Here is a 56,686-nt window from a genome sequence, read left to right as displayed (position 1 = left end):
CGACGATGAGCGACTCGTCGTCGCCCTCGCCCTCACCGGTCAGGTTGTCGCCGGTGTGCTCGACCGAACCCTCGGGGCTCTTGAGGTTGTTGTAGAAGACGAAGTACTCGTCGCCGAGCACCCGCCCGTTGGCGCACAGCAGGGCGCTGGCGTCGAGGTCGAAGTCGGCTCCGGTGGTGGAGCGCGCGTCCCAGCCGAGACCGACGAGCACCTGGGTCAGGTTCGGTGCGGCCTTGGAGAGGGAGACATTGCCCCCCTTGGCGAGCGTGACGCCCATGATCGTGTCCTCCCCGAGATGTGGAACAGGTGGCGAGCGCGTCCGGCGCCGCACCGAGGAGGTGCGGCGCCGGACGGAAGAGCGGGTCGGCTCAGACGTTGACGCCGAAGTCCTGCGCGATGCCGCGCAGGCCCGAGGCGTAGCCCTGGCCGATGGCGCGGAACTTCCACTCCGCGCCGTTGCGGTACAGCTCGCCGAAGACCATGGCGGTCTCCGTCGAGGCGTCCTCGCTCAGGTCGTACCGGGCGAGCTCGCTGTTGTCCGCCTGGTTCACCACGCGGATGTAGGCGTTGCGCACCTGGCCGAAGGACTGCTGGCGGGACTCGGCCTCGTAGATCGAGACCGGGAAGACGACCTTGGCGACGTCGGCCGGGACACCGGCCAGGTTCACCTTGATGACCTCGTCGTCGCCCTCGCCCTCACCGGTGAGGTTGTCACCCTGGTGCTCGACGGAGCCGTCGGGGCTCTTGAGGTTGTTGAAGAACACGAAGTTCGCGTCGTTGGTGACCTTGCCCTGGTCGTTGGTCAGCAGGGCGCTGGCGTCCAGGTCGAAGTCACCCCCGGTGGTGGTGCGTGCGTCCCATCCCAGACCGACGATGACCGCGGTCAGGTTGGGGGCGGCCTTGGTCAGCGAGACGTTGCCGCCCTTGCTGAGGCTGACTCCCACGAGTCCTCCCAATGGTGTGAGGGGCCGGCTTGGTCAGCGTCCCCGTCGTGCGTTGGCATCGGATCAACGAATGGATCCTAGTGACCGGTTCCCGGGACAAACAGACGATTCGGCCGAACGGCCGCCGGTGCCGGCCGGGCTCCGGGCCGGCGGCGCGTCCCGGTCAGATGGTGTCGAGCGCCTTGAGGTACTCGTTCAGGTCGCGCGCGTCCGGGAGGGCGTTCACGACGGTCCAGCGGACCACGCCCTCCTTGTCGATGATGAAGGTGCCGCGCACCGCGCACCCCTTGTCCTCGTCGAAGACACCGTAGGCACGGCTGACCTCGCCGTGCGGCCAGAAGTCGGAGACCAGCGGGTACTCCAGGCCCTCCTGCTCGGCGAAGACGCGCAGGGTGTGGATGGAGTCGTTGGAGACGGCGAGGAGCTGGGTGTCGTCGTTGACGAACTTCGGCAGGTTGTCGCGCAGTTCGCACAGCTCGCCCGTGCACACCCCGGTGAAGGCGAACGGATAGAAGAGCAGCACCACGTTCTTCTCGCCGCGGAAGTCGCTCAGCTTCACGGTCCGGCCGTGGTTGTCCTTGAGCTCGAACTCCGGGGCCAGGGTGCCGACCTCGATAGCCATGGAAACGCCTTCCCTTCACTGGGCCGTATCGGTGACACCCACCCTACGCACCCCCTCATGCACAGGACCCCCTCAGGCTGGTGCCTGAGGGGGTCCTGTGGGGCGTGAGGGGCGGATCAGCGCTTGCCGGACTTCAGGCGGGTGCCCGACCAGTCCTTGCCGACGCTGACGCTCTTGGCCGGCGACAGGCCGGCCGTCTGCGCGGCGTCGTTGATGTCGCTGGGCTCGACGTATCCGTCCCGGCCGGTCTTCGGGGTCAGCAGCCAGATCGTGCCGCCGTCCTCAAGGAGACCGATGGCGTCCACCAGGGCGTCCGTAAGGTCGCCGTCCTCGTCGCGGAACCACAACAGCACGACGTCGGCGACGTCGTCATAGTCCTCATCGACGAGATCCTGGCCAATCAGGGACTCGATGCCCTCGCGGAGATCCAGGTCGACGTCGTCGTCGTAACCGATCTCCTGGACCACCTGTCCGGGCTCGAACCCCAGCCTCATGGCCGGGTTGGTCCGCTCCTCCGCGTGGTCCGCGGTCGCGCTCACGGCTTGCCTCCTGATCTTGATTCGGTAAGTTCTGCAGCCGCGCGCATACGCGTGGCATTGGGCGTAGTCCACACGGGCGGGACGAATCTCGCAAGTACCCGGTCTCCTAACCCGCCCTTTGGGGGCCAGTGTGGCCGTGTTCAGGGACATCCGCATCCCCGCCGGTGATTCATCCCACACCATTGGTGACTGTTTGCACCGTTGTGTTCCTTCGGGTACTCCAATCGGGGCCGAACACCCTTCGGGAACGGATGGCCGGGTTGAGCGTAAGGTTGCGATTTGGCCCGACCCGTCCAGGCCCTGAGCCTACTTCCTGCTCCGGTGACGGTTACCCCCTGAGTTACCTCTCGGTAGAGATGACGTTTGCGCCCGAGCGGTACACGATGGGATGCGGCGCAGAATTGGCGTTCTCCGCATCCCCCGACAGTGAAGGAACAGCGTGGCTTCCGGATCCGATCGCAACCCGATCATCATTGGCGGCCTGCCGAGCCAGGTCCCGGACTTCGATCCCGAAGAGACCCAGGAGTGGCTCGACTCCCTGGACGCCGCCGTCGACGAGCGGGGCCGCGAACGGGCCCGCTATCTGATGCTCCGGCTGATCGAGCGGGCCCGCGAGAAGCGCGTGGCCGTGCCCGAGATGCGCAGCACGGACTATGTCAACACGATCGCCACCAAGGACGAGCCGTTCTTCCCCGGCAACGAGGAGATCGAGCGCAAGGTCCTCAACGCGACCCGCTGGAACGCGGCCGTGATGGTCTCCCGGGCGCAGCGCCCCGGCATCGGCGTCGGCGGCCACATCGCCACCTTCGCCTCCTCCGCCTCGCTCTACGACGTGGGCTTCAACCACTTCTTCCGCGGCAAGGAGGAGGACGGCGGCGACCAGATCTTCTTCCAGGGCCACGCCTCGCCCGGCATCTACGCCCGCGCCTTCCTGCTCGACCGCCTCAGCGAGCAGCAGCTGGACGCCTTCCGCCAGGAGAAGTCGAAGGCCCCGTACGGGCTTTCCTCCTACCCGCACCCGCGGCTCATGCCCGACTTCTGGGAGTTCCCGACCGTCTCGATGGGCCTCGGCCCGCTCGGCGCGATCTACCAGGCGCGGATGAACCGCTACATGGAGGCGCGCGGCATCGCCGACACCTCCAACTCGCACGTGTGGGCCTTCCTCGGCGACGGCGAGATGGACGAGCCCGAGTCGCTCGGCCAGCTGTCCATCGCCGCGCGCGAGAACCTGGACAACCTGACCTTCGTCGTCAACTGCAACCTCCAGCGCCTCGACGGCCCGGTGCGCGGCAACGGCAAGATCATCCAGGAGCTGGAGTCGCAGTTCCGCGGCGCCGGATGGAACGTCATCAAGCTGATCTGGGACCGCAGTTGGGACCCGCTGCTCGCCCAGGACCGGGACGGCATCCTGGTCAACAAGATGAACACCACCCCGGACGGCCAGTTCCAGACGTACGCCACCGAGACCGGCGCGTACATCCGCGACCACTTCTTCGGCGACGACCAGCGGCTGCGCGCCATGGTCGAGAACATGACCGACCAGCAGATCCTGCACCTGGGGCGCGGCGGCCACGACCACAAGAAGATCTTCGCGGCGTTCTCGGCGGCCAAGGCGCACAAGGGCCAGCCGACCGTGATCCTGGCGCACACCGTCAAGGGCTGGACGCTCGGGCCGAACTTCGAGGGCCGCAACGCGACCCACCAGATGAAGAAGCTGACGGTCGACGACCTCAAGGGCTTCCGCGACCGGCTGCACATCCCGATCACGGACAAGGAGCTGGAGTCCGGCGCGCCGCCGTACTACCACCCGGGCCGCAAGTCCGAGGAGATCCAGTACATGCACGACCGCCGGCTCGGGCTCGGCGGTTATGTGCCGACCCGTGTGGTGCGGTCGAAGCCGCTGGCACTGCCCGAGGACAAGACGTACGCGGTCGCCAAGAAGGGCTCCGGGCAGCAGTCGATCGCCACGACGATGGCGTTCGTGCGCATCCTGAAGGACCTGATGCGGGACAAGGAGATCGGCAAGCGGTTCGTGCTGATCGCGCCCGACGAGTACCGCACCTTCGGCATGGACGCGTTCTTCCCGAGCGCCAAGATCTACAACCCGCTGGGCCAGCAGTACGAGGCGGTCGACCGCGAACTGCTGCTCGCCTACAAGGAGTCGCCGACCGGGCAGATGCTGCACGACGGCATCTCCGAGGCCGGCTGCACCGCCTCGCTGATCGCCGCGGGTTCGGCGTACGCCACCCACGGCGAGCCGCTGATCCCGGTGTACGTCTTCTACTCCATGTTCGGTTTCCAGCGCACCGGCGACCAGTTCTGGCAGATGGCCGACCAGTTGGCGCGCGGATTCGTGCTCGGTGCGACCGCCGGGCGTACGACGCTGACCGGTGAGGGTCTCCAACACGCCGACGGGCACTCGCAGTTGCTCGCCTCGACCAACCCGGCCTGTGTCGCCTACGACCCGGCGTTCGGCTACGAGATCGCGCACATCGTGCAGGACGGCCTGCGCCGGATGTACGGCCCGGACAGTGAGGACGTCTTCTACTACCTCACCGTCTACAACGAGCCGATCCAGCACCCGGCCGAGCCGGCGGACGTCGACGTGGACGGCATCCTCAAGGGCATCCACCGCTTCGCTCCCGGCACTTCGGGCTCCATCCCGGCGCAGATCATGGCGTCCGGCGTGGCCGTGCCGTGGGCCGTCGAGGCGCAGCGGATCCTCGCCGAGGAGTGGAACGTACGGGCCGACGTCTGGTCGGCGACGTCCTGGAACGAGCTGCGCCGCGAGGCCGTCGAGGTGGAGGAGCACAACCTCCTGCACCCCGAGGAGGAGCAGCGCGTCCCCTATGTCACGCGCAAGCTCCAGAACGCGCAGGGTCCGTTCGTGGCCGTTTCCGACTGGATGCGGTCCGTTCCCGACCAGATCGCGCGCTGGGTGCCGGGCACGTACCAGTCGCTCGGCGCGGACGGGTTCGGCTTCGCCGACACCCGGGGTGCGGCGCGGCGCTTCTTCCACATCGACGCGCAGTCCATCGTGCTGGCCGTCCTCACGGAGCTGGCCCGCGACGGCAAGGTCGACCGGTCGGCGCTGAAGCAGGCGGTCGACCGGTACCGGTTGCTTGATGTGGCGGCGGCGGATCCGGGGGCCGTGGGGGGCGACGCGTAGGCTCTGCGAGGCTGGTGGGTGCGGGGTGGCGTGGGTGCTGCGGGGTTTTTCCCCGGGCCCCCGGGCCCCCTCGCTTCCGCGGGTGGGGTGTCGGGTGCGGGGTGTGGTCGCTTTTTGCGCAGTTCCCCGCGCCCCTCAACTCCCTTGCCCCTCAACCCCCTTGCAGGTGCGGGCCGTGCGTGGTTCTCGCGCAGTTCCCCGCGCCCCTCAATCCCCTGTCGGGTGCGGGCCGTGCGTGGTTCTCGCGCAGTTCCCCGCGCCCCTCAACCCCCTTTCGGGTGCGGGTCGTGGTCGCTTCTCGCGCAGTTCCTCGCGCCCCTGGCCCCCTTGCCCCTCAACCCCCTTGCGGGTGCGGGTTGTGCGTGGTTCTCGCGCAGTTCCTCGCGCCCCTTTGGGGCGCGGGGGCAAAGGAAGGGTGGCGGCTCCTTGGAGGAGTCGCCACCCTTGTTCTTTATGGGGGCGTCAGAACATGCCGTTGCCCAGGGTTGCTGTGCCTATCAGCCAGACGATGGCCAGCAGGGTGTCGATGGCACCGAGGATCAGGGCCACCAGGGCCGGCACGGGCGGGGAGCCGTTCCAGCGGCGTCCCATGGCCAGCCAGCCGCAGATGATCGCCACCGGTCCGAGCACGATCCCGAGGACGAAGAATCCCGCGATCGCGCAGACCAGTCCGATGATGCCCAGCGTCGCGCGGTCCGGCCCGGTCCGGGGCCCCATGCGGTTCCGTGACCGGGGGGTCCTGCGTGTACGCGTACTGTGTCCGAAGCCCGCCATCATCACTCCCTGAGGTTGGTCGGCTCGGCCTCAGGAATTCGGGTACCACGTCTCAGCTCTCCCACACCTTGAACGCCCTCATTCGATAAGGAACTTGGGGCACCCAGGTCCCGCTGCCCGGATACGTGTCGAACTCGGCGGTCTCCGCGCACTCGGCGGACTGGTAGCCGGTCACGGGCCGGCCCGTGCGGTTGGCGAGGGACTGGATGTCGGTGCCCGGGGGCAGCGGGGTGCAGCTCTCGATGTCGATCCGCGTCAGGTCGTACACCTGGCGCGGGCCCTTGAAGGCCCCCTTGGCCCAGAGGCAGAGCTCGCCCGGCGCGCAGTCCCCCAGGCGTGGGGACGCGGCGGCCTGGGCGGTGGTGGGCATCAGGAAGGCGGTCGCGGCGAGCAGGGCCGCCGTGGTCGTGGTCGTACGCATATGAGTCAACCCCCGTGTCGATTCGATCAGTTGGACTCGGAGAACGCTCGGCACCCTGGACCGGTTCCGGCATGCGCGGGCATACGTGCGCAACCATCCGAATAGGTGAAAGCCCCGCCGGATCACGCCCGGCGGGGCTTTCGTGCAACGGAGTTGACGGGGGCGGGGCGGGATCAGATGTGGCCCGCTCCTGCGCCCGCTTCGGCGTTCACACCGCGCTTGGTGAGCATCGCGACCGCGGCGGCCAGGACCGCGACGATCCCGGCGACGGTGAACGCGGTGCTCATGCCCGACACGAACGTGTCGTGCGCGACGCCCGCGATCTTGGCGGCGACCTCCGGCGGGGTGCTCGGCTGGACCGGGCCCATGCCGACCTCGACCGCCTTGGACAGGCCCGAGGACTGCTCCGGAGTCAGCGGCGGCAGCTTGGCGGCGGCCCAGTTGTCCGGGAGCTTGGAAGTGACCTGCGAGGACATCACGGCACCGAGGACCGCGGTGCCGAGCGAGCCGCCCACCTGCATACCGGCCTGCTGGAGGCCGCCCGCGACACCGGACAGCTCCAGGGGCGCGTTGCCCACGATGACCTCGGTGGCGCCGACCATGACCGGGGCCAGGCCCATGCCGAGCAGCGCGAACCAGATCGACATGGTGAGGGTGCCGGTGTCGATGGTCAGGCGGGACATCCCGAACATGGCGACGGCGGTGCAGACCATGCCGCCGACGAGCGGGATGCGCGGGCCGAGCTTGGTGATCAGGATGCCCGCGACGGGCGAGGCGACGATCATCATGCCGGTGAGCGGCAGCAGGTGGAGCCCGCTGTCGACGGCCGACATGCCGTGCACGTTCTGGAGGTAGAAGGTGACGAAGAAGAGGCCGCCCATGAAGGCGAACGCCATCAGGATCATCAGGATCGTGCCCGCCGACAGCGGCACGGAGCGGAACAGGCCGAGCGGGATCAGCGGCTCCCTGACACGGGTCTCCCACACGGCGAAGAGGACGAAGCTGATCACCGCGACCGCGATGAACGCAAGCGTCTTCTCGCTGGCCCAGCCGTACTCCGAGCCCTTGATGAGCGCCCAGATCATGCAGAACATCGCGACCGACAGCAGCACGATGCCGAGGATGTCGAAGGAGCGCGGGGCGTTCTCCGCGCGGTGGTCGCGCAGGATCAGCAGGCCGAGGGCCAGGGCGATCGCGCCGACCGGCACGTTGATGAAGAAGACGGACTGCCAGCTCACGTGCTCGACGAGCACACCGCCGAGGATCGGGCCGCCCGCGGTGGAGGCGCCGATGACCATGCCCCAGATGCCGATCGCCATGTTGAGCTTCTCGGCGGGGAAGGTGGCGCGCAGCAGGCCGAGCGCGGCCGGCATCAGGAGCGCGCCGAACAGACCCTGGAGCACGCGGAAGGCGATGACGAAGGTGACGCTGTGGGAGAGCCCGATCGCACCGGAGGCGGCGCCGAAGCCGACGACGCCGATGAGGAACGTCTGGCGGTGACCGAAGCGGTCACCGAGCTTGCCCGCGGTGATCAGGGAGACGGCCAGGGCCAGCATGTAGCCGTTGGTGATCCACTGGACGTCCTGGAGCGAGGCTCCGAGGTCCTTCTGGATGGCGGGGTTCGCGATCGCCACGATGGTGCCGTCGAGCGCGACCATCATCACGCCGATGGCCACGGCGAAGAGCGTCAGCCAGGGGTGGCCCCGCAGCCCCTTGGCCGGCGCCGGTATCTCGTCCCGTGGCGCCTTTTCGACGGTGGTCTGACTAGTCATGCGATCGAGGCTAGTGTCAGCGACTGACAGTTGACAAACCATTTAACAAGTCGGCAGCTGTCAGGTGGCTCACAGTTAGACTGAACACGCCAAATTGACCGAAAGAGGACCACACGTGACGGTGGAGCAGCGACCGATGGCACCCGTGAGGGGCCTGCGCGAGCTGAAGAAGCAGCGCACCCGCGACGCGCTGCTGCGGGTGGCTCTGGAGCTCTTCACCACCAACGGATACGAGCAGACGACCATCGACGAGATCGCGGACGCCGTCGATGTCTCGCAGCGCACCTTCTTCCGCTACTTCGCCAACAAGGAGGCGGTGGTCTTCGCGGCCCAGTCCACGGTGGAGTCCCACTTCGTCGACGCGCTGCGCGAACGGCCGCCCGCCGAGGGCCCGTTCACCGCCATGCGCCGGGCGGCGCTCTCGGCCTGGGACACCCTGGAGGAGCTCCTGTCCCCCGTGGTGCCAGTCGGCCTCTACATGCGGACGTACCAGGTGATCGAGTCGACCCCGGCGCTGCTCGCGGTCCATCTGCGCCGCTCGGCGGAGGTGGAGGAGCGGGTCGCCCGGCTCATCGCCGAACGCGAGGGCCTCGACATCGACGCCGACCCGCGGCCCCGGGTGGCCGTGGCGGCCTTCACCGGAGTGATGCGGGTGGCCGGCGGACTCTGGGGCCAGGGCGAGGATCCCAGCGTGGCGGCGATCCGCGAGCTGACCGCCGACTACCTCGACCACCTGGGCCCCGCCCTGGCCGACGACTGGCGCGGCTGATTCGCCTCGGGCCCGAGCCGCGCCCCGGGCCGCCGCGGGCCTGCCCGCACCGGCTCCCGCCGCGCCGAGACTCGTACGGAGCGTGCGCCCGCGCGCGCTCTTGGTGAGACCACTCCCCGTCTAAACGTGATCTGAGTCACTGTCAGCCCAGTGGACCTCCGGGGTCTCCTACTGTGTTCAGCAGTGACTTCCTTCGACTCCTCCCCCACCTTGAACGCCTGGCGCGCGCTGCTCGCGCTCGCCGTCGTGTTCGTCATGCTCGCGACCTCCGGCTGGACGGCGATCCGCGGCCACTCCGGCGACTTCGAGCCGCGTTCCAAGGCCCTCGCCGCCTGGGCGCGCGACACCCTGGACGGCCACAAGCTGCCGAAGCCGGACGCCGGCGCCCCGGAGCTGGCCCGGTTCTTCGGCTCGGTCACCGCCGCCGAGCGCGACCGGCTCGCCGACCGGTACCCGCTGGTCGTGGGCAACCTCGACGGCGCCCCCGTGCCGCTGCGCTACCGGGCCAACCGGGCCGCGCTCGCCGACGCACGCGCCGTCGAGCAGAAACGCATGGTCGACCCCCGGCTCTCCGCCGACGGCCGCCAGGAGGCGAGCCGCCGGATGCACCGGTTCGAGTCGCTGCTCGACGACGGCCGCCAGATCCTCGCCTTCGACCCCTCCGACACCGGCCGGGTCGCGGAGGTCTTCGGCGACCTGGACCGCGCGCAGCGGGTCTCGGTGATCGTCCCCGGCGTCGACACCAACGTCCTCACCTTCGAGAAGACCAACCGCAGGAACACCGCCCCGGTCGGCATGGCCGAGTCGCTGTACGAGGCCGAGCACGCGGCGGCGCCGGACGTGCGGACCGCCGTGATCGCCTGGGCCGACTACACGGCGCCGGCCGGTCTCGGCATGGACGCGGCGATCGGCAGGCTGGCCGAGGAAGGCGCGGTGCGGCTCGCGGCGATGGTGCGGGCGCTGCCCGGAAACTCCTCGGTCGAGCTGTTCTGCCACAGCTACGGCTCGGTGGTGTGCGGGGTCTCGACGCATGAACTGCCGTCCCGCGTCAGCGACATCGCGGTGGCCGGGAGCCCCGGCATGCGGGTGCGTAACGCCGCCCAGTTGGCCACCAAGGCCCAGGTCTGGGCGATGCGCGACAAGGACGACTGGATCCAGGACGTGCCGTATCTGGACGTCGCGGGTCTGGGCCACGGCGCCGACCCGGTCTCGGCGGCCTTCGGCGCCCGGGTTCTCTCGGCCGCCGGCGCCATCGGCCACACCGGCTATTTCGAGCCCGGCACCCAGAGCCTCGCCAACTTCGCCGCCATCGGAGTTGGCGCGTACCGGACGGTCGGCTGCGCCGCCTATGACGCCGACTGCGGCAGCGGGATCTCCTCCGCGTCGGCGGCCTGACGGGCACTCCGACGAGCGGACACGCGTAGACGCCGTGTGATCGCCCGGAGACCCGCGTGGGGGCGGGGTTTTCTCCGAGGGGGGACGCGCGGGCGTGCGCCGCCTACGATGAGGCGCATGGGTGATGTGCTGGCCGGAATTCATGCCACCTGGGAGTTCGAGTCCGACTCCGTGCTCATCCGCTTCGAACGGGGGATCCGTGCGCCGAAGCTGTACCAGGCGCTGCGTGAACGACGCATCCCCCACGAGGCGTTGGAGTCGGTGTCGCTGTCCCAGGGCAAGCGCGGCACGGTGGTGCTGCACGCGGTGCCCAGACCGGGTGCCGATCCGCTGATGGATGCTGCGGCGGGCCAGTTGAAGGAGTCCTGCGACCCCTATCGCCTGGTGCTGCCCGCCGAACGCGAGACGCTCGCCGAGTACTACGCGGACGAACTGCGCGCCTGTCTGACGCCGTACGCCGCGAAACCCGCCGACCGCCATCTGGTGGCCGCGCCCGAGGCGCCGCTGCACTTCAAGGCGTACGACGGCAGGGCCGGGTTCGACGGTCGTCAGGTGACCTTCCGCTGGTTCTGGACGGGTGCCTCCTCGGAGAAGTGGAAGGCGGGCGACCAGACGTTCCCGGTCGCCTCGCTCAGCGGCGTCGACTGGCGCTCCCCCGAGGTCTTCGACGGGCATCTGCGCCTGCTGCGCCGCGAGGGCGACGGCGGCCCCGCGCAGGCCGACCGCGACCCGGCGGCCGTGATCTTCGGCCTCGGCTACGGCCCGGTGCACGAGTCGCTGCCGTTCGCGGCGGCGGTCCTCGCGGCCGTACGGGGCGGTGCGGGCCCGGCGATCCCGCACCAGCCGGTGCCGGTCGCGGCGGGGCGGCGCGACCCCGCCGACATCGCGGAAAGGATCCGCCACCTCGGGGACCTGCACCAGGCGGGCCTGGTGACCGACGACGAGTTCAGCGCGAAGAAGGCGGAGCTGCTCGCGGAGCTTTAGGGGGCGGCCGGCCCGCCCGGGGGTGCGTGGGTCGGGCCGGCGGCCCGGGGTGGGCTGGGCCGCCGGCCCGGGGCCCGGCCGATACCCCGGTCCTGGGTGCGGGTGGGCCGCCGGTCCGGAACGCGGCGGATACCCCGGTCCTGGGTGCGGGTGGGCCGCCGGCCCGGAGCCCGGCCGATACCCCGGTCCTGGGTGCGGGTGGCACCCCGGTATGACGCGTGGTGGGGTCACCGCTGCCTACGCTGGCCGGGTCATGAAGATCTCACCGCTCTCCGACCGCGCGCTCGCCCTGTTGCGGCCCCCCGCCGACGCCACCCGGCCCCTGTTCTGGCAGGCGCCCCGGCGCCGGCAGCGGTGGGCCCCTTACGTCGTCGCCGGCGGCTTCGTCGCGGCGCTGCTTCCGATCACCATCACCGTGCTGGCCGACGACTACCGCCTCGCCGGCGGCTGGGCCGGGGCGCTGGGGGTGGCCCAGACCGTGCCACTGCTGCTCGCGGTCACCCGGCCGCTCCAGGCATGGGTGATCATTTTCGCCGCCGATGTGCTGGGCGCGGCCTTGCTGTACGGCGCCGACACCGCTTCCCGCTCCTGGCCGTGGCCGCCCCCGGCGATCGTCGGCTTCCTCGTCCTGATGGCCTGCCTCGGGCTGCGCGAGTCCACTCGTACGCTCGTCACGGTGTGGCTGGTGTCGGGCGCGGCCGGTGTCGCGTTCGGGGTGTTCCCGCCGGCCGGCTCCAGCAGCACCTACCTCCTGCTGATCGTCCTGACGGGCGTGATGCTGACCGTCACCGGCGCGGTGCGCCGACGCGAGGAGGCCGAGCGGGCGCTGGCGGAGCAGGCGACCATCAGCGTGGCCGAGCGCGCCCGGCGCACCCTCCTGGAGGAGCGCGCCCGGATCGCACGCGAACTGCACGACGTGGTGGCCCACCACATGTCGGTGATCACCGTGCAGGCCGACTCGGCGCCGTACCGGCTGACCGGGCTCGACGAGGCGACGCGCGGGGAGTTCGAGTCCATCGCGTCGAGTGCCCGGGAGTCGCTGAGCGAGATGCGGCGGCTGCTCGCGGTGCTGCGCAGCGACGGCAGCGGACAGGAGGGCGAGCGCACACCCCAGCCCGGCGTGGACCGGCTCCAGCAACTGGTCGAGGCGACCGTACGCTCCGGGCAGCCGGCCGCGCTCTCGCTCACCTCGGACCTGCCCGCGCTGCCGCCGGCGGTCGACCTGTCGGCGTACCGGATCGTGCAGGAGGCGCTCGCCAATGTCGTACGGCACGCGCCGGGCGCCACGGCCCGTATCTCCGTCACCTGCGACGGACGCCATCTGACGGTGGTCGTCGTCAACGGGCCCGCGACGGGACGCACTTCTGCCCTGGAGGACTCCGGGACGGGGCACGGGCTCGTCGGCATGCGCGAACGCGTACGGTTGACCGGTGGCTCGCTGGACACCGGGCCGCTGCCGGACGGCGGCTTCCGGGTGGCGGCACGCCTGCCCCTCGATCCCGATGCCGCATCGAGCACCGCCACCCAGTTCCACGCCAACTCCGCACCCAAGGACGTCAGTTGACCATCCGCGTGATCATCGTCGACGACCAGGCCATGGTGCGCGCGGGATTCGCCGCGCTGCTCTCGGCGCAGGCCGACATCGACGTGGTGGGCGAGGCGCCCGACGGCCGCCAGGGCGTGGAGGTGGCGCGCTCCACCCACCCGGACGTGGTCCTGATGGACGTCCGCATGCCCGAGATGGACGGGCTCGCCGCGGCCCGCGAGATCCTGGACCCGCCGGTGGGGGTGGTGTACCGCCCGAAGGTGCTCATGCTGACCACCTTCGACGTCGACGACTACGTGTACGAGGCGCTGCGCGCGGGGGCGTCCGGGTTCCTGCTCAAGGACGCGCCGCCGGCCGACCTCATCGGGGCGGTACGGGTCGTGGCGGCGGGCGAGGCCCTGCTCGCGCCGTCCGTGACGCGGCGCCTCATCGCGGACTTCGCGGCGCAGCGGCCGGCTCCGCGCCGGGGGGCGGAGGCGTTGCGGCTCAACGGGCTCACGCCGCGGGAGGCGGAGGTGCTGGAGCTGATTGCCCGGGGGCTGTCGAATCAGGAGATCGCGGGGCGGCTGGTGTTGGCGGAGCAGACGGTGAAGACGCATATTGGGCGGGTGCTGGCGAAGCTGGGCCTGCGGGATCGGGCCCAGGCGGTGATCTTCGCCTACGAGGCGGGCGTGGTCCGCCCCGGCACCCCGAGCTAGCGCCGCCCCGCCCGCACAGCGGGGTCGGTCGGTTCCGGCCCCCCTGGGGCTCCGCCCCAGACCCCGTATCGCGCCTTAAGGGCGCACGTCCTCAAACGCCGGACGGGCTGAGGTGGCCGGTACGGACCCGCACCGCGTGGCCAGGGGCGCGGTGGCGAGCTGAGGTGGCCGGTACGGACCCGCACCGCGTGGTCAGGGGCGCGGGGAACTGCGCGACCAGCCACCCACGATCCGCAGCCGAGAGCGGTCCCGCTAGGGCTCCGCCCCAGACCCCGTTCGCGCCTGAACAGCGCTCGTCCTCAAACGCCGGACGGGCTGAGGTGTCCTGCGCTGGCCGGCACCGAGTAGTTAAGGGGCGCGGGGAACTGCGCGAGGAGCGAGCACGGCCCGCAGACCGAAGGGGTTTTTAGGGGCGCGGGGAACGGCGCGACAAGCCAGCACGGCCCGCAGACCGAAGGGCATTGAGGGGCGCGGGGAACTGCGCAAAAAGCGGTCACCCCCCACACCCCCGGAGGGTCTCGGGGAGGGGCGGGGTGGGGATATCCCCCCGGACACCCCCTACCCCGGTAGCACCCCCCACCCAACCCCCCGGTGTGACGCCGAGCCCCCCCACCCCCCACCTACCTTCCCCCTCGTCAAGGAACGGACGAGGAAAGGGAGTCGGCGCATGCGTGGGTTGGGGAGGGCGCTCGTGGCCGCGGCACTCGTGGGCGTGGCCGTCGCGGGGACCGCGGGGTGGGCCGCGGCCGACGCGCAGGAGGCGGTGACCGGCCCGCCCCCCGGCACCGCCGCCTGGCGCGCCGACACGACGACCGGGCACCCCCTGCCCGACCCGGCGAGCGCGAGCCCCCGCGAAGTCGCCGCGTTCTTCGGCGAGTTGAGCGAGCCGCAGCGGCAGGCGCTGGCCCGCCGGCACCCCCAGGTCGTGGGGAACCTGGACGGCGCACCCGTAGCGCTGCGCTACGAGGCGAACCGGCGGGCCATCGCCGCCACCCACGACCCCCGTTACACCCGGCTCGCCGCCCCCGATCGTCAGATCCTCGCCTTCGACCCGCGCGGCCGGGGCCAAGTCGCCCAGGTATACGGAGAGTTGGAGGGAGCCGCCCATGTCTCCGTCATCGTCCCCGGCTCCGACATCGACGCCCGCACCTTCGACCGCGCGAAAGACCCCTACGGAACCCCCGCCGGAATGGCGACCGCCCTGCGGGACGCCGACCACGGCGCGACCGCCGTGATCGCCTGGGCCGGGTACACCACCCCGGTCGGGGTGGGGGTCGACGCCGCGTCCGGCAGGCTCGCCGAGGCGGGGGCCGGACGGCTCGCCCGGCTCACCGAGGGGCTCGACGCCGTCGGCGCCCCGGACCCCGTGCTGTTCTGCCACAGCTACGGCTCGGTGGTCTGCGGGCTCGCCGCACACCGTACCGACGCCTCGGACATCGTCGTGCTCGGCTCCCCCGGCATGCGCGCCGACACCGTCGCCGACCTGGGCACCGAGGCCCGGGTGTGGGCCGCCAAGGACCCCTCGGACTGGATCGACGACGTGCCGCACATCGAGTTCGCGGGGCTCGGCCACGGCACCGACCCGACCGACCCGGCCTTCGGGGCCCGCCGCGTCCCCGCCGCCGACGCCAAGGGCCACACCGGCTACTTCGCCCCCGGCACCGAGTCCCTCAACGCCTTCGCCGCCATCGCCCTGGGAGATGTCCGATGAGTACCTTCTCGCGTACACCGCCGACGAGCGCTTCGGCCGGCACCACGCGCCCCCCGCACCGCGCGCGCCGCGCCCTCGCCAGGACCGTCGCGGACATCGAGCGCCGCACCCCCGTCGACCGCGACCGCGCGATCGACGGACTGCGCGCCCTCGCGCTGCTCGCCGTGCCGACCGGGCACTGGCTGCTCGGCGGGTTCACCCGTGACGACTCCGGCGCGCTGCACAACGCCAGCCCGCTGTCGGCCTTCGCCGGGCTCGCGCCGGCCAGTTGGATCCTTCAGATGCTGGGGATCTTCTTCCTGGTCGGCGGCTACGCCTCGGTGCTGTCCTTCCACCGCAGGAAGGGATCCACCGGGCAGTGGCTGCGGGGACGGATCGCCCGGCTGGGGCGGCCGGTGCTCGGAGTCACCGCCGTCTGGGCCGCGATGATCCCCGTGCTCCACACCCTCGGAGTGCCCCACGACACCCTGCGGACCGGCTCCACCCTCGTCATCCAGCCGCTGTGGTTCGTGGGGGTGTACGCCGTCGTCACCGCGCTCACCCCGTACTGCGTGCGCGCCGCCCGCCGGCTCGGCGGGTGGGCCGCCGCGCCGCTGCTCGGTTCGGTCACCGTCGTCGACGTCCTGCGCTACGGCCCCTACGCCGACGCCATGCCGTCCTGGCTCTCGCTGATCAACATCCTGCCCGGCTGGATGTTCGCCTATCAACTCGGCGTCGGCTGGGGCGAGAAGAGGATCGGACGCCGGGGTGCGTGGCTCCTGCTCGGCGGCGGGGCGGTGCTGTTCGCGGCGCTGCTCGTGCTCTTCCACTACCCGGCGTCCATGGTCGGGGTGCCCGGCCAGGCCCGTACCAACTCCCATCCGCCGTCGCTGCTGGTGCTCGCGCTCGCCGCGGCCCAGTCGGGCGTCGCGATCCTGCTGCGCGACCGGATCGCCCGGTGGCTGCGGCGGCCCGCGCTGTGGGCGCCCGTCGTGGTCGTCAATCTCTGCGCGATGACCATCCTGTGCTGGCACCAGACGGCCATGCTCGCGGCCGCCGTCCCGGCCTCCCTCGCCGGGCGGGTGCCGGGCCTCACCACCGCGCCCCACACCTGGGCCTGGATCGGTGAACGGCTCGCCTGGATGCCGGTGTTCGCGGTACTGCTGGTCCTGATCGCCCGGTACGCGCGGGGCTTCGAGGCGCCCTGGACGAAGGCGACGAAGGCCCGCCGGGCAGCGGCGGGGCTGCTCGCGGCGGGCTTCGCGGTGTTCGCGCTGGGGCTCGCGTGACGTGCTGGGGCTCGCGTGACGTGCTGGTTCCCGGGGGTCCCGGCCGTCACGCGAGGTGCCGCAGAGGGAACCACGTGGGGGAGCTACGGAGGGAACTACTGCTCGCGGGCCGCCGAAGTCGAGGACATGTCGGGGTAGCGGTCGCCCGCGACCCGCCCCGCGATGGGTTCGAGCAGGGCCAGCTCCTCGGCGCTCAGCGTGATGCGGGTCGCGCCGGTGTTCTCCAGGAGGCGGCTGCGCTTGCGGGTGCCGGGGATCGGCACCACCGTCAGGCCGTGCACCTGGGCCCGCTGCTGCACCCAGGCGAGGGCGATCTGGGCGGTCGTCGCGCCGTGCGCCGCCGCGATCTTGTGCAGGGGTTCGAGCAGGGCGGCGTTGGCCGCGGCGTTGTCGCCGGTGAAACGGGGCTGGAACTGGCGGAAGTCGCCCTTGCTCAGCTCCTTGCCCGCGTCGGCGAAGGCACCGGTGAGGAAGCCCCGGCCGAGCGGCGAGTACGGCACGAAAGTGACACCGAGTTCGGCGGCGGCCGGCACGGCGCTGCGCTCGACGTCGCGGCTGAAGACCGACCACTCCGACTGGAGGGCGGTGATCGGGTGCACCGCGTGCGCCTCGCGCAGCTCGGCTCCGGTGACCTCGCTCAGGCCCAGGTACTTGACCTTGCCCTCGGTGACCAGTTCGGCCATCGCGCCGACGGACTCCGCCAGCGGCACCTCGGGGTTGCGGCGGTGCATGTAGTAGAGGTCGATGGTCTCGATGCCCAGACGGCGCAGGCTCGCCTCGACGGCCTTCTTGATGTAGGCGGGGCTGTTGTTGATGCCCCGGTAGGCGGGATCGTCGGCGCGGCGCTCGATGGCGAACTTGGTGGCCAGGGTCACCTCGTCGCGGTGGGCGGCGAGGAACGGGGCGAGGAACTCCTCGTTGGCCCCGGAGCCGTAGATGTCGGCGGTGTCGATGAGGGTGACGCCCGCCTCGACGGTCGCCTCAAGGGTGTCGCGGGCGGCGCTCTCGTCGGTGTCGCCGTAGAACTCGCTGATGCCCATGGCGCCGAATCCCTGGACGCCGATCATCGGGCCCTCGGTGCCGAGGCGGACGGTGCTGATCTTCTCAACGGGGTTGGTGCTCATGGGCGTTCAGGCCCTTTCCGACGCCTTGCGGGCGTCCGCATAAAAGTCGATCTTGTAGTCGAGTACGGCGAGGGTGTCCTGGAGCTCCGCCATGCGCGTTATGACGTCGCGCCGGGTCTGCTCCAGGAGTTCCTGGCGCGCCTCGAAGGTGTGCTGCCCCTCGCGGACGAGTTCGGCGTAGCGGACCATGTCGGCGACCGGCATCCCGGTCAGCCGGAGCTTGCCGACGAAGGACAGCCAGTCCAAATCCTTGTTGGTGAACCGGCGCTGGCCGGTGTGCGAGCGGTCCACGTGCGGCATGAGGCCGATCCGCTCGTACCAGCGGAGGGTGTGCGCGGTGAGTCCGGTGCACGCCACGACCTCGCTGATCGTGTATCGGTCCTGGCCGTCGGGGCGTGGATGGGGCGGCTCCGTGGAACAGAGGTCCTGCTGGACCCGCGCCACCGCCACCGTCGTGCTGTCGATCACCGTCATGACCTCCACGCTAGGACCTTGGAGTGCACTCCAAGCAAGCGTAGGACGTGACCTTTCCCGTGTCCGTGACCTTTCCCGTGTCGTGGCGGGCCGTCGCGCCGCGCGGGCCGCTCGCCCCGGGCCGTACCGCTCCCCCCGGGCCCGGACCGGCCACGGCTTCCGGCCTATTAGGCTCATACGCATGGAGAGCCTGCGGATCATCGAGACCTGGCCCGTACCGACCGCCGCCGCGGCCGTGGTGCGGGCCGACGGAACGCTTGCCGGCACCTACGGGCCGCTGTCCCACCGGTTCCCGCTGGCCTCCGTCAGCAAGCCGCTCGCCGCGTACGCGGCCCTCGTCGCCTACGAGGAGGGGGCGGTGGAGCTCGACGAGCCGGCCGGTCCCCCCGGCGTCACCGTCCGCCATCTGCTGGCGCACACCTCGGGGCTCGCCTTCGACGAGCACCGCGCGATGGCGCAGCCCGGCGACCGGAGGCTGTACTCCAACGCCGGGTTCGAGGTCCTCGGCGACCACATCGCCAAGCAGTCCGGCATCCCCTTCGCCGACTATGTGCGCCAGGCCGTGTTCGAGCCGCTGGGCATGGCCTCCAGCACCCTCGAAGGCTCCCCCGCCAAGGACGGCGTCTCGACCGTCGAGGACCTCGCGCGCTTCGCCGCGGAGCTCCAGGCGCCCCAGCTGATCCACCCCGCCACGGCCGCCGAGGCGACGCATGTGCAGTACCCCGGCCTCAAGGGCGTGCTGCCCGGCTACGGCCACCAGAACCCCAACGACTGGGGCCTGGGCTTCGAGATCCGGGGCGCCAAGTCCCCGCACTGGACGGGCAGTTCGTCCTCGCCCCGCACCTTCGGCCACTTCGGCCAGTCCGGTACGTTCCTGTGGGTCGACCCGGACGCGGGCCTGGCCTGTGTCGCCCTGACGGACCGGGCGTTCGGCCCCTGGGCGGCCGAGGCGTGGCCGGCCTTCACCGACGCGGTACTCGCCGAGTTCACCCGGCGCTGAGCCCCCGGAGCCGCCGTCGCGCGGGCCGCGCTCCCCACGCCCGCCTCACATGGCGCCGATCTCCCACAGCAGCACCTCGGCGGCCTCGGACGCGGTCAGTTCCAGGCCGGCGGCCCCGGTGATCCGTGCCGAGTCGCCGGGCCCGAGCGCTTCTTGGGCCAGGCCCACCCGGCCGCGTACGACATGGACGTACACCCCCGGCGCGTCCGGCACGGCGGTGCGCTCGCCGGACGCCAGGCGCCGCACGTGCAGCAGGGCGCCCGCGGCGAGCACCGCGTAGGGCGTGGAGTCCGCGATGCCGCGCACGATGTCGTAGGCGGGGGTGCCGCCGGGCTTCTTCGGGGCCAGCCACAACTGGAGGAAGACCAGCGGGGCGGTGCCCTCGTTGCGCTCCTCGTGCCGTACGCCGCCCGCGGAGCTGAGGCACTGCACATCGCCGGGGCGCACCACCGTGGCGTGGCCCGCCGAGTCGCGGTGGGTGAGCTCGCCCTCGATCACCCACGTCACGATCTCGGTGTGGCTGTGCGGGTGCTCGTCGAAGCCGGCGCCGGGCGCGAGCCGCTCCTCGTTGCAGGCGAGGACCGGACCGAAGCGGAGGTTGTCGGGGTCGTAGAACCGGCCGAAGGAGAAGGCGTGCAGGGACTCGATGCCGACGTCCGGGTCCCCGCCCGGATAGCGCTCGTCGCCGCGCCTGACTGAAATCACGCCCACCACGGTAGACCCGGCACCGCCGGCCGCACCCGTTTGTCGCCGTCCCTCACCCCGGCCCGGCGGGGGAGGTTCCCGATAAGGCAGTCTTGTCCCCGTGCCAGCACCCGATCCCGTACACCCCGCGAAGAATGCCCATCCGCATGCCGCGACCCTGAAGCGTCTTGAGCAGTCCTCGGGGCGGCTCGCCGCGAACGCGATCGCCCGCATGGACGCGACGCTGCCGTGGTACCGGGCGATGCCGCCGGAGAACCGCTCCTGGATCGGTCTGGTCGCCCAGGCCGGCATCGCGGCCTTCACCGAATGGTTCCGGCATCCCGAGACGCCCCAGGCGATCTCGACCGACGTCTTCGGCACCGCGCCGCGCGAACTGACGCGGGCGATCACGCTGCGCCAGACCGTCGAGATGGTGCGCACCACCATCGAGGTCATGGAGACCGCGATCGAGGAGGTCGCGGCGCCCGGTGACGAGTCCATCCTGCGCGAGGCGCTGCTCGTGTACGCCCGTGAGATCGCCTTCGCTACGGCCCAGGTGTACGCCCAGGCCGCCGAGGCCCGCGGCGCGTGGGACGCCCGCCTCGAATCCCTGGTCGTCAACGCGGTGCTGTCCGGCGAGGCCGACGAGGGGGCCGTGTCCCGTGCCGCGGCGCTCGGCTGGAACTCCCCCGAGCATGTCTGCGTCGTGCTCGGCACGGCGCCGGACGGCGACAGCGAACTCACGGTGGAGGCGATCCGGCGGGCCGCCCGGCACACCAAGCTCCAGGTGCTCACCGGGGTGCTCGGCAACCGCCTGGTCGTCATCGCGGGCGGCAGCGACAACCCCCTCCAGGTGGCGAAGGGCCTGATCGGGCCGTATGCCGCGGGTCCCGTGGTGGCCGGGCCCGTGGTGCCGGACCTGCTGGCGGCAACCCGGTCCGCGCAGGCCGCGGCGGCCGGCCTGAAGGCGTGTTCGGCCTGGCAGGACGCTCCCCGGCCGGTTCTCGCGGACGATCTGCTGCCGGAGCGCGCGATCGCCTCCGATCCTGCCGCGCGGGAGCAGTTGGTGGAGGAGATCTACAGACCGCTGGAGGAGGCGGGCTCGGCGCTCCTGGAAACCTTGAGCGTTTATCTGGAGCAGGCGAGCAGCCTTGAGGGCGCGGCCCGGATGTTGTTCGTCCACCCCAATACCGTTCGCTACCGGCTCCGACGTGTGACGGACGTCACCGGGTGGTCGCCGTCCGATGTGCGCTCCGCGTTCACGCTGAGGATCGCGCTGATCCTGGGGCGTCTGGCCGACGGAGATTCACAGTCCTAGACTTTTGTCGGACACCCACAATTCCCCCGACGGTTCTTCGTCCCTGTCCCCACGGGCGTGCGGAGCCGTCCACAAGAGAGAGTGTGAGAGTGCTCGTACTCGTCGCTCCCGGCCAAGGCGCTCAGACGCCCGGCTTCCTGACTCCTTGGCTCGACCTTCCCGGCGCCGCCGACCGGCTCGCCGCGTGGTCGGACGCCATCGGTCTCGACCTCGTCCACTACGGCACGCAGGCCGACGCCGACGCGATCCGCGACACCGCCGTGGCCCAGCCCCTGCTGGTGGCCGCCGGTCTGCTGTCCGCCTCGGCCCTGGGCGAGGTTTCCCCCGGCGCGGTGGCCGGGCACAGCGTCGGTGAGATCACCGCCACCGCCTTCGCGGGCGTCCTGTCCGAGGAGGCCGCGCTCGGCTTCGTCCGCAAGCGCGGGCTCGGCATGGCGCAGGCCGCGGCGATCACGCCGACCGGCATGGCCGCGCTGCTCGGCGGCGCGCCCGCCGACGTGCTGCCGCACCTGGAGAAGCTCGGGCTGACCCCGGCGAACGTGAACGGCGCGGGCCAGATCGTGGCCGCCGGCACCGCCGAGCAGCTCGCCGCCCTGGAGGCCGACAAGCCCGAGGGGGTGCGCCGCGTGGTGGCCCTCAAGGTCGCCGGCGCCTTCCACACGCACCACATGAAGCCGGCCGTGGCGGAGCTGGCCGAGGCCGCGGAGTCCCTGACCGTGGTCGACCCGCGGTTCACCTACGTCTCCAACGCGGACGGCAAGACCGTGGCGAGCGGCCAGGACATCGTGGCCCGCCTGGTCAACCAGGTCTCCAATCCGGTCCGTTGGGACCTGTGCATGGAGACCTTCACGGAACTCGGCGCCACGGCGCTGGTCGAGCTGTGCCCGGGCGGCACCCTGACCGGGCTCGCCAAGCGCGCGATGCCCGGGGTCAAGACCGTCGCCCTGAAGACCCCCGCCGACCTCGACGCGGCTCGCGCGCTCATCGCCGAGCACGCATCCGCCTAAGGAGCCGAGCCATGTCGAAGATCCGTCCCAGCCAGGGCGCCCCGTACGCGCGCATCTTGGGCGTGGGCGGCTACCGTCCCGTGCGCGTGGTGCCCAATGAGGTGATCCTGGAGACGATCGACTCCTCCGACGAGTGGATCCGCTCGCGCTCCGGCATCGCCACCCGGCACTGGGCCTCCGCCGAGGAGACCGTGGCCGCGATGTCCATCGAGGCCTCCGGCAAGGCGATCGCCGACTCCGGCATCTCGGCCGACCAGATCGGCGGAGTGATCGTCTCCACCGTCTCGCACTTCAAGCAGACCCCGGCGGTGGCCACCGAGATCGCCGACAAGCTGGGCACCGGCAAGGCGGCCGCCTTCGACATCTCGGCCGGCTGCGCGGGCTTCGGCTACGGTCTGACCCTGGCCAAGGGCATGATCGTCGAGGGTTCGGCGAAGTACGTCCTGGTCATCGGCGTGGAGCGGCTCAGCGATCTGACCGACCTCCAGGACCGCGCGACGGCGTTCCTGTTCGGCGACGGCGCGGGCGCGGTCGTCGTGGGACCCTCGGACGAGCCGGCCATCGGCCCCACGATCTGGGGTTCGGAGGGCGACAAGTCGGAGACCATCAAGCAGACCGTGCCGTGGACCGAGTACGACAGCTCGGGCAAGTTCCCCGCGATCACGCAGGAGGGCCAGGCGGTCTTCCGCTGGGCCGTGTTCGAGATGGCGAAGGTCGCCCAGCAGGCGCTGGACGCGGCCGGAATCAGCCCGGACGACCTGGACGTCTTCATTCCGCACCAGGCCAACATGCGGATCATCGACTCGATGGTGAAGACTCTCAAGCTGCCGGACCATGTCACGGTCGCCCGTGACGTGGAGACCACCGGCAACACCTCGGCCGCCTCGATCCCGCTCGCAATGGAGCGGCTCCTGGCGACCGGACAGGCGAAGAGCGGCGACACCGCGCTCGTCATCGGCTTCGGGGCGGGTCTCGTGTACGCCGCTACGGTCGTTACCCTCCCCTAGGCACTCCGGATCTTCCGGAAGCCCGTAATTCGAAGCATTAACACCGAAGGAGCGCCAACATGGCCGCCACGCAGGAAGAGATCCTCGAGGGTCTCGCCGAGATCGTCAACGAGATCGCTGGTATCCCGGTCGAGGACGTCCAGCTGGACAAGTCCTTCACCGACGACCTGGACGTCGACTCGCTGTCCATGGTCGAGGTCGTCGTCGCCGCCGAAGAGCGCTTCGACGTCAAGATCCCGGACGAGGACGTCAAGAACCTGAAGACCGTTGGCGACGCCGCCGGCTACATCCTGAAGCACCAGGCCTGATTCAGGACCTGAATTCGGGCTGCCACCCAGCGGTGGCGCCGCTGATTCACGTCCCTTACACACGTGGAGAAACTTCCTGTGAGCTCGACCAATCGCACCGTGGTCGTCACCGGTATCGGCGCAACCACACCGCTGGGTGGCGACACCGCCTCGACCTGGGAAGGTCTGCTGGCGGGACGCTCCGGTGTCCGCCCCCTGGAGGGCGAGCGCTTCGCCGAACTGCCGGTCCGCATCGCGGCCCCGGCCGCGGTCGACCCCGGTGAGGTGCTGCCCCGCCCGCTGGCCCGCAAGCTGGACCGCTCGGCGCAGTTCGCGCTGATCGCGGCCAAGGAGGCCTGGGCGGACGCGGGCTTCACCGCCCCGGCGGGCGACGAGGCCGGCATCGCGCCCGAGCGGCTCGGCACGGTCATCGCGTCGGGCATCGGCGGTGTCACCACCCTGCTCGACCAGTACGACGTGCTGAAGGAGAAGGGCGTACGCCGCGTCTCCCCGCACACCGTGCCCATGCTGATGCCGAACGGCCCCTCGGCCAACGTCGGCCTGGAGGTGAACGCCCGGGCTGGCGTCCACACCCCCGTCTCCGCCTGCGCCTCGGGCGCCGAGGCCATCGGGTACGCCGTCGAGATGATCCGCACCGGCCGCGCCGATGTCGTGGTCGCCGGCGGCACCGAGGCGGCCATCCACCCGCTGCCCATCGCGGCGTTCGCCAACATGATGGCGATGTCCAAGAACAACGACCACCCCGAGCACGCCTCGCGCCCCTACGACAAGGGCCGTGACGGCTTCGTCCTGGGCGAGGGCGCCGGCGTGGTGGTCCTGGAGTCCGCCGAGCACGCCGCCAAGCGCGGAGCCCGGGTGTACTGCGAGGTGCTCGGCCAGGGCCTGTCCGCCGACAGCCACCACATCGCGCAGCCCGAGCCGACCGGCCGGGGCGTCGCCGCCGCGGTGCAGAACCTGCTCGACTCCACGGACCTCAAGCCGTCCGAGGTGGTCCACCTCAACGCGCACGCCACCTCGACGCCGCAGGGCGACATCGCCGAGATCAAGGCGCTGCGCAAGGTCCTCGGCGACGACCTGGACCATGTCGCGATCTCCGCGACGAAGTCGATGACCGGCCACCTCCTCGGCGGCGCGGGCGGCATCGAGACCGTCGCCACGGTTCTCGCGCTGTACCACCGCCTGGCTCCGCCGACCATCAACATCGAGGAGCTCGACGACGAGATCGACCCGGCTCTGGTGAGCAGCGAGGTGCGCAAGCTGCCCGAGGGTTCGATCTCCGCGATCAACAACTCGTTCGGCTTCGGCGGCCACAACGTGGTGCTCGCCTTCCGCTCGGTCTGAGCCGGCCGGTACGGCTGCTCCGTAGACGGCGTAGACGGCTGAAAGGGCCCCACCATCCGGTGGGGCCCTTTCGCATACGCGGGTGGTGTCTCAGACGACCTGGTGCAGCCAGCGCACCGGGGCGCCCTCTCCCGCGTAGCGGAAGGGCTCCAGTTCGTCGTCCCAGGGCTTGCCGAGCAGCTTGGCGATCTCGGCCTCCAGGACGGTTTCGCCCTGGGCGGAGCGGGCGAGCGCGGCCCGCAGCCGGTCCTCGGGGATCAGGATGTCGCCGTGGATGCCGGTCACGGCGTGAAAGATGCCCAGGTCGGGCGTGGCGCTGTAGCGCTCGCCCTCGGCGCCGGCGCAGGGCTCGGCCGTGACCTCGAAGCGCAGCAGGTGCCAGCCGCGCAGTGCGGAGGCGAGCTTGGAGGCGGTGCCGGGCTCGCCCCGCCAGGAGAACTCGGCTCTCCAGGTGCCGGGCGAGGCGGGCTGGCGGATCCAGTCGAGCTGGACGCGCACCCCCAGAACGCCGGCCACCGCCCATTCGACGTGCGGGCACAGCGCGCGCGGGGCGGAGTGGACGTAGAGAACTCCACGTGTCGTCACCGGGACCTCCAGTGCGGTTCGAGGTTCGCCTTCCCCAGCGGCCTCGCGCCCCTGCCGTTCCCGGTCAGGACAGCACTTGACATTCTGCCCCTGGGTTCAACAGTAAACAGCATCGGGAGCGAATCTCCTGAAATGGGACAGTATGTGACGTGATGTAATTTACCGGAGTCGTCTGGCGTGGTTCCTCTGGCTGGACGGGCCAAAGCTACCGCGCGGAGCTGTGCCAAGGGTGTCGTACTGTCGGTCGGAGCGCCCGAGAACACGAAGCTTTCACTCGCGAGGACCCGCGAAAGCCCAACGACCGACACACGCAGGGGGACCCGGGATGCAGGACAGCCGCCGGAGCCGTCGCGTCCGCGCCGCGGCCGCCCTTCTCGCCGCGTCCACCCTCGCCCTGACCGCCGGCTGCGGGTCCGGCGGGGGCCCCTCGGGGGCGAGCCCGGGCGCCTCCAAGAAGCCGTCGCCGAGCCCCTCCCCCGCGTGGAACCGCAGCCCGGCGTCGATCGCGGCGATCGGTGACTCGATCACCCGCGGCTTCGACGCCTGCCAGGTGCTCGCGGACTGCCCCGAGGTGTCCTGGGCCACCGGCAGCGACGCCGGGGTCGACTCGCTCGCGACGCGCCTGCTCGGCCCGGCGGCCCCCACGCACAGCTGGAACTACGCGAAGACCGGCGCCAGGATGGCCGATCTGCCGGCCCAGATGGACCGGGCGGCCGCCCAGCACCCGGGCCTGGTCACGGTGATGACGGGGGCGAACGACGCCTGCCGCGACGACGTGGCGGCCATGACGCCGGTGGCGTCCTTCCGCGCGGACTTCGAGACGTCCCTGCGCACGTTGCGCGCGGTGTCCCCGACCTCACAGGTGTACGTGTCGAGCGTGCCCGATCTGAAACGGCTGTGGTCGACGGGGCGGGGCAGCCCGCTGGGCAAGCAGATCTGGAAGCTGGGCATCTGCAAGTCGATGCTGGTGGACCCGGACGATCTGGGGGCGGCGGCGACGGCGCGGCGGGGGGCGGTGTACGAGCGGGTCGTGGCGTACAACGAGGTGCTCAGGGATGTGTGTGCGCGGGATCGGCGGTGCCGGTACGACGGGGGGGCGGTGTTCGCCTATGCGTTCGGCGGTACGCAGCTCAGCCCCTGGGACTGGTTCCATCCCAGCCGGGACGGCCAGGCGCGCCTGGCCGAGATCGCCTACCGCACCGTGACGTCCCCGCGCTGACCCACCCCGCGGGGGGCGTTTTCCCACCCACCCGCCCGTGCAGCGGGGTTGGACGGCCCCGGGCCCCCTGGGGCTCCGCCCCAAACCCCAGGCACCTCGCCCACCCACCCGCCCGTGCACCGGGGTTGGATGGTTCCGCCCCTCCTGGGGCTCCGCCCCAGACCCCGTTCGCGCCTGAACGGCGCTCGTCCTCAAACGCCGGACGGGCTGAAATGCCCGATGCGGGCCAGCACCAGTACCGCTAAGGGGCGCGGGGAACTGCGCGAGAAGCGACCACGGTCCGCAGGATCGAGAGGGGTTAGGGGCGCGGGGAACCGCGCGACCAGCAACGCACGCCCCGCGGACGAAGGCGGGTTTCTGGGGGCGCGAGGAACTGCGCGAAAAGCGACCACGACCCGCGGACGGAATCGGGGTTTGGGGGCGCGGGGAACTGCGCGACCAGCCACACACGCCCCGCGGACGAAGGCGGGTTTCTGGGGGCGCGAGGAACTGCGCGAAAAGCGACCACGGCCCGCAGAGCCGAGAGGGGTTAGGGGCGCGGGGAACTGCGCGACCAGCAACGCACGGCCCGCACGCCGAAGGGGGTTCAGGGGCGCGGGGAACTGCGCGAAAGGTCTCGGGAGTCACCCCGCCACCCCCCTCGGTGGAGCCGAACCCCCTTAAATCCCCAGCACCGCCGTCAGGCGAACATCCTCCAGGGAGTGGCACGCCCGCACCTCGTACTGGCCCGGCACGAAGCGCCACACCCCCTCCGCCTCGTCCCAGATCTCGAACGCCCGCCCGCGCAGCGGGATGTCGACCTCCACCGCGTCGCCCGCTCCCGCCGAAACGGAGGCGAACCCGGCGAGCCAGCGCCGGGGACGTTCGACCGCGTCGGCGACCGGGGCCAGATAGATCTGGACGGTCTCGCGGCCGGCCCGCACTCCAGTGTTGCGGACGCGGACCTTGGCGTGGGTGGGCGTCACCTCCAGGGACTCGTACTCCCAGGTGGTGTAGCCGAGCCCGTGCCCGAAGGGGTAGGCGGGGGCCACCCCGTCCCGGTCGTAGGCCCGGTATCCGATGAACAGGCCCTCGGAGTAGGGGAGTTGGCCGTCCGTGGGGCGGACCTCCGTGACGGGGGCGTCGGCGAGTCCGGCCGGCCAGGTGGTGGGCAGGCGCCCGCCGGGCTCGGCGTGGCCGAGCAGTACGTCGGCGAGGGCGGCGCCGCCCTCCTGGCCCGGGAACCAGCTCAGCAGCACCGCCGCGACGGACTCGCGCCACGGAAGTTCCACCGGGGAGCCGGAGTTGACGATCACGACGGTCCGCGGGTTGACGGCGGCGACCGCGCGGACGAGGTCGTCCTGGCGTCCGGGCAGGCGCAGATCACGGCGGTCGAAGCCTTCGGACTCGACGCGGTCGGTGGTGGCGACCACCACCACGGCGAGCTCGGCCGCCCGCGCGGCCTCGACGGCCTCGGCGATCAGTTCGTCCGCGTCGCGCCGCGGGCCGAGGTGGGTGAGGGAGAACATCACGGCCGACAGCGGGGCGTCGGCCGGCTTGGGCGTCGTGTGCAGGAGGGAGACCTCGACGGGCTCGCCCTTGGTGAGGTGGACGCGGCCGCGTTCGGCGGGGGCGCCGAAGAACGCCTCGAACGGGTCGGCGCCGTCCCGCAGCGACTGGCCGCCCTCCCACAGGACGCGCCCGCCGACGGTCAGCGTGTACGCGCCGATGCCCCGGGTGCCGAAGGTGTGCTCGCCGCTCTCGCGCGGGATGAAGGTGCCGGTGACCTCGACGGAGTGCAGCGCCTGGTGGGTCACCCCGGCGGGCAGGTCGTCGCCGATCCACTGGACCTGGCCACTGGGCAGCGATCCGGTGCCCAGGACGTTCCCCGCGGCGTCGCGGCACACCGCGCGGAGGGTGAACCCCTGGTCGGCGGGGGCGAGTTCGTCACTCGGGTCGGCGCCGACCGTGTAGGTGAGGGCGCCCGCGGGCAGCGCCGCGGTGAGGCCGTCGAGCGGGGAGACGACGTGTTCGGGGAAGACGGTCGCGGAGCCACCGCCGAGCACCCGGGCGTCACGGGCCGCGGCGCCGCTGAGCGCGACCGTGCCGACGCGGGCCGCGTCGACGGGCAGGGCGCCGCCTTCGTTGCGTACGAGGACGAAGGAGCGGTGGGCCAACTCGCGGGCGAGGGCCTGGCCGTCGAGGGCGGCGGGGAGTTCGGTGACGGCCGGCTTGACGCCGTCGAGGATGCCGACGCGGGCGGCGAGCCGCAGCACGTTGCGCACGGCGTCGTCGACGGCCGACTCGTCCACCTCGCCCTTGCGGACGGCGGCGGCGAGCGCGTCCCCGTACACCGTGCGGGGTCCCGGCATGGCGACGTCGAGGCCGCCGAGGATGTCGCCGACGGTGGAGCGGGCGGCCATCCAGTCCGAGACGATGAACCCGTCGAAGCCCCATTCGCCCCGCAGGACCTCGTTCTGGAGGTGGCGGTGCTCGGTCATGGTGGTGCCGTTGACCTGGTTGTAGGCGGACATGATGCCCCAGGGGTGGGCGTTTTCGACGATGGTCTCGAAGGGGGCGAGGTAGAGCTCGCGCAGGGGGCGGGGGGCCACCACGTTGTCGACGGTGAAGCGGTCGGTCTCGGCGTCGTTGGCGACGAAGTGCTTGACGGTGGTTCCGACGCCGCCGCTCTGGACGCCGTTGACGTAACCGGAGCCGATCTCGCCGGTGAGGCAGGGGTCCTCGGAGTAGCACTCGAAGTGGCGGCCGCCGAGCGGTGAGCGGTGCAGGTTGACGGTGGGCGCGAGCAGGACGTGGACGCCCTTGCGGCGGGCCTCCTGGGCGAGCAGGGTGCCGGCCCGCCGGGCAAGGTCCGGGTCCCAGGTGGCGGCGAGCGCGGTCGGCGAGGGCAGCGCGATCGAGGGGTCGTCCGCGCTCCAGCGGACCCCGCGCACCCCGATCGGACCGTCGGACATCACCAGGGAGCCGAGGCCGATCTCGGGCAGCGCGGGCAGCGACCACATGTCCTGCCCGGCGAGCAGCCGGGCCTTGGACTCCAGGTCGAGCTTGCCGAGGGCCGCCTCGACGGCCTCGCTGTAGTCGGGGGTGGAAACGGGTGCTCCGGCCACGGTCGTACCTCCTCGTAGAAGTCGGCTGAGGAGACCATCGTGACCGGTTTACCTGTAGAGCGGTAGGGTTAGTTATCTTTCCGTGATAATCGAATGCCGTACGGTCCTCTCGGAACATCGACGGACGGCAGGAAACGGGGCGGACATGGCGAGGACCAGGAGCGCCAGAAGCGAGGAGCGGCGCGCGGACATTCTGCGGGCCGCCCTGGAGGTCATCGCGGAACGCGGCTACCGGGGCTCCTCCCTCGGCGCGGTGGCCGAGCGGGTCGGCCTCACCCAGCAGGGCCTGCTGCACTACTTCCCCACCAAGGAGGCGCTCCTCCTGGCCGTCCTGGAGGAGCGGGACCAGTGGGACACGGGGGGCCGGCGGGCCACCCCCGACGGCTGGCGCCTGGAACTCCTCGCCTCCCTCGTCGAGTACAACGCCATGCGGCCCGGCATCGTGCAGACCTTTTCGGCCCTGCTCGGCGAGTCGGTGACCGAGGAGCACCCGGCCCGGCCCTTCTTCACCGGCCGCTACGCCCAGGTGCGCCGGGAGATGGTGGGGGTGCTGCGCGCCGAGTTCGGCGACCGGCTGCCCGGCGGCCTCACCCCCGAGCGGGCCGCGCCGCTGCTCACGGCGGTGATGGACGGCCTCCAGTTCCAGTGGCTGCTCGACCCGGACGCGGTCGACATGGCCGGCGCCTTCCGCGATTTCATGACGCTTCTGTACGGCTCGGACGGCTCATAAGTCCCCCTGTTCACACGGGACTTCCTTGCGAATACTGGGCGCCACCGGACTTCGACGGAAGGATCTGTGGTGCGACGACATGTACGGGTGGCGCGGCTCGGCTGTGCGCTGGCGGCGATGACGTTCTGCACGCTGCTCGCCCCGGCCCCCGCGCAGGCGGCCGCCGGGGCCGGGCCGGCGACCGTGGAGGAGCAGCGGCTGGACCAGCCGGCGGCCCAGGAGATTCTGAAGCGCGCCGGATTCGCCGATGTGGCCCCGGAGTTCGCCCGCGAGCTGGCCGGCGCCCGCTCCTACGACGCGGCGCGGCGCCTGGTCGAGCGCGAGGGGAGCGGGCTGTGGCGGCGCGCGGTGGACCGGGTGCAGGGCAGGGGCCCCGCCGGCGGCGACCTGAGCCGCGACGACGACCGCCCGCTGTACTGGGCCAGGCTCGGCCTCACCCGTGAACTGCGGCTCTGGCAGCCCCGGTTCACCCTCACCCAGGAGAACCGCGCCGCGCTCCTGGACCGTCTGGAACAGACCTCGCGCGGACAGACCGGCGTCGACTACCCCGGCGGCGCCGGCTGCAAGCGGATCCTGCTGACCGGCTTCGACCCGTTCACACTCGACCGCGACATCCGGATCAGCAACCCCTCGGGGGCGACCGCGCTGGCCCTGGACGGCACCTGGATCCGGACCGCCGACGGGCAGCTCGCGCGGATCGAGACCATGACGTTCCCGGTGCGCTGGCAGGACTTCGCGGACGGGGCGGTCGAGCGGGCCCTGACGCCGGTGCTGCCGAAGGTGGACGCCTTCACCACGGTGAGCCAGGGCCGCGTCGGCCGTATCGACGTGGAGCGGTTCAACGGGGCCTGGCGGGGCGGCTTCCCGGACAACGACAACGCCTCCAGCACCGGCCCGGTCCCGGTGAGCGATCCGGCGTCACAGCCCCAGTGGACCCGCACGACACTCCCGTACCAGGACATCGTGGCGCACGCGACCGGCCGCTTCCCGGTGTACGACCACACCGACGTCACCGAGATCCCGGCCGGGTCGACGGACCCGGTGGACCGCCCCGACGGGCCGACGCCCGGCTCGACCGCGCGGGCCGGCGGCGGCGGCGACTACCTCTCCAACGAGATCGCCTACCGGGCCACCCTGCTCCGCGACCGCCTGGGGCTCACCATCCCGGGCGGCCATGTGCACACCCCGGTGCTTCAGTTCGGCCCCGACAACACCGATCCGGCGACGGGTTCGGTGACGGACCCCCAGTTCGTGCGCAACCGCCTGGACATCGTGGCCCAGATACGGGCGATCGTCCGGGTGGCCGCGCGCTAAGGCGAGCCGACCGGGCGCCTAGCGGGCTCACCCCCCGGCGCGGATGCGGTCCGCGGCGCGGGCGAGGTCGTGTGCCGCGAGGTCGGGGTGGGCGCCGAGCCGGTCGAGGACCGCGGCGAGCACCGGGAGGGGCGCCGTCGCGGTGGCGAGGTGGAGGTCCTTGGCGGCGAGCGCGGTGGGGAAGGCCGCCTCGGTCGCCAGGGCCCGCCGCGCGGCGCCGCCCACCGCGCTTGCCAGCAGGGCCTGTTCGGCCGTCGCGGCCGGGACGCCGAGGCGGCCGGCGAGGGCGAGCGCCTCGGCGACGACGACCACCCCGCCGATGAGGGCCGTGTTGACCACCAGCTTGAGCGCGGCGGCCGAGCCGGGCGGACCGCAGCGCGTCACGGTACCCAGCACGCCGAGCACCTTCTCGACGCCGTCCGCGTCGCCCCCCACCAGGATGCCCAGCTCACCCGTGGCCGCCTTGTCGACGCTGCCGAGCACGGGCGCGTCCAGGAGTGTCACGCCCGTCGGCAGGCGTTCGGCGAGGTCCCGCACGGCGTCGGGCCCGATCGTCGACATCTCGATCCAGTGGGTGCCCGGCCGCAGTCGGGGCGCCGCGGCGGCCGCGACCTCGGCCACGGCCCCCGGGTCCGCGAGCATGCTGATGACGACATCGGCCGAGCGGACCGCGTCGCCGGGAGTGGCGGCGACGGCCGCACCCCGGGCCGCGAGCCCTTGGGACCGGGCGGCCGTGCGGTTCCAGACGGTCAGCGGGTGGCCGGCGTCGAGCAGCCGGGTGGCCATCGGCGTACCCATGCCGCCGAGTCCGAGAAAAGCGATCTTCGTTGTCATGGCTTCGACGCTATGAGACCTCCACCCATGCCACAAGCGAATGTCTAGCATGGACGCCATGCCGCACACGCATAGCTTGTACGAGGTCTTCCTGCGGGTAGCCGCCGACCGCTCCTTCACATCGGCCGCCGCCGCCCTCGGCTACACCCAGTCGGCGATATCGCGCCAAGTGCAGTCCCTGGAGGCGGAGTTGGGGACGCGGCTTTTCGACCGGCTGCCCCGGGGCGTCCGGCTCACCGAGGCCGGACGGGTGCTGCTCCCGCACGCCGAGGCGGTGCGCGACCGGCTCGCGACGGCCCGCGCGGAACTCGATGCACTGCGCACCCTGGACGGCGGACTGCTGCGCATCGGCGCGTTCGCGACGGCCGACGCGGCGCTGCTCCCCCGCGCCCTCGCCGCGTTCCGCGCGCTGCGGCCGGGGGTCAGCGTGGCCCGCACGGAAGGCCCTTCCGCCAAGCACCTGCGGCTGCTGGCGGCCGGGGACCTCGATGTGGCCGTGGTCAGCGACACGGCGGGCCAGGCCCTGGACGGCTGCACCCTGCACCATCTGCTCGACGAGCCCATGTACGTCGCCCTGCCGAAGGGCCATCGGCTCGCGGGCAGAGGGCAGTTGAGGCTGTCCGAGCTCGCCGACGAGGAGTGGGTGGCCGGGTCGGCGCGCCCCGAGGACACCCTGCTGCGCTCCGCCGCCGAGGCGGGCTTTCGGCCGCGTACCGCGTATGTCGTCCAGGACTGGATCGCCAAGCAGGGCTTCGTCGCGGCGGGCCTCGGGGTGACCCTGCTCCCGGCGCTCGCCGCCGATTCCGTACGCGCCGACATCACGCTGGCCACGGTGCATCCCGAGGACGTGCCCCACCGCGCGGTCTACGCGGCGACCCCGCGCGGCCTCGGCCACTCCCCGGCCACGTCCGCCTTTCTGGCCCAACTGCGCCTTTCCGCGCATGAGTTGATGGACGACGTCGCCGCCAGGTGACGACGGGCCGCGGCACCCCGGCGGTTCAGAGGGCGGGCGGGGCCGGCGCCGGGGTGTCGCCGTCGCCGTTCGCCGTGTCCGGGTTCCGCGGGGCGTCGTCCGCGTCCGGCTCGTCGAGCAGGTCCCGCACCATCAGCGTGGCGCCCGCGACCGCTCCCGGCATCAGGAAGACGGCGACCAGCGGGACGACGAAGGCGACGGCGAGCGGCACGCCGAAGCCCAGGGTCAGCAGGCGGCGCGAGCGCAGCAGCGCCAGGCGGGGCCGCAGTTCCATGCCCCGGCGTTGCAGGGCGACCGCCGTCAGCTCCTCGGTGAGGAAGAAGCCGGTGACGCAGAAGCCGATGGCCGGAATGACGCTCTGGCCGATCACCGGCACGAAGCCGAGCGCGAAGAGCAGAACGCCGTAGCACGCGACCCTGACGAGGATGCGCAGGGAGTCGCGGGCGGAGATCCACAGTTCGCGCCCCAGCGAGAGGCCCGACTCGGGGGCCGCGCCGCCGCTCTCGGCCCGGTCGACGTCCGCGGAGAGCTTCTCGTAGAAGGGCTGGCCGACGAGCAGGGTCACGGCGGTGAAGGAGATCACGGCGAGGAAGAGGCCGAGCGCGAAGACCAGCGCGGTCAGACAGCCGCGGAACAGGCCGAGCCAGGGCGAGGACCAGTCGTCGGCGAACGGGGTCGCCCAGCCGACGAAGTCGTCCGCGCCATAGGCGAGTCCGACCAGCGCCCCCACGTACAGGACCAGCGTGATGATGCCGGGCAGCAGCCCGACGCCGAGCGACCTGCCGTGTCCGGCGGCCCACCGCTGTCCCTTGACCAGATATCCGAAGCCCGCCCCTAGATCACGCATGGCACCGACCCTATCCGGCCGCCGACCAGTCGATTCAAGCCGCCTCCACCCATCTTCCGTACTGAAGGAATGGAAAGCGCTAACCCTGAGGTTGCGTACGTCACCAGCATCGATCCCAGGGGGGACCCACCATGTCGAGCGACCTCACCACCCACACGCCGGCCAGCGACGACGAGGACACGACCAGAGGCGACGGAGTGCACGGCACCGTGGCCGAGGGGTACGAGAGCGTGCGCGAGGAGTTCGCGGCGTTCGTCGGCGGTGAGCAGCACGACCCGGCGGCCCAGCTCGCGGCGTACAAGGACGGCCGTCTCGTCGTCGATCTGTGGGCCGGGGACGTCACCGGGGAGTCGCTGACCGGCGTCATCTCGGTCACCAAGGGCGCCGCCCATCTGGTGGTGGCGCTGCTCGTCCAGGACGGCGTCCTCGACCTGGACCGCGAAGTCGCCCACTACTGGCCCGAGTTCGCGGCCGCCGGCAAGGGCGCGGTGACCCTGCGCGAACTCTTGTCGCACCGCTCCGGCGTCATCGGTTCGGACACCGGATTCAGCGGCGAGGAGCTGGCCGACGACCCGGTGATCGCCGAACGGCTCGCCGCCCAGCGGCCGTTCTGGCAGCCCGGCGCGGGCCACGGCTACCACGCGCTGGCGATCGGCGCGCTCACCGGCGAGGTGGTGCGGCGGGTCACCGGCCGCACCATCCAGGAGATCTTCGAGGAGCGCGTACGCGCCCCGTACGGCCTGGACTTCTTCCTCGGCCTGCCCGAGGCCGAGCGGGCCCGCCACCGCGATGTGCTGCCGATGCTGCCGACGCCCGAGCAGCGGGCCGCGCTCGCCGCACGGGCGAGCGGGCGCTACAACCGTTTGGCGATCGCGTTCAACAGGAGCGCGGACCCGTCCTTCGACCTGGTGGACTTCGTCAACTCCCCGGCCTCGCTCACCAAGAGCCCCGCCTCCATCGGCGGCACGGGCAACGCGCGCGGCATCGCCGGGTTGTACGCGGCGGTCCTCGGCGACTTCAACGGCCAGGGCCCGCTTCTGAAGCCGGAGACCGTCGCCGAGTTCGCCCGTGTCCACTCCTTCGGCACCGATCTGGTCGTGGGTGTCCCGACGGCCTTCGCCCTCGGCTTCGAGGCGGTCGGTGTCGGCTACCCGTCGCTGGGCGCGGACACCTTCGGGCACAGCGGCGCCGCCGGGTCGCTCGCCTTCGGCGACCCGCGCTCGGGCCTCGCCTACGGCTACACCCGGCGCCGGTCCGCCTTCCCGGGTGGCGCCGCGCCGGAGAACGAGCGGCTCGCGCGCGCGGTCTACAACGCGGCCCTCGCTCAGTAGCGGGCGAACCGGTCGAGCGCGTCCTGGGCGGCCGCGCTCATGCTCGCGTGGCCCAGGCCGTGGCCCGCGTCGTCGATCACCAGCAGTTCACAGCCCGGCCAGCGGTCCGCGAGGGCGCGGGCCGGGTCGGGCGGTGAGCTGAGGTCCTGCCCACCGGTGATCAGCACGCCGGGAATCCTGCCCAACTCGCGTGCGCCATCGAGGAGTTGACCTTCTTCGAGCCATGCCGCGTGGCGCCAGTAGTGGGTGACGAGCCGGGCGAAGGTCATCCGGAAGGCGGGGTCGGCGTACCGCGAGTCGCCGAAGTGCCCGGGCAGCCGCGCCCCCGGTTCCCGCACATGGGTGTCCTCCCAGCGGCACCAGTTCCGGGCGGCCTCCTCGCGTACGGCCGGATCGGGGTCGGCGAGCAGCCGGGCGTACGCGTCGACGAGCCGCTCGCCCTCGCCGGGGCGCGCCGCGTCGCGGAACTCGGCCCACGCCTCGGGGAAGTGGACCCTGACCCCCTCGGTGATCCAGTCCACTTCGGCGCGGCTGGTCGTCACGATCGAGAAGAGGACGACCTCGCTGACCCGGTCCGGGTGCGCCTGCGTGTACGCCAGGCCGAGCGTGGATCCCCAAGAGCCGCCGAACACCAGCCACTTGGCTATGCCGAGGTGCTCGCGCACCTGCTCCATGTCCGCCATCAGATGGTGGGTGGTGTTGGTGGCGAGGCCGGTCGTCGCCTCGCCCGCGGACGGTGTGGAGCGGCCGCAGCCCCGCTGGTCGAAGAGGACCACGCGGTAGCGCGCCGGGTCGAAGAAGCGGCGCCAGGAAGGACCCGCCCCGGAGCCCGGACCGCCGTGCACCACGACGGCGGGCTTTCCCCCGGGGTTTCCGCACACTTCCCAGTGGACGAGGTTGCCGTCACCGGTGTCGAGCATGCCGTGGTCGTACGGGACTGTCTCGGGGAAGGTCATGCGGCCCAGCATGGCAAAGGACCGCGCCGCGGGGGCGCGGTCCTTCGAGGTGCCGGTTACGCGACGGCGAGGTTCACCGTGATGTTGCCGCGGGTCGCCTTGGAGTACGGGCAGACCTGGTGGGCCTTCTCGATGAGGTCCTGCGCGGTGGCGCGGTCCACGTTGGGGATGGTCGCGGTGATCTCGACGTAGATACCGAAGCCGTCGTCGTTCTTGCCGATGCCGACGTGCGCGGTGACGGTCGAGCCGGATATGTCGGCCTTCTCGTTGCGCGCGACGACGCCGAGGGCGCCCTGGAAGCAGGCGCTGTAGCCGGCGGCGAAGAGCTGCTCGGGGTTGGTGCCCGCGCCACTGCCGCCCATCTCCTTCGGCGGGTTGACGACGACGTCCAGCCGGCCGTCGTCGGTGGAGACGCGACCGTCACGGCCGTTCTCGGCGGTGGCGACGGCGGTGTAGAGGACCTCGGACTTCTGAATGGACATGCTGGGGTGCTCCTCCTGGGTACGCGGCCGCTCGCGCCTCACGGCCGCCGGGATGTGGAAAAACCTTATCGGATCGCGGAAACCGTGAGGCGGAGTGTGCGATGGGTCACTCACCGCCTACCCAGGAAGTGCGCAGGAGCGCACTCCCCGGGGGCGCCGCTCACCGAGCGCGCCCCCGGGGAGTGCCTACGGCGGGATGCACGGGGAGTGCCTACGGGCGGGAGGCCCGGGGAGTACCTACGGGCGGGAGGCCCGGGGAGTACCTACGGGCGGGAGGCCCGGGGAGTACCTACGGGCGGGAGGCCCGGGGAGTACCTACGGGCGGGAGGCCCGAGGACTACTTGTCGAGCGAGACGACCATCTTTCCGGTGTTCGCGCCGCGCAGCATGCCGAGGAAGGCGTCGACGCCGTTCTCGATGCCGTCCACGACGGTCTCGCTGTACTTGAGCTCGCCCGACGCCAGCCAGCCGGCGACCTCGCCGACGAACTGCTGCTGCATGCCGTAGTGGTCGCCGACCAGGACGCCCTGGAGCCGCAGCCGCTTGCCGATGACCATCGCCATGTTGCGCGGGCCGGGGGTGGGCTCGGTGTCGTTGTAGCCCGCGATCATGCCGCAGATGGTGGCACGGCCGTGCACGTTGAGGGTGGAGATCGCCGCCTCCAGGTGCTCGCCGCCGACGTTGTCGAAGTACACGTCGATACCGTCGGGGGCGGCCGCGCGCAGCTGGTCGAGGACCGGGCCCTTCTTGTAGTTGAAGGCGGCGTCGAAGCCGAGCTCCTCCACCAGCCACTTGACCTTCTCGTCGGAGCCGGCCGAGCCGATGACCCGCGAGGCGCCCTTGAGCCGGGCGATCTGGCCGACCTGGCTGCCCACGGCGCCGGCCGCGCCGGAGACGAACACCGCGTCGCCCTCCTTGAAGGAGGCGACCTCCAGGAGGCCCGCGTACGCGGTGAGGCCCGGCATGCCGAGAACGCCGAGGTAGGCGGAGAGCGGGGCGAGCTCGCCGTCCACCTTGGTGGCGTGCTGGGCATCGACGTCGGCGTACTCGCGCCAGCCGAGCCCGTGCAGGACCTGGTCGCCGACGGCGAACCTGTCGTCGTTCGAGGCGATGACCTCGCCGACCGCGCCACCGTCCATCGGCCGCTCCAGCTGGAACGGCGGGACGTAGGACTTCACGTCGTTCATACGGCCGCGCATGTACGGGTCGACCGACATGAAGAGGTTGCGGACCAGGATGCGGCCGGCCGCCGGCTCGGCGACGGGGGTCTCCCGCAGCGCGAAGTCGGACGGCACGGGCCAGCCGTTCGGGCGGGCGACGAGGTGCCATTCACGGCTGGTGGCGGGGAGTGCGGACGAGGTGGCCATGGGGTGCGTCCTCCTGCGAGCAATGCTGATCGATACTTCAGGTACTGAAAGAACAATGCTCCCCGATATTTGAGATTGTCAAGTAACTCGGTAGGCTTCGGATCATGGCCCCTCGAACGGATCCCCTGAGCCTCGAAGTGATCGAGCTGATCGGCACCATCGTCGCCCGCTACCACGAGGAGTACGAGCGGGCCGCCGCCGAGCACTCCCTCACCGGCGCGCAGGCCCGGGTCCTCGGGCTGCTCTCCCTGGAGCCGATGCCGATGCGACGGATCGCCCAGAAGCTGAAGTGCGAACCGTCCAACATCACCGGCATCGTCGACCGCCTCGAAGCGCGGGGCCTGGTGGAGCGCCGCCCCGACCCGGTGGACCGCCGCGTCAAACTGGCGGCCCCCACCGAGGAGGGCCTGGCGACCGCCGCCGATCTGCGCGGCTCCCTGAACTTCGCGAGGGAACCGCTGGCCGAGCTGTCGACACGGGAGCGGACGGTGCTGCGGGATCTGCTCAAAAGGATGCTGGGCGACTGAGAGCGGCTGCGCGGCTGAACGGGTGTGGGCTGAACGCGTGCGGACTTACCGGATGCGGGCTTGCCGGATGCGGGCTCGCCGGATGGCGGGCGATCAGAAGGATGCCGGCTGCCCCGGCGCGTGAAGCGGCCCAGGGCGCGCGGCGAACGGACGCGCCGCGCTCAGGTACACCACCACAGGAATCGATGGCAGGTTTTGGTCGGGGACGGGGCCGGCGGTGGGGGCGGGGGCGGGGGCTGTTCGGAGTGGCTGGGCTCGCCCGGCCCGGGTGAGTCGGTGGCCCCCGGCGAGGCCGGATCCGTCGGTACGGAGGAGGAGGGCCCGGCGCCGGGGGTGGCCGAGGACGACGTCTTCGGCGAGGCGCCGCTGCGGGGCGGTTCGCTCGTACTCCCGCCGGGCGCGAGGACCCCGGTGGCCGGCCCGGCGGCCGGGCCCGAGCCCCGGCCGTGCCCCTTGGAGGACACCGGCCTCGCCGTCGGCTTCGAGGGCACCCCGGCCGCGCTGCCCGACGGCAGCGGCTGGGGGTCGGAGATCGTCTGGTCCTCCTGCACGGAGGAGGCCCGGTCGTCGACGGGCGGCTCCATCGCCATCTGCACGAAGCCCACCGCCCCGGCCACCAGCACCAGACCGGCCGAGCCGAACAGGATCACCTTGCCCCGCTTGCGCCGGGCCCGGCGGCCTTTGCGGGCACGACGGTGACCGGGCGGCGCGAGCACCTCCGCGACGCCGGTGGGAGCACCGGCGTACACCAGGAGCTCGTCGTCGGGCGCGGGCGCCAGCGCCTCCACGGGTGTTCCGCAACCGGCGCAGGCCAGTGCGCCGTTGAGGTGCCGTCGGCAGGAGTGGCAGTAATCCATGGCCCAGGGAGGCTATGCGGCGGCCGGGCAACAAAAGGGGCCGGAGATGTGTGGATCTTGTGCGGAACGACCGCCTCCCTGGCGTGGCCGCGTGACGAATCGCCATGGACCGGGGCGTTGTCAGTGGGGCCGGGCAGGATGGACGTCATGACGGAAATCGTGACGCGGCCGTTCGGTCCGCTGGACTTCCAACTGGTGCTGCTGCGGCGGATGTCCGACCACCAGCCCGGGCTCGTCGAGGACGCCCGGCAGGAGCTGGGCGCGTCCGTGGCGCAGATGCGCGAGGCCAACAGACGCTGGCAGGCGATGGTGCGCTCGGCCCGCTCGCGCGGCGCGCTGTCCCGCTACCGCTCGGTGCTCGGGGCGCCCGAGGCGGTGCTGCCGCGCCGGATCGGGGACCTGGACTGCGAGGCCCATCTGTGGCCGGTGCCGCTCTGGCCGGAGCTCCGGTTCGAGGTGCTGGCCGGGCCCGGGGGCGCGGTGTGGAACGAGTGGCTGATCAGGGCCCCGGGCACGGCGGGCCCCGAGCTGCACGGGGAGGACGATCTGCGGCCCTGGTCGTGCACGGTGGACGAGGCGGCCCGCGCCTTCCCGCCGGCCCGCCCCATGGAGGGCTCGGCACCGACGCGCTGGCAACTGGCCATCACCCTGCCCGGCGGCGGGACCCGCGTCGCGGAGTTCACCTGGGGGCTGTTCCAGCGACTGCTGCCCTGAGGGGGAGGGGAGGCGGAAGGCGGAGGAGGCGGAATCCCAGAGGGTTGACGGAAGGCGGAGGCGGAACGGAGGCAAGGCGGGAAGGCGGAGGCGGAGGCAAGGCGGAGGGGGGCCGAGGGAGGCGCTCGTCCCGCCGCCGGGCGGGGCCCCGAGCCGGCTTCGGCCTGCGCGGTGTCCTCTTTCTGGCTGATCGTCAGCTCGTATGTCCCCTACCGGCGGATCCCAGCGCGCGTCGGCCCCCGCGCGGTCGCATGATGCGAACTAAGTACCGCTCTCGGGAGGATCTGCCGTGACCGTCAGTCTTGAGCAGTTGCGCCGTTGCCATGTTGCCGTCGACCTCGGGGCCGCGAGAACCCGGGTCTACGTCAAGGGAGCCGGACTCGTCGTCGACGAGCCGAGCGTGGCCGCCGTCAACACCCGCACCGGCGCGCTCATCGCCGTCGGCGCCTTCGCCGAACAGATGACGGGCCGCACGCCCGACTACATCCGGGTGGCCCGCCCGGTGTCCGGCGGCACCGTCGTCGACATCGAGATGGCCCAGCGCATGCTGCGCCACCTCCTGGGCGAGAAGCTCCGCCGCCAGTTGCGCCGCAAGCCGAGGCTGCGCGCCGCCGCCTGCACCCCGCACGACAGCGACCCGCTGGCGCAGCGCGCCGCGATGGAGACCCTGGTGGGCCTCGGCGCCCGCCGGGTCGAGCTGGTCGACACCCTGATCGCGGCCGCCGTCGGCTGCGGGCTCCCGGTGGAGCAGCCCACCGCCACCATGATCATGGTGTGCGGGGCCGCCACGACCCAGATCGCCGTCCTCTCGCTCGGCGCCATCGTGACGGCCGTCCGCATCCCCGTCGGCGGCGAGGCCATCGACCACGCGGTCATCCAGCACCTGCGCCACCAGCACGAACTGATGCTGCCCAGCCAGTCCGTGCGCCCCCTGCAACTCGCGCTCCGGGGCAACGGCCTCACCCCGCAGGGGCCCGCGTCCACCGAGATCCACGGGCGCGACGTCGCGACCGGTCTGGCCCGTTCGGTCCTGGTCGACACGGCCGCCGTGCGCAACGCCATCCACACCCCCCTGACCGCCGTGCTCGACGGCATCGGCAAGGTGCTCCGCGAGTGCCCGCCCGACCTGGTCGCCGACCTCGCCGAGCGGGGCATCATGATGGTCGGCGGCAGCGCCCTGCTCCCGGGCCTCGACCAGATGCTGCGCGACTCCACGGGCATGCCGGTCCACATCGCCGAACGGCCCGACGTCTGCGCGATCCTGGGCCTCGGCTCGATGCTGGAGGGGACGATCCAGCCGATGGCGCTCGCCCCGATGGCCGAGTGACCGGCACGACAACCGTGTCTGCCGGGGCCGGCGGCCGGGGTGAGGGATCCTCGAAGGATGACTGAAGCGGAGGGGTTGGGCGGTGCGGAGCCGGGAGGCCCGCGCCGCCCGACGACCGCGCGGCCGGGCGGCGCGGAGCGGTCCGCCCCCACCCCCGAGGGCACGGACCGCAGGGCCCCGCGCCGCCCGAACCGTCCCTCCCCCGAGGCCGCGACGGCCTCGAACCCGGCCACCCCCAAGGACTCGACCGCCCCGAGTCCGGCCACCCCCAAGGACTCGACCGCCCCGAGTCCGGCCACCCCCAAGGACTCGACCGCCCCGAGTCCGGCCACCCCCAAGGACTCGACCGCCTCGAACCCGGCCACCCCCAAGGACTCGACGGCCCCAAGTCCGGCCACCCCCGAGGACTCGACGGCCCCGAACCCGGCCACCCCCGAGGACTCGACCGTCGCGCCCCGGCTGCCCATGCTCCTGGAGGCCGTGCTCGCGGTCGGGACGGATCTCGAGCTGCGCACCACGCTCCAGCACATCGTGGAGTCCGCGGCCGAGCTGACCGACGCCCGGTACGGGGCGCTCGGGGTGATCGACCCCGAACGCGGGCGGCTCACCGACCTGTTCACCACCGGCCTCACCGACGCCGAGCGCGAACGGATCGCCTCGCTGCCCGACGGCCACACCGGGCTGCTCGGCGCCCTCATCCAGGACCCGAGACCGCTGCGCCTCGACGACCGGCGCACCGACCCCCGCTCCGCCGACCTGCCGCCCGGCCACCCCCCGATGCGCTCGTTCTTGGGCGTACCGATCCGGGTGCACACCCAGGTCTTCGGCAACCTCTACCTCACCGAGAAGCGCGGCGGCCCCTTCACCGAGGAGGACCTGGCGCTGCTGCGGGTGCTCGCCGCGCAGGCCGGCATCGCCATCGGCAACGCCCGCCTGTACGAGACCGTACGGGTGCGGGAGCGCTGGATCGAGGGTGCGGCGGCCGTCACCACCTCCCTGCTCACCGGCGAGACCGCGGCGGACGCCCTGATGAAGGTCGCCGAACGGGCCCGGCTGCTCGCGGACGCGGCGGCCGGGGTGGTGCTCCAGCCCACCGCGGCCGGCGGCATGGAGATCGTCGCGGCCTCCGCGCCGGACGACCCCGACGACATCGTGGGCACGACTATCGAGCCCGGCTCGCCGGTCCTGGTCCAACTCCTGGGCGGGGAGCCGGTGTTCCTGGAGGATTCGGCGACCGATCCCCGGATGACCACGCATGTGCGCAGCCGGTTCGGGCCGAGCATGATGCTGCCGTTGCAGAGCGGCGGCAAGCTGATCGGCACGCTCGCGCTGCCCCGGCGGCGCGGCGCCCGCCCGTACACCGCCGTCGACCGGCTGCTCGCCGCCCAGTTCGCCTCGCAGGCGGCGCTCGCCCTGGTCCTCGCCGACGCGCAGCACAACCGTGAGCAGCTCGCCGTGTACGAGGACCGCGACCGGATCGCCCGCGACCTCCACGACCTGGTCGTCCAGCGCCTGTTCGCCACCGAGATGATGCTGGAGTCCACCCGGCGCCGGGCGGAGAAGGCCGCGGCCGACGACACCGACGAGATGCTGACCCGGGCCGTCGACGAGCTCGACTCCACCATCCAGGAGGTGCGCACCGCGATCTTCGCCCTCCAGCAGCCGCCCGCCGACGCCCCGACCACCCTGCGCGGCCGGGTGCTGCGCGAGACCGCCGGCGCGGGCGCGCTGCTCGGCTTCCGGCCCTCGGTGCGTTTCGAGGGCGCGGTCGACACCCTGGTCGGTGAGCCGGTGGACGCCCAGCTCGTCGCCACCCTGCGCGGCGCGCTCGCCGCGGCGCACCGCCGGGCCGGGGTGTCCTCGGTGCGCGTGGTGGTGGACGCGGGTGCCGAACTCCCCGACGGGCGGCCCGGGGTGCGGCTCACCGTCGTCGACAACGGCATGCGCGACGACGGCATCCGCGGCACCACCCTCACCTGGCAGGCGCCGCTCCCCTAGCCGCCACCCGTGGCCGGGGGCGGCGGTGGGCGGGGAAAATGAGCTGCGTCCGGCATGCCCCGGCCTCCACAGTGAGGCCATGAGCGAGCTGTGGGCCACGGCGATGGCGGGTGCGGCGGCGGGCCTCGGGGTGGCCGTGCCGGTGGGCGCGGTCGGGGTGCTGCTGATCCAGGAGGGCATGCGCGAGCGGCGCGGCGCGATGGCCGCGGCGGCGGCCGTCGCCACGGTCGACCTGGTCTACGCGGCGCTCGCGACGGCGCTCGGCCCCCTGGTGGCCGCCGCGCTGTCCGGTGTGGAGGCCTGGGTGCGCCTGGTCTCGGCCCTGGTGCTCGCCGCCATCGCGGGCCACGGCCTGTGGGTGTCACGGCGCCCGGCGCGGAAAGCGGGCGGCGCTCCAAGCTCCCCGCCGAGCCCGACGCGGAAAGCGGGCGAGGCTCCAAGCTCCCCGCCGAGCCCGGCACGGAAAGCGGGCGGCGCTCCAAGCTCCCCGCCGAGCCCGGCACGGAAAGCGGACGGGGCTCCAAGCTCCCCGCCGAGCCCGGCACGGAAAGCGGACGGGGCTCCAAGCTCCCCGTCGAGCCCGGCGCGGGACGCGCACACGGCACCGGCCGGCCCCGTGGGCCCGGAAGCGGCGCACACGGCACCGGCCGGCCCGGCCCGTACCTTCGCCCGGTTCACGGCGCTCACCCTCATCAACCCGACCACCGCCCTCTACTTCGCCGCGCTGACCACCGCGCGGGGCTCCTCCCTCAGCGGCGGCACGGCGGGCGCGGTGTTCGTGGCGGGGGTCTTCGCGGCCTCCTTCCTGTGGCAGCAGTTCCTGGTGGCCGCGAGCGGCTTCGCGGGCGCACGGATCTCCCCGGCCGCCCGGGCCTGGACCTTCCGCGCCGGGTACGGCCTCGTCGCCCTGTACGCCGTGAAGGTCGCGCTCCCCCTGCCGTGACAGTGCTCACGCTTGGGGTGGCTCCAGCGGGATGCGGGGATCCGTACGGCAGGATGCGGATCATGCGTCCGGACGGCGCCGTGCCGGGTCAGGACCCGGCACGGCACGGTCCGGGCCCCGCCCGCGCCGCCGACACCGAGGAGTCCCGTACGTGTCCCCTCTTCTGCCCCGTCTGTACGCCGCCGAGCCCCGGGAGGCGGTCCGCTTCGGCGATCACGCGCTGACGTACGCCGAACTGGCGGGCTCCGCAGGCGCGTTGGCCCGCCGGATCGCCGACGCGGGGCGGGTCGCGGTCTGGGCGACGCCGACTTTGGAGACCGTGGTCGGCGTGGTGGCGGCGCTGGTCGCGGGCGTACCGGCGGTGCCGCTCAACCCGAAGACGGGCGAGCGCGAGCTGACCCACATCGTCGGCGACAGCGAGTCGACCGTGGTACTGGCCGGCCCGGACGACCAACTGCCGCCCGCTCTGGCCGGGTTGGAGCGTATCGATGTCGTCGCGGACGGGGTCGTACCCGCGAACGGGGCGGACGGCGGCCTGCCCGCCGAGCCCGACGACTCGGCGCCGGCCCTGATCGTCTACACCTCCGGGACGACCGGCCCGCCCAAGGGGGCGGTGCTGCCGAGGCGGGCCCTCGCCGCGACCCTCGACGCGCTCCAGGACGCCTGGGGCTGGACGGACGACGACATCCTGGTGCACGGGCTCCCCCTGTTCCACGTCCACGGCCTGATCCTGGGCGTTCTCGGTCCACTGCGCCGCGGCGGCTCGGTGCGCCACCTCGGCCGGTTCTCGGTGGAGGGCGTGACCCGGGAGCTGTCGGCGGGCGCGACCATGCTGTTCGGGGTGCCGACGATGTACCACCGCATCGCCGAAGTGGTCGAGCGGCAACCGGAGTTGGCGTCGGCGCTGGCGGGTGCGCGGCTGCTGGTGTCCGGCTCCGCGGCGCTGCCCGCGCCCGACCACCGGCGCATCGCACGGGCGGCGGGCCGTCCGGTGATCGAGCGGTACGGCATGACGGAGACCCTGATGCTGTGCGCCCAGCGGGCGGACGGCGGGGCGCGCCCCGGCACGGTCGGCACCCCCCTGCCCGGCGTCGAACTGCGCCTGGCGGACGAGGCCGACGGCATCGGCGAGATCCAGGTACGCGGCCCGAACCTGTTCAGCGGCTATCTGAACCGGCCGGACGCCACGGCCGCGGCCTTCACCGAGGACGGCTGGTTCCGCACCGGCGACATGGCGAGCCGGGACGCGGACGGCCAGGTGCGGATCGTCGGCCGCAAGGCCACCGACCTCATCAAGAGCGGCGGCTACAAGATCGGCGCGGGCGAGATCGAGAACGCCCTCCTCGACCACCCCGGGGTGCGCGAGGCGGCGGTGACGGGCGAACCTGACGAGGATCTGGGCGAGCGCATCGTGGCGTGGGTGGTGCCGGCCGACCTCCAATCCCCGCCCTCCGAGGCCGAGTTGTCCGATCACGTGGCCCACCAACTCGCCCCTCACAAGCGCCCGCGCGTGGTGCGTTATCTGTCCGAACTGCCCCGGAACGAGATGGGCAAGATCATGAAGCGAGCCCTGCATGTCTGAGCGGATGTCTGAGCGGATGTCGGCGCGGGACGCCATCGCGGCCGTGTCCAAGGACTTCGCCGAACTCCCCCTCACCGAGGGCGAGTTCGCCGAGGACGGCCCGCTCTCCTGGGAGGGCTACGGCGCTTCGCGCGCACGGGCGACGGAGCGTACGGGCGAGACGGAGTCGGTGGTTCCCGGCCTCGCCACCATCGAGGGGCGGCCCTGTGTGCTGATCTCCTTCGAATTCGGCTTCCTGGGAGGCTCGCTGGGCGGGCGCACCGGCGACCGCCTGGAAGCCGCGTACGAGACGGCCCGCGAGCGGCGCCTCCCGCTGGTCTCGCTGATCGCCACCGGCGGCAGCCGGATGCAGGAGGGCATGCTCGCACTGGCCCAACTCCAGCGCGTGGCACGCCAGTCGGCGCTGCTGCGGGAGGCGGGCCTGCCACAGATCGCGGTGGTGCGCGACCCGACGACCGGCGGCGGCTGGGCCACCCTCGGCGCGGGCGCCGATGTGGTCCTGGCGCTGCCGGGCGCCCAGATCGGCTTCGCGGGCTCCCGGGTGCGCCCGGCCGACGCGGACCCGGCGGCCTATCGCGCGGAGGGCCAGCTGGCGGCGGGCCAGATCGACGCGATCGTGGGGAAGCGGGAGCTGCGCGGTGTCCTCGCGGGCTGGCTCACCCTGCTCGGCGGCGCCCGGCCCGACGGGCCCGCGCCCGTCCCCGACGCCTTCGGCGCGTCCGGTCTGCCGGAGGACGGCTGGGACGCGGTGAACCGGGCCCGCGCCACCGGGCGGCCCCGCGCCGAGGCCTACCTGGACGCCTACTTCCCGCACCGCCAGGCCCTGGTGGGCGACCGGTGCGGGGGCGTGGACCCGGGGATGCTGTGCGGCTTCGGCCTGCACGCGGGGACGAGCTACGCCTACGCGGCCCAGACCGGCACCGCGACCCGCCCGGCGGGGTACCGCGCCGCGGCCCGCCTGATCCGGCTCGCCGACCGTCTGGGCATCCCGGTCCTGACCCTCATCGACACCCCGGGGGCCGCGAACGACGCGGAGGCGGAGCGGGCCGGGCAGGGGGCGGCGATCGCCGACGCGTTCGCGGCGGTGGCCTCCGCGCGGGTGCCGGTGACGACCCTGGTCATCGGCGAGGGCGGCTCGGGCGGCGCGCTGGCCCTGACGTCCCCGGACCGCACCTGGGTGACGGCGGACAGCTACTTCTCGGTGATCGCGCCGGAGCTCGCGGCGGCGATCCTCAAGCGCGACCCCTCCCAGGTACGCCCCACCGCCTCCCAACTCCGGCTGCGTCCCCAGGACTTGGTGGAGCTGGGCGTGGCCCGGGGCGTGCTGGGGGCCTAGGGCCCGTCCGTTGTGTCGTGTCCGGGACGCGCGGCCCCGGCCGGCCCGCGCCCCCGCTACGGAACGGGGTTGCGGGCGTCGTAGCGCGCGAAGTCACGGCGGCCCAGGCCGAGCAGGGTCACCGCGAGGACACAGGCCAGGCCGCCGCCGACCACCATGACGGTGGGCGAGGTGAGGTCGGCGACCGTCCCGGCGAGGAAGTCGCCGAGCCTCGGGCCGCCCGCGACCACCACGATGAAGACGCCCTGGAGCCGGCCGCGCATCTCGTCGGGGGCGGCGACCTGCATCATCGTGTTGCGGAACACCATGGACACGGTGTCCGAGAACCCGGCGACGGCCAGCATGAGCAGGCCGAGCCAGAGGTGGCGGGTCAGCCCGAACGCCGCGATCGCCGCGCCCCAGCCGCCCACCGAGACCAGTACCGCGAGCCCGTGCCGGTGGATGCGCCCCTGCCAGCCGGAGAACACCCCGCCGAGCAGCGCGCCGACGGCGGGCGCCGCGACCAGCAGCCCGGTGGTGCGGGCGTCACCGCCGTACCAGAGGACGGCGACGGCCGGGAACAGGGCGCGGGGGTGGGCCAGGATCATGGCGCAGAAGTCGCTGAAGAAGGTCATCCGCAGATTGGGCCGGGTGGCGAGGAACCGCAGCCCCTCCATGATCGAGGGCCGCTTGGAGCCGGTCCGCTCCGGCAGCATCGCGGGCAGTCGCCACATCGCGTACAGCGAGGCCGCGAAGGTGATCGCGTCGATGAGGTACGCCGTCTTGTACCCGGCGAAGCCGACGACGAGACCGCCCAGCATCGGACCGACGAGCGTGCCGGTCGTCATGATCATGGAGTTGAGGGCGTTGGCGGCCGGCAGGTGCTCGGGCGGCAGCAGCTTGGGGATCATCGCCGAACGGGCCGGGGCGTTCAGGGCCTGGCACACGGACTGGAGCGCGATCACCGCGTACAGGAACCACACGTTCGCGACGCCGGCGAAGGTCCCGGCCGCGAGCGCCCCGGACAGCGCAGCCGACCCGAGCGCGCTGTGGAGCCCGAGCTTGCGGCGGTCCACGGTGTCGGCGATGGCGCCGCCGTACAGACCGAACGCGATCAGCGGTACGAGGGTGAAGATGCCGACCAGGCCGACGTAGAAGCTGGAGCCGGTGAGGTCGTACACCTGGAGGGAGATGGCGAGCGCGGTCATGCCGCTGCCGACCCAGGACACCATGTTGCCGAACCAGAGCCTGCGGTAGTCCGCGGATATGCGGAAGGGGGTGAGGTCCGCGAGGATCCGGCGCCGGACCCCCGCCTCCGGTACGGCCCCCTCGCCCCCCGTGCCCGGCCGGGGTCCGGCGGCGGGGGACGGCGTGGTCACGGAAGTCTCGGTGGGCTGTTCGGCTCGTTCGGTCACGCGGGATGGTAACCCCGCCCGGGAGCGGCCAGGGAGGGTCCCACCATGCCCCGGGCGGGTCAATGCTCCGGAACCCACTTTTTCGGCAATACACCGCGGTCCGTACGCGGTGATCATGCCCCCACGAGCACATCGCCTCAGGTGGGGGCCGCGCCGACCCGATTCGGTTGACCATGCCACCTTTACGCCACGCCTACATGCGCGCGCCGAAGCCTCCGGGCGCCGCTACGCTTCCCCCGATCAGTAAAGCGTCGTCGCCGCCCCCGCCGTCATCAGGCGGGGGCGGCGACGCATCTCGCCGGAAGGCCCACCATGAACACTCTGATCTCCGCCGCCGCCCGCAGCGCCGCCACCCCGCAGACGGCCCGGCGGGTGCCGCTCGCCGCGCGCGCGGCGGCCCAGCACGCCGGCCGCGTCCCCACCGCCCTCGACCGCGTCACCACGGCCGCGGCCGACGTGCCCAGCGCCTCGGCCTTCCAGTCCGCCCTGTGAAGGCTTGGTAACCCCCAAGCCCCAGGCAAGAGGCCCCCGCCACCCGCACCGACCGTGCGCGCCACCGGGGGCCTTCGTCGTACCCCCGCCCCCGCGACCCGACCCGAACCCCCCTCCCGACACGCCCGGTTGCGCCGTTCGGGGCGTCGGCGTCACTCCACGCATCAGGCCTGCCGAACCGTCTTTGGACAGCAGCGCGCCCCGGCCGGAAAGACCCGGCCGGGGCGATAAAACAACAGGTCGCAACGTTTCTGCACGGGGACCCGGAGTGGGGCGGGTGGGACTCGAACCCACGGCCGACGGATTATGAGTCCGCTGCTCTAACCGGCTGAGCTACCGCCCCTAACGGCGCGTCGCGCACATGTGTGCGCGCCGTCTGCCGCAGCATAGCCGCTCATACGATCTCCTGCCTCGGATGGTCGGCATCGCACGCCCATGAGGACTTCGCGGAGATCCCGGCGGTTCCGCCGGATACGAAAAAGGACCCCGAAGGGTCCGATTCCGCTGCTCTCCCGACTGGACTCGAACCAGTAACCTGCCGATTAACAGTCGGCTGCTCTGCCAATTGAGCTACAGGAGACCGAGCTCCCCCGACTGGACTCGAACCAGTAACCTGCCGATTAACAGTCGGCTGCTCTGCCAATTGAGCTACAGGGGAACGTCTCGTTGCGGTGAACGTACCTGCCTGGATGTTCCCGGGCGGCGTGCGTTCGCTGCGACACATACATTAGCGCAAGCAGGGGGGTGCTCCGCCAATCGGTTCCGCCCTGGGTGATCACGGGGCTGCGCGGGTAGGCGCGGCACACACGCTAGGGAAGGGTGACCACCATGCGATACCGGCTCACGTTCGCCGTCGGACTGGCTCTCGGATACGTGCTCGGAACCCGGGCCGGCCGCGAGCGCTACGAGCAGTTGAAGAAGTCCGCACGTCAGGTCGCTCAGAACCCCGCGGTGCGGAACACCGCCGAGTCGGCCGCGCAGACCTCGCGCGCGGCGGCCGGCAAGGCGTTCCACGCGGTGAGCGAGAAGGTCGGGGACAAGATGCCGGCCGCCGTCAGCGACCGGGTGCGCTCCCTGCGCGAGCGCCAGGGCACCGAGGACGAGTGGGGCACCAGCAACACCTGACCCACGGGCACCGCCTCGTGGCGTCCACCGTGCCGGGCGACACCGTTGTCCTGGCCACCGCCGTCCCAGGAGTCCCTCGCGTGCGGCAGAATCGTCAACCATGGGGATAGTCGCCGGGCTGGACAGCTCTTCCGCCTTCACTCGCATCGTCGTCTGCGACACGGACACGGGGGCCGTGCTGCGACAGGGGTACGCCCCGCACCCGATGGAACCCAAGGCGACCGAGGTGGATCCGCAGGCCTGGCTCCTCTCGCTCGGCGAGGCCGCGGCCGGCGGGCTCCTCGAAGGCGTCCAGGCCATCGGGGTCTGCGCCCAGCAGCACGGACTGCTGCCGCTGGACGGCCAGGGCAACCTCGTACGGCCCGCGCTGACCGGCAACGACAAGCGGGCGCAGGTCGCCGCCGCCGACCTCATCGACGGGCTCGGCAGCAGGGAGGCCTGGGCGCAGGCCGTCGGGTGTGTGCCGCAGGCCGCCCAGGCGGTGGCCAAACTGCGCTGGCTGGCCCGGCACGAGCCGGAGGCCGCCCAGCGCACCGCCGCTGTATTGCAGGCCCACGACTGGCTGGTGTGGCAGCTGCTCGGCCGGCCCGCCCGGCGCACCACCGACCGCGGCGCCGCCTCCGGCACCGGGTACTGGTCGGCCGCCACCGGCTTCTACCGCCCCGACCTGGTCGAACTCGCGCTCGGCCACCAGGTGGCGCTGCCCGAGGTGCTCGGCCCCTCGGACGCGGCCGGCACCACCCCCGAGGGCCTGCTCATCTCGGCCGGCACCGGCGAGACGATGGCGGCCGCGTTCGGGCTCGGGGTCGGCGTGGGCGACGCGGTGGTCTCGCTCGGCGCCTCGGGCTCGGTCATGGCCGTGCACCACGAGGCGCTGGCCGACCCGAGCGGGATGATTACGTCCTTCGCCGACGCCACGGGCATGCATCTGCCCGTCGTGCATACGAGCAACGCCGTCCGCACCCTGCGCGGCACGGCGGAACTGCTCGGCGTCGAGGATCTCGCCGAACTCAGCGCCCTGGCCCTCAAGTCCACCCCCGGCGCCAGCGGCCTCGTCCTGCTGCCCTACCTCGAAGGCGAGCGCACCCCCCGCCTTCCGCACGCGGCGGGCACGCTGGCCGGGCTGCGCCGCGAGTCGATGAAGCCCGAACACCTGGCGCGGGCCGCCTTCGAGGGCATGCTCTGCTCGCTCGGCGACGCCCTTGACGTGCTGCGCAGGCGCGGAGTCGAGGTGCGGCGGGTCTTCCTGCTCGGCGCCGCCGCCGAACTGCCCGCCGTGCAGGCGGCCGCGCCCGCCCTGTTCGGTACGCAGGTCGTGGTCCCCCAGCCCGCCGAGTACGCGGCGCTCGGCGCCGCCCGGCAGGCGGCCTGGGCGCTCGGGGTCTCGCAGGGAACGCTCGGTGCGCACACCCCGCCGGCCTGGCAGGGCGCGGCGGCGCAGATTTTCGAGCCGGGCGAGGAACTGTCGGTCGGACAGGCGGTGCGTCAGCAGTACATCGCCACCCGTGACGAGATCCACCCCGGCGCCTTCGGCCAGGGTGCTTGACGCCGGCCCCGGCCACGCTCTTTGCTATTCCTTTTGACTCGGGCTCGATAATCGCTTGAGCTTCCAGCGGTGGAGTGTCGCAAGATGGGGGGTCGAACCCCCGATCTTGCCGACCCGGAGAGCCTGCGCGTGCTCATACGACTCCTGCGGACCCACCTGGGGCCGTACAAGAAACCGATCGCCCTGCTGGTGCTGCTGCAACTGCTCCAGACCAGCACCACTCTCTATCTGCCCACCCTGAACGCGGACATCATCGACCAAGGTGTCGCGAACGGGGACACGGGTTACATCCTGACGCACGGCGGCATCATGATCGCCGTCAGTCTCGTCCAGGTGTTCTGCAACATCGGAGCCGTCTTCTTCGGCGCCAGAACCGCGGCAGCCCTCGGACGCGATGTCCGGGCCGGAGTCTTCGCGCGGGTGCAGTCCTTCTCGGCCCGCGAGGTCGGACAGTTCGGGGCGCCGTCCCTGATCACCCGCACCACCAATGACGTCCAGCAGGTCCAGATGCTGGTCCTGATGGCGTTCACGCTGATGGTGTCGGCGCCGATCATGTGTGTCGGCGGCATCATCATGGCGCTCGGCCAGGACGTTCCCCTGTCGGGCGTGCTCCTTGCCGTCGTGCCCGTCCTCGGCATCGCGGTCTCGCTGATCGTGCGCAGGATGCGGCCGCTGTTCCGCACCATGCAGACCCGCCTGGACACGGTCAACCGGGTCCTGCGCGAGCAGATCACCGGCAACCGCGTGATCCGGGCCTTCGTGCGGGACGAGTACGAGCAGGAGCGCTTCAGGGGCGCCAACACCGAACTCACCGACGTCTCGCTCGCCACCGGCCGGCTGATGGCGCTGATGTTCCCCACCGTGATGACCGTCGTGAACCTGTCGTCGGTGGCCGTGGTCTGGTTCGGCGCGCACCGCATCGACAGCGGCGGCATGCAGATCGGGCAGCTCACCGCGTTCCTGGCGTACCTCATGCAGATCGTGATGGCCGTCATGATGGCCACCTTCATGTTCATGATGGTGCCGCGCGCCGAGGTCTGCGCCGAGCGCATCGAGGAGGTGCTCGGGACGGACACCAGCGTGGTGGCGCCCAAGAGCCCCGTGACCGAACTGCGCCGCCACGGCCATCTGGAGGTGCGGGGCGCCGACTTCACGTACCCCGGCGCCGAGGCGTCCGTGCTGCGCGGCGTGGACCTCGTGGCCCGGCCGGGCGAGATCACCGCGATCATCGGCTCCACGGGCAGCGGCAAGTCGACCCTGCTCGGCCTCGTGCCGCGGCTGATGGACGCCACCGACGGCCAGGTGCTCGTCGACGGCGAGGACGTCCGCACCCTCGACCCCGTGCTGCTCGCCAAGACCGTCTCGCTCGTACCGCAGAAGCCCTATCTGTTCTCGGGCACGGTGGCCACCAACCTGCGCTACGGCAACCCCGACGCGAGCGACGAGGAGCTGTGGCACGCGCTGGAGGTGGCGCAGGCCAAGGAGTTCGTCAGCGCGCTGGAGGGCGGCCTCGACGCGCCGATCGCCCAGGGCGGCACCAACGTGTCCGGCGGTCAGCGCCAGCGGCTCGCGATCGCCCGGACGCTGGTGCAGCGCCCGGAGATCTACCTCTTCGACGACTCCTTCTCGGCGCTCGACTACGCCACCGACGCGGCGCTGCGCTCCGCGCTCACCCGCGAGACCGCCGAGGCGACGGTCGTCATCGTCGCCCAGCGGGTCTCCACCATCCGCGACGCCGACCGGATCGTCGTCCTCGACGAGGGACGGGTCGTCGGCGCCGGCCGCCATCACGAACTGATGGCCGACAACGAGACATACCGGGAGATCGTGCTCTCCCAGCTGACGGAGGCTGAGGCGGCATGAGCGGGCCCGGTGGACGCATGATGATGGGCGGCGGTCCCGACCAGCGCTCCCTCAACTTCAAGGAATCCGGAAAGCGGCTCCTCAAGGGGCTCGCGCCGGAGAAGGCGACCCTGAGCGTGATGATGCTCGCGGTCGTCGTGAGCGTCGGCCTGTCGGTCATCGGGCCGAAGATCCTCGGCCGGGCGACCGACCTGGTCTTCGCCGGTGTCGTGGGCCCGCGCTTCCCGGACGGCATGACCAAGACGCAGGCCCTTCAGGCGCTGCGCGCCAAGGGCCAGGGCGGTCTCGCCGACATGCTCTCGGGTGTGGACTTCGCCCCCGGCGACAGCATCGACTTCGGCGCGGTCGGCTCCGTCCTGCTCACGGCCCTCGCGGTGTACCTCGGCGCCGGCCTGATGATGCTGGTGGCGACCCGGCTCTCCAACCGGGCCATCAACAAGACCGTGTTCCGGATGCGCGAGGACATCCAGACCAAGCTGTCGCGGCTGCCGCTGTCGTACTTCGACAAGGCCAAGCGCGGTGAGGTGCTCAGCCGCGCCACCAACGACATCGACAACATCTCGCAGACGATGCAGCAGACGATGGGCCAGCTCATCAACTCGCTGCTGACCATCGTCGGCGTCCTGGTGATGATGTTCTGGATCTCGCCGCTGCTCGCCCTGGTGGCCCTGATCACGGTGCCGCTCTCGGTGGTCGTGGCCACCAGGGTCGGCAAGCGGTCGCAGCCGCAGTTCGTCCAGCAGTGGAAGTCCACGGGCAAGCTGAACGCGCACATCGAGGAGATGTACACCGGGCACGCCCTGGTGAGGGTGTTCGGACGCCAGAAGGAGTCGGCGCAGGCGTTCGCCGAGCAGAACGACGCGCTGTACGAGGCGTCGTTCCGGGCACAGTTCAACAGCGGTGTGATGCAGCCGCTGATGATGTTCGTCTCCAACCTGAACTACGTCCTGGTGGCGGTCGTCGGCGGTCTGCGGGTGGCGACCGGCTCGCTGTCCATCGGTGACGTCCAGGCCTTCATCCAGTACTCGCGGCAGTTCTCGATGCCGCTGACCCAGGTCGCCTCGATGGCGAACCTGGTGCAGTCCGGTGTCGCCTCCGCCGAGCGGATCTTCGAGCTGCTCGACGCCGAGGAGCAGGAGCCGGACACCGCCTCGCCCGAGCGCCCCGAGGTGCTGCGCGGCGCGGTCGCGCTGGAGAACGTCTCCTTCCGGTACGAGCCGGAGAAGCCGCTCATCGAGGACCTCTCGCTGGCGGTGGAGCCCGGGCACACGGTCGCGATCGTCGGCCCCACCGGCGCCGGCAAGACGACGCTGGTCAACCTGCTCATGCGGTTCTACGAGGTCACCGGCGGCCGGATCACCCTGGACGGGGTGGACGCGGCGCGGATGACCCGCGAGGAGCTGCGGTCCTCCATCGGCATGGTGCTCCAGGACACCTGGCTGTTCGGCGGCACGATCGCGGACAACATCGCGTACGGCGCGAGCAAGGACGTGACGCGCGAGGAGGTCGAGGAGGCGGCGCGGGCGGCCCACGCGGACCGCTTCATCCGTACGCTCCCCGAGGGCTACGACACCGTCATCGACGACGAGGGCACCGGCGTCAGCGCGGGCGAGAAGCAGCTCATCACCATCGCGCGGGCGTTCCTGTCCGACCCGGTGATCCTGGTCCTCGACGAGGCGACGAGCTCGGTCGACACCCGTACCGAGGTGCTGATCCAGAAGGCGATGGCGCGGCTCGCCCACGGGCGTACGTCGTTCGTCATCGCGCACCGGCTCTCCACGATCCGCGACGCGGACGTCATCCTGGTGATGGAGAACGGCTCGATCGTCGAACAGGGCACCCACGACGAGCTGTTGGCGGCCCAGGGCGCCTACGCCCGCCTGTACGCCGCCCAGTTCGCCCAGGCGGTCGCCGAAGTCGACTGACGCACACGGTGGTTGGGGCCGGTACGGGAGCGTCCCGTACCGGCCCCGGTCAGTCCAGGTAGCCCCGCAACTGATCCGCGAACGCGTGATCGCGGAGTTTGTTCAGCGTCTTCGACTCGATCTGGCGGATCCGCTCCCGCGTCACTCCGAAGATCCGCCCTATCTCCTCCAGCGTGCGCGGCCGCCCGTCGGCGAGCCCGTAGCGCAGCTGGACGACCTTGCGCTCGCGCTCGCCGAGCGTGGAGAGCACCGCGTCCAGATGCTGGCGCAGCAGCAGGAACGCGGCGGACTCGACGGGGGACGCGGCGTCGCCGTCCTCGATGAGGTCGCCGAGCGCGACATCGTCCTCCTCCCCCACCGGCGCGTGCAGCGAGACCGGTTCCTGGGCCAGCCGCAGCACCTCACCGACCCGCTCCGGGGTCAGGTCGAGGTGGGCGG

General features: G+C 72.0%; 51 protein-coding genes and 3 tRNA genes (2 of these 54 cut by a window edge). 31 read left to right on the top strand and 23 right to left on the bottom strand.

Going from position 1 to position 56,686, the window contains the following annotated elements:
• The 4 genes from N4G70_RS03220 to N4G70_RS03205 all read right to left on the bottom strand — a co-directional run.
• Positions 1-277, bottom strand: partial view of a TerD family protein gene (locus N4G70_RS03220; protein ID WP_120723723.1) — the beginning only. It extends 299 nt beyond the left edge of the window; 277 of the gene's 576 nt are visible here — the first part of the coding sequence; its start codon is at positions 275-277; the stop codon falls past the left edge of the window.
• 91 nt (positions 278-368) lie between these two features.
• The gene (locus tag N4G70_RS03215) at positions 369-944 is read right to left on the bottom strand and encodes a TerD family protein (protein ID WP_261710813.1); all 576 of its coding nucleotides are present in this window, start codon (positions 942-944) and stop codon (positions 369-371) included.
• A gap of 163 nt (positions 945-1,107) precedes the next feature.
• On the bottom strand, positions 1,108-1,566 hold the full coding sequence (locus tag N4G70_RS03210) for a peroxiredoxin (RefSeq protein WP_261710812.1): 459 nt from the start codon (positions 1,564-1,566) through the stop codon (positions 1,108-1,110).
• A gap of 116 nt (positions 1,567-1,682) precedes the next feature.
• Positions 1,683-2,105 (bottom strand): DUF3052 domain-containing protein, encoded by a 423-nt coding sequence (locus tag N4G70_RS03205; RefSeq protein WP_120723717.1) that lies wholly within the window; start codon positions 2,103-2,105, stop codon positions 1,683-1,685.
• A gap of 439 nt (positions 2,106-2,544) precedes the next feature.
• On the opposite strand from N4G70_RS03205, the gene aceE reads away from it, so the two are divergent.
• Entirely contained in the window at positions 2,545-5,274 is a 2,730-nt protein-coding gene (gene aceE / locus N4G70_RS03200; RefSeq protein WP_261710811.1) for a pyruvate dehydrogenase (acetyl-transferring), homodimeric type, read from the top strand.
• A gap of 462 nt (positions 5,275-5,736) precedes the next feature.
• Here the strand turns inward: aceE and N4G70_RS03195 are convergent, their stop codons facing one another.
• The 3 genes from N4G70_RS03195 to N4G70_RS03185 form a co-directional block, all read right to left on the bottom strand.
• Entirely contained in the window at positions 5,737-6,051 is a 315-nt protein-coding gene (locus N4G70_RS03195) for a small hydrophobic protein (protein WP_261710810.1), read from the bottom strand.
• 49 nt (positions 6,052-6,100) lie between these two features.
• The gene (locus tag N4G70_RS03190; protein WP_261710809.1) at positions 6,101-6,469 is read right to left on the bottom strand and encodes a peptidase inhibitor family I36 protein; all 369 of its coding nucleotides are present in this window, start codon (positions 6,467-6,469) and stop codon (positions 6,101-6,103) included.
• A gap of 173 nt (positions 6,470-6,642) precedes the next feature.
• Positions 6,643-8,241, bottom strand: a complete 1,599-nt coding sequence (locus N4G70_RS03185) for an MFS transporter (protein WP_261710808.1) — start codon at positions 8,239-8,241, stop codon at positions 6,643-6,645.
• Positions 8,242-8,377: 136 nt separating this feature from the next.
• Here N4G70_RS03185 and N4G70_RS03180 point away from each other — a divergent pair, with 136 nt between their 5' ends.
• The 7 genes from N4G70_RS03180 to N4G70_RS03150 all read left to right on the top strand — a co-directional run bounded on the left by N4G70_RS03180 (position 8,378) and on the right by N4G70_RS03150 (position 16,612).
• Complete coding sequence (locus tag N4G70_RS03180; RefSeq protein ID WP_261710807.1) at positions 8,378-9,010, top strand: TetR/AcrR family transcriptional regulator; 633 nt, start codon at positions 8,378-8,380, stop codon at positions 9,008-9,010.
• A gap of 183 nt (positions 9,011-9,193) precedes the next feature.
• On the top strand, positions 9,194-10,405 hold the full coding sequence (locus N4G70_RS03175) for an alpha/beta hydrolase family protein (protein WP_261710806.1): 1,212 nt from the start codon (positions 9,194-9,196) through the stop codon (positions 10,403-10,405).
• 117 nt (positions 10,406-10,522) lie between these two features.
• Positions 10,523-11,389, top strand: coding sequence for a DUF4429 domain-containing protein (locus tag N4G70_RS03170; RefSeq protein ID WP_261710805.1), 867 nt, complete (start codon positions 10,523-10,525; stop codon positions 11,387-11,389).
• A 253-nt stretch (positions 11,390-11,642) separates the two neighbouring features.
• Entirely contained in the window at positions 11,643-12,953 is a 1,311-nt protein-coding gene (locus N4G70_RS03165) for a sensor histidine kinase (RefSeq protein WP_261710804.1), read from the top strand.
• A complete protein-coding gene (locus tag N4G70_RS03160) occupies positions 12,950-13,633 on the top strand; it encodes a response regulator transcription factor (protein ID WP_261710803.1) in 684 nt (227 codons plus the stop codon). The genes N4G70_RS03165 and N4G70_RS03160 overlap by 4 nt, the downstream gene beginning before the upstream one ends.
• Positions 13,634-14,300: 667 nt before the next feature.
• A complete protein-coding gene (locus N4G70_RS03155; protein WP_261710802.1) occupies positions 14,301-15,344 on the top strand; it encodes an alpha/beta hydrolase family protein in 1,044 nt (347 codons plus the stop codon).
• Positions 15,341-16,612 (top strand): acyltransferase, encoded by a 1,272-nt coding sequence (locus N4G70_RS03150; RefSeq protein ID WP_261710801.1) that lies wholly within the window; start codon positions 15,341-15,343, stop codon positions 16,610-16,612. Before N4G70_RS03155 ends, N4G70_RS03150 begins: the two co-directional genes overlap by 4 nt.
• A gap of 95 nt (positions 16,613-16,707) precedes the next feature.
• On the opposite strand, the gene N4G70_RS03145 is transcribed toward N4G70_RS03150, so the two are convergent.
• The gene (locus N4G70_RS03145) at positions 16,708-17,736 is read right to left on the bottom strand and encodes an aldo/keto reductase (RefSeq protein WP_261710800.1); all 1,029 of its coding nucleotides are present in this window, start codon (positions 17,734-17,736) and stop codon (positions 16,708-16,710) included.
• Between the two features lie 6 nt (positions 17,737-17,742).
• Positions 17,743-18,210: a MerR family transcriptional regulator gene (locus tag N4G70_RS03140; protein ID WP_261710799.1), complete on the bottom strand. Its 468-nt coding sequence runs from the start codon at positions 18,208-18,210 to the stop codon at positions 17,743-17,745.
• Between the two features lie 181 nt (positions 18,211-18,391).
• Here N4G70_RS03140 and N4G70_RS03135 point away from each other — a divergent pair, with 181 nt between their 5' ends.
• The gene (locus tag N4G70_RS03135; RefSeq protein WP_388720936.1) at positions 18,392-19,210 is read left to right on the top strand and encodes a serine hydrolase domain-containing protein; all 819 of its coding nucleotides are present in this window, start codon (positions 18,392-18,394) and stop codon (positions 19,208-19,210) included.
• Positions 19,211-19,255: 45 nt separating this feature from the next.
• On the opposite strand, the gene N4G70_RS03130 is transcribed toward N4G70_RS03135, so the two are convergent.
• On the bottom strand, positions 19,256-19,915 hold the full coding sequence (locus N4G70_RS03130) for a pirin family protein (protein WP_261710798.1): 660 nt from the start codon (positions 19,913-19,915) through the stop codon (positions 19,256-19,258).
• Between the two features lie 100 nt (positions 19,916-20,015).
• Here N4G70_RS03130 and N4G70_RS03125 point away from each other — a divergent pair, with 100 nt between their 5' ends.
• The 5 genes from N4G70_RS03125 (at position 20,016) to N4G70_RS03105 (ending at position 24,875) form a co-directional block, all read left to right on the top strand.
• Positions 20,016-21,212 (top strand): CdaR family transcriptional regulator, encoded by a 1,197-nt coding sequence (locus tag N4G70_RS03125; RefSeq protein WP_261710797.1) that lies wholly within the window; start codon positions 20,016-20,018, stop codon positions 21,210-21,212.
• 89 nt (positions 21,213-21,301) lie between these two features.
• A complete protein-coding gene (locus tag N4G70_RS03120; protein WP_261710796.1) occupies positions 21,302-22,219 on the top strand; it encodes an ACP S-malonyltransferase in 918 nt (305 codons plus the stop codon).
• A gap of 11 nt (positions 22,220-22,230) precedes the next feature.
• A complete protein-coding gene (locus tag N4G70_RS03115; protein WP_261710795.1) occupies positions 22,231-23,226 on the top strand; it encodes a ketoacyl-ACP synthase III in 996 nt (331 codons plus the stop codon).
• 59 nt (positions 23,227-23,285) lie between these two features.
• Positions 23,286-23,534, top strand: a complete 249-nt coding sequence (locus tag N4G70_RS03110; protein ID WP_120723685.1) for an acyl carrier protein — start codon at positions 23,286-23,288, stop codon at positions 23,532-23,534.
• Positions 23,535-23,612: 78 nt separating this feature from the next.
• Entirely contained in the window at positions 23,613-24,875 is a 1,263-nt protein-coding gene (locus tag N4G70_RS03105; RefSeq protein WP_261710794.1) for a beta-ketoacyl synthase, read from the top strand.
• A gap of 90 nt (positions 24,876-24,965) precedes the next feature.
• On the opposite strand, the gene N4G70_RS03100 is transcribed toward N4G70_RS03105, so the two are convergent.
• Complete coding sequence (locus tag N4G70_RS03100) at positions 24,966-25,460, bottom strand: DUF3145 domain-containing protein (RefSeq protein ID WP_261710793.1); 495 nt, start codon at positions 25,458-25,460, stop codon at positions 24,966-24,968.
• A gap of 325 nt (positions 25,461-25,785) precedes the next feature.
• Here N4G70_RS03100 and N4G70_RS03095 point away from each other — a divergent pair, with 325 nt between their 5' ends.
• The gene (locus N4G70_RS03095) at positions 25,786-26,679 is read left to right on the top strand and encodes an SGNH/GDSL hydrolase family protein (protein WP_261710792.1); all 894 of its coding nucleotides are present in this window, start codon (positions 25,786-25,788) and stop codon (positions 26,677-26,679) included.
• A gap of 659 nt (positions 26,680-27,338) precedes the next feature.
• Here the strand turns inward: N4G70_RS03095 and N4G70_RS03090 are convergent.
• Complete coding sequence (locus N4G70_RS03090; RefSeq protein ID WP_261710791.1) at positions 27,339-29,786, bottom strand: glycoside hydrolase family 3 protein; 2,448 nt, start codon at positions 29,784-29,786, stop codon at positions 27,339-27,341.
• A gap of 145 nt (positions 29,787-29,931) precedes the next feature.
• Between N4G70_RS03090 and N4G70_RS03085 the strand changes: the two genes are divergently transcribed.
• Both N4G70_RS03085 and N4G70_RS03080 read left to right on the top strand, forming a co-directional pair.
• The gene (locus tag N4G70_RS03085) at positions 29,932-30,516 is read left to right on the top strand and encodes a TetR/AcrR family transcriptional regulator (protein ID WP_261710790.1); all 585 of its coding nucleotides are present in this window, start codon (positions 29,932-29,934) and stop codon (positions 30,514-30,516) included.
• A 117-nt stretch (positions 30,517-30,633) separates the two neighbouring features.
• Positions 30,634-31,830 (top strand): pyroglutamyl peptidase, encoded by a 1,197-nt coding sequence (locus tag N4G70_RS03080; RefSeq protein WP_261711357.1) that lies wholly within the window; start codon positions 30,634-30,636, stop codon positions 31,828-31,830.
• 27 nt (positions 31,831-31,857) lie between these two features.
• Here N4G70_RS03080 and N4G70_RS03075 read toward each other — a convergent pair whose 3' ends face one another.
• The gene (locus tag N4G70_RS03075; protein ID WP_261710789.1) at positions 31,858-32,664 is read right to left on the bottom strand and encodes an NAD(P)-dependent oxidoreductase; all 807 of its coding nucleotides are present in this window, start codon (positions 32,662-32,664) and stop codon (positions 31,858-31,860) included.
• A gap of 49 nt (positions 32,665-32,713) precedes the next feature.
• Here N4G70_RS03075 and N4G70_RS03070 point away from each other — a divergent pair, with 49 nt between their 5' ends.
• A complete protein-coding gene (locus N4G70_RS03070) occupies positions 32,714-33,637 on the top strand; it encodes a LysR family transcriptional regulator (RefSeq protein ID WP_261711356.1) in 924 nt (307 codons plus the stop codon).
• A 25-nt stretch (positions 33,638-33,662) separates the two neighbouring features.
• On the opposite strand, the gene N4G70_RS03065 is transcribed toward N4G70_RS03070, so the two are convergent.
• On the bottom strand, positions 33,663-34,484 hold the full coding sequence (locus N4G70_RS03065; RefSeq protein ID WP_261710788.1) for an EI24 domain-containing protein: 822 nt from the start codon (positions 34,482-34,484) through the stop codon (positions 33,663-33,665).
• A gap of 131 nt (positions 34,485-34,615) precedes the next feature.
• Here N4G70_RS03065 and N4G70_RS03060 point away from each other — a divergent pair, with 131 nt between their 5' ends.
• On the top strand, positions 34,616-35,815 hold the full coding sequence (locus N4G70_RS03060; protein WP_261710787.1) for a serine hydrolase domain-containing protein: 1,200 nt from the start codon (positions 34,616-34,618) through the stop codon (positions 35,813-35,815).
• On the opposite strand, the gene pip is transcribed toward N4G70_RS03060, so the two are convergent.
• The 3 genes from pip to N4G70_RS03045 all read right to left on the bottom strand — a co-directional run bounded on the left by pip (position 35,809) and on the right by N4G70_RS03045 (position 38,619).
• Entirely contained in the window at positions 35,809-36,771 is a 963-nt protein-coding gene (gene pip, locus N4G70_RS03055; RefSeq protein ID WP_261710786.1) for a prolyl aminopeptidase, read from the bottom strand. The genes N4G70_RS03060 and pip overlap by 7 nt on opposite strands.
• Before the next feature lie 56 nt (positions 36,772-36,827).
• A complete protein-coding gene (locus N4G70_RS03050; protein ID WP_189960834.1) occupies positions 36,828-37,253 on the bottom strand; it encodes an organic hydroperoxide resistance protein in 426 nt (141 codons plus the stop codon).
• A gap of 337 nt (positions 37,254-37,590) precedes the next feature.
• A complete protein-coding gene (locus N4G70_RS03045) occupies positions 37,591-38,619 on the bottom strand; it encodes an NADP-dependent oxidoreductase (protein WP_261710785.1) in 1,029 nt (342 codons plus the stop codon).
• A gap of 104 nt (positions 38,620-38,723) precedes the next feature.
• Between N4G70_RS03045 and N4G70_RS03040 the strand changes: the two genes are divergently transcribed.
• Positions 38,724-39,146 (top strand): MarR family winged helix-turn-helix transcriptional regulator, encoded by a 423-nt coding sequence (locus N4G70_RS03040; protein WP_261710784.1) that lies wholly within the window; start codon positions 38,724-38,726, stop codon positions 39,144-39,146.
• Positions 39,147-39,307: 161 nt separating this feature from the next.
• On the opposite strand, the gene N4G70_RS03035 is transcribed toward N4G70_RS03040, so the two are convergent.
• Entirely contained in the window at positions 39,308-40,003 is a 696-nt protein-coding gene (locus N4G70_RS03035) for a hypothetical protein (RefSeq protein ID WP_261710783.1), read from the bottom strand.
• Positions 40,004-40,150: 147 nt separating this feature from the next.
• Here N4G70_RS03035 and N4G70_RS03030 point away from each other — a divergent pair, with 147 nt between their 5' ends.
• The 6 genes from N4G70_RS03030 (at position 40,151) to N4G70_RS03005 (ending at position 47,903) form a co-directional block, all read left to right on the top strand.
• Entirely contained in the window at positions 40,151-40,717 is a 567-nt protein-coding gene (locus tag N4G70_RS03030) for a hypothetical protein (RefSeq protein ID WP_261710782.1), read from the top strand.
• 289 nt (positions 40,718-41,006) lie between these two features.
• Positions 41,007-42,044 carry a rod shape-determining protein gene (locus tag N4G70_RS03025; protein WP_261710781.1) on the top strand — a complete coding sequence of 346 codons (1,038 nt, stop codon included), beginning with the start codon at positions 41,007-41,009 and terminating at the stop codon, positions 42,042-42,044.
• A gap of 465 nt (positions 42,045-42,509) precedes the next feature.
• Positions 42,510-44,042: a GAF domain-containing sensor histidine kinase gene (locus N4G70_RS03020; RefSeq protein WP_261711355.1), complete on the top strand. Its 1,533-nt coding sequence runs from the start codon at positions 42,510-42,512 to the stop codon at positions 44,040-44,042.
• 79 nt (positions 44,043-44,121) lie between these two features.
• Positions 44,122-44,985 (top strand): LysE family transporter, encoded by an 864-nt coding sequence (locus tag N4G70_RS03015; protein WP_261710780.1) that lies wholly within the window; start codon positions 44,122-44,124, stop codon positions 44,983-44,985.
• A gap of 151 nt (positions 44,986-45,136) precedes the next feature.
• On the top strand, positions 45,137-46,567 hold the full coding sequence (locus N4G70_RS03010) for an acyl-CoA synthetase (RefSeq protein WP_261710779.1): 1,431 nt from the start codon (positions 45,137-45,139) through the stop codon (positions 46,565-46,567).
• A gap of 4 nt (positions 46,568-46,571) precedes the next feature.
• Positions 46,572-47,903, top strand: a complete 1,332-nt coding sequence (locus N4G70_RS03005) for a carboxyl transferase domain-containing protein (protein ID WP_261711354.1) — start codon at positions 46,572-46,574, stop codon at positions 47,901-47,903.
• Between the two features lie 56 nt (positions 47,904-47,959).
• Here the strand turns inward: N4G70_RS03005 and N4G70_RS03000 are convergent, their stop codons facing one another.
• The gene (locus N4G70_RS03000; RefSeq protein ID WP_399033899.1) at positions 47,960-49,414 is read right to left on the bottom strand and encodes an MFS transporter; all 1,455 of its coding nucleotides are present in this window, start codon (positions 49,412-49,414) and stop codon (positions 47,960-47,962) included.
• A gap of 195 nt (positions 49,415-49,609) precedes the next feature.
• Between N4G70_RS03000 and N4G70_RS02995 the strand changes: the two genes are divergently transcribed.
• Positions 49,610-49,789 (top strand): hypothetical protein, encoded by a 180-nt coding sequence (locus N4G70_RS02995; RefSeq protein ID WP_261710778.1) that lies wholly within the window; start codon positions 49,610-49,612, stop codon positions 49,787-49,789.
• A 269-nt stretch (positions 49,790-50,058) separates the two neighbouring features.
• Here the strand turns inward: N4G70_RS02995 and N4G70_RS02990 are convergent.
• The 3 genes from N4G70_RS02990 to N4G70_RS02980 all read right to left on the bottom strand — a co-directional run bounded on the left by N4G70_RS02990 (position 50,059) and on the right by N4G70_RS02980 (position 50,447).
• A tRNA-Ile gene (locus tag N4G70_RS02990) sits at positions 50,059-50,132 on the bottom strand.
• Between the two features lie 164 nt (positions 50,133-50,296).
• A tRNA-Asn gene (locus N4G70_RS02985) sits at positions 50,297-50,369 on the bottom strand.
• 5 nt (positions 50,370-50,374) lie between these two features.
• Positions 50,375-50,447 (bottom strand) — tRNA-Asn (locus N4G70_RS02980).
• Between the two features lie 170 nt (positions 50,448-50,617).
• Between N4G70_RS02980 and N4G70_RS02975 the strand changes: the two genes are divergently transcribed.
• The 4 genes from N4G70_RS02975 to N4G70_RS02960 all read left to right on the top strand — a co-directional run bounded on the left by N4G70_RS02975 (position 50,618) and on the right by N4G70_RS02960 (position 56,248).
• Positions 50,618-50,914, top strand: a complete 297-nt coding sequence (locus N4G70_RS02975; RefSeq protein WP_261711352.1) for a YtxH domain-containing protein — start codon at positions 50,618-50,620, stop codon at positions 50,912-50,914.
• 100 nt (positions 50,915-51,014) lie between these two features.
• Positions 51,015-52,460 (top strand): FGGY family carbohydrate kinase, encoded by a 1,446-nt coding sequence (locus N4G70_RS02970; RefSeq protein ID WP_261710777.1) that lies wholly within the window; start codon positions 51,015-51,017, stop codon positions 52,458-52,460.
• 129 nt (positions 52,461-52,589) lie between these two features.
• Positions 52,590-54,323: an ABC transporter ATP-binding protein gene (locus tag N4G70_RS02965; RefSeq protein ID WP_261710776.1), complete on the top strand. Its 1,734-nt coding sequence runs from the start codon at positions 52,590-52,592 to the stop codon at positions 54,321-54,323.
• Entirely contained in the window at positions 54,320-56,248 is a 1,929-nt protein-coding gene (locus N4G70_RS02960) for an ABC transporter ATP-binding protein (protein ID WP_261710775.1), read from the top strand. The genes N4G70_RS02965 and N4G70_RS02960 overlap by 4 nt, the downstream gene beginning before the upstream one ends.
• A 49-nt stretch (positions 56,249-56,297) precedes the next feature.
• Here N4G70_RS02960 and N4G70_RS02955 read toward each other — a convergent pair whose 3' ends face one another.
• On the bottom strand, positions 56,298-56,686 hold the final stretch of the coding sequence (locus N4G70_RS02955) for an RNA polymerase sigma factor (protein ID WP_261710774.1). 862 nt of this gene lie beyond the right edge of the window; the window shows 389 of its 1,251 coding nt (coding positions 863-1,251); its start codon lies off the right edge, out of view — the gene reads right to left on this strand; it ends in the stop codon at positions 56,298-56,300.

This window comes from Streptomyces sp. ASQP_92, from assembly GCF_025399895.1.
GTDB lineage: Bacteria > Actinomycetota > Actinomycetes > Streptomycetales > Streptomycetaceae > Streptomyces.
Note: the sequence above shows the minus strand (reverse complement) of the source record. Positions and strands in the feature narration are given on the sequence as shown.

Excerpts from the sequence above, each read along its gene's own strand:
- N4G70_RS02970 (WP_261710777.1), top strand. The coding sequence starts at position 51,015 with ATGGGGATAGTCGCCGGGCTGGACAGCTCTTCCGCCTTCACTCGCATC.
- N4G70_RS03070 (WP_261711356.1), top strand. The coding sequence starts at position 32,714 with ATGGACGCCATGCCGCACACGCATAGCTTGTACGAGGTCTTCCTGCGG.
- N4G70_RS03085 (WP_261710790.1), top strand. The coding sequence starts at position 29,932 with ATGGCGAGGACCAGGAGCGCCAGAAGCGAGGAGCGGCGCGCGGACATT.
- N4G70_RS02975 (WP_261711352.1), top strand. The coding sequence starts at position 50,618 with ATGCGATACCGGCTCACGTTCGCCGTCGGACTGGCTCTCGGATACGTG.
- N4G70_RS03110 (WP_120723685.1), top strand. The coding sequence starts at position 23,286 with ATGGCCGCCACGCAGGAAGAGATCCTCGAGGGTCTCGCCGAGATCGTC.
- N4G70_RS03035 (WP_261710783.1), bottom strand. The coding sequence starts at position 40,003 with ATGGATTACTGCCACTCCTGCCGACGGCACCTCAACGGCGCACTGGCC.
- N4G70_RS03045 (WP_261710785.1), bottom strand. The coding sequence starts at position 38,619 with ATGGCCACCTCGTCCGCACTCCCCGCCACCAGCCGTGAATGGCACCTC.
- N4G70_RS02960 (WP_261710775.1), top strand. The coding sequence starts at position 54,320 with ATGAGCGGGCCCGGTGGACGCATGATGATGGGCGGCGGTCCCGACCAG.
- N4G70_RS03000 (WP_399033899.1), bottom strand. The coding sequence starts at position 49,414 with ATGATCACCGCGTACGGACCGCGGTGTATTGCCGAAAAAGTGGGTTCC.
- N4G70_RS03020 (WP_261711355.1), top strand. The coding sequence starts at position 42,510 with ATGCTCCTGGAGGCCGTGCTCGCGGTCGGGACGGATCTCGAGCTGCGC.
- N4G70_RS03150 (WP_261710801.1), top strand. The coding sequence starts at position 15,341 with ATGAGTACCTTCTCGCGTACACCGCCGACGAGCGCTTCGGCCGGCACC.
- N4G70_RS03040 (WP_261710784.1), top strand. The coding sequence starts at position 38,724 with ATGGCCCCTCGAACGGATCCCCTGAGCCTCGAAGTGATCGAGCTGATC.
- N4G70_RS03095 (WP_261710792.1), top strand. The coding sequence starts at position 25,786 with ATGCAGGACAGCCGCCGGAGCCGTCGCGTCCGCGCCGCGGCCGCCCTT.
- N4G70_RS03060 (WP_261710787.1), top strand. The coding sequence starts at position 34,616 with ATGTCGAGCGACCTCACCACCCACACGCCGGCCAGCGACGACGAGGAC.
- N4G70_RS03155 (WP_261710802.1), top strand. The coding sequence starts at position 14,301 with ATGCGTGGGTTGGGGAGGGCGCTCGTGGCCGCGGCACTCGTGGGCGTG.
- N4G70_RS03050 (WP_189960834.1), bottom strand. The coding sequence starts at position 37,253 with ATGTCCATTCAGAAGTCCGAGGTCCTCTACACCGCCGTCGCCACCGCC.
- N4G70_RS03210 (WP_261710812.1), bottom strand. The coding sequence starts at position 1,566 with ATGGCTATCGAGGTCGGCACCCTGGCCCCGGAGTTCGAGCTCAAGGAC.
- N4G70_RS03170 (WP_261710805.1), top strand. The coding sequence starts at position 10,523 with ATGGGTGATGTGCTGGCCGGAATTCATGCCACCTGGGAGTTCGAGTCC.
- N4G70_RS03015 (WP_261710780.1), top strand. The coding sequence starts at position 44,122 with ATGAGCGAGCTGTGGGCCACGGCGATGGCGGGTGCGGCGGCGGGCCTC.
- N4G70_RS02995 (WP_261710778.1), top strand. The coding sequence starts at position 49,610 with ATGAACACTCTGATCTCCGCCGCCGCCCGCAGCGCCGCCACCCCGCAG.
- N4G70_RS03195 (WP_261710810.1), bottom strand. The coding sequence starts at position 6,051 with ATGATGGCGGGCTTCGGACACAGTACGCGTACACGCAGGACCCCCCGG.
- N4G70_RS03165 (WP_261710804.1), top strand. The coding sequence starts at position 11,643 with ATGAAGATCTCACCGCTCTCCGACCGCGCGCTCGCCCTGTTGCGGCCC.
- N4G70_RS03005 (WP_261711354.1), top strand. The coding sequence starts at position 46,572 with ATGTCTGAGCGGATGTCGGCGCGGGACGCCATCGCGGCCGTGTCCAAG.
- N4G70_RS03190 (WP_261710809.1), bottom strand. The coding sequence starts at position 6,469 with ATGCGTACGACCACGACCACGGCGGCCCTGCTCGCCGCGACCGCCTTC.
- N4G70_RS03030 (WP_261710782.1), top strand. The coding sequence starts at position 40,151 with ATGACGGAAATCGTGACGCGGCCGTTCGGTCCGCTGGACTTCCAACTG.
- N4G70_RS03115 (WP_261710795.1), top strand. The coding sequence starts at position 22,231 with ATGTCGAAGATCCGTCCCAGCCAGGGCGCCCCGTACGCGCGCATCTTG.
- pip (WP_261710786.1), bottom strand. The coding sequence starts at position 36,771 with ATGACCTTCCCCGAGACAGTCCCGTACGACCACGGCATGCTCGACACC.
- N4G70_RS03140 (WP_261710799.1), bottom strand. The coding sequence starts at position 18,210 with ATGACGGTGATCGACAGCACGACGGTGGCGGTGGCGCGGGTCCAGCAG.
- N4G70_RS03080 (WP_261711357.1), top strand. The coding sequence starts at position 30,634 with ATGACGTTCTGCACGCTGCTCGCCCCGGCCCCCGCGCAGGCGGCCGCC.
- N4G70_RS03065 (WP_261710788.1), bottom strand. The coding sequence starts at position 34,484 with ATGCGTGATCTAGGGGCGGGCTTCGGATATCTGGTCAAGGGACAGCGG.
- N4G70_RS03185 (WP_261710808.1), bottom strand. The coding sequence starts at position 8,241 with ATGACTAGTCAGACCACCGTCGAAAAGGCGCCACGGGACGAGATACCG.
- N4G70_RS03075 (WP_261710789.1), bottom strand. The coding sequence starts at position 32,664 with ATGACAACGAAGATCGCTTTTCTCGGACTCGGCGGCATGGGTACGCCG.
- N4G70_RS03145 (WP_261710800.1), bottom strand. The coding sequence starts at position 17,736 with ATGAGCACCAACCCCGTTGAGAAGATCAGCACCGTCCGCCTCGGCACC.
- N4G70_RS03135 (WP_388720936.1), top strand. The coding sequence starts at position 18,392 with ATGGAGAGCCTGCGGATCATCGAGACCTGGCCCGTACCGACCGCCGCC.
- N4G70_RS03180 (WP_261710807.1), top strand. The coding sequence starts at position 8,378 with ATGGCACCCGTGAGGGGCCTGCGCGAGCTGAAGAAGCAGCGCACCCGC.